Raw genomic sequence first — 56182 nt, 5'->3', positions numbered from 1 at the left:
CTGCGAGTCATGCGCGACTACGACGAGCAGCGCAAGGCCGGTGTAAAGCAGCCTGTGTTCGACTCGTCCAAGTTTGCCGACCTGGACCTGGACCGCAATGCCTGGCCTGCCAATCCTCAGGTGGAAACAGCCACTGACAAAGCAGTCGGCCAAGTTCAGACGCAGCGCTGATATCCTCCCCTGCCCAGCCGCCCCTTCCGCGGGCGGCTTTTCTTTGTCCGCTCACCGCTACGGATGCTTTCCATGCGCGCAGTAAAGAATCTTCTCGTTCTCTATACCGGTGGCACCATCGGCATGCTCGAAACCCCCGAAGGCCTGGCACCGGCCGGTGGTTTTGACGCGCGGATGCGTGAACACTTTGCCCAGATGGCCAATGCACCCCAGGTGCAATGGACACTGCACGAGCTGAACCCGCTGCTCGACAGCGCCAATATGCAACAGCACAACTGGCTGGCGATGCGCGATGCCATCGTCGCGGCGGTGGATGTAGCGGGCCACGATGGCGTGCTGGTGCTGCACGGTACCGACAGCATGGCCTACAGCGCTGCAGCGTTGTCGTTCCTGTTGCTGGGCCTGCCAGCACCGGTAGTGCTGACCGGCTCGATGCTGCCGGCAGGTGCCCCCGACAGCGATGCCTGGGACAACCTGTGCGGCGCATTGCGCCAGTTCGAGCACGGCCTGGAAGATGGCGTGCAACTGTACTTCCACGGTCAGCTGCTGCATGGCTGTCGGGCGTCGAAGCTGCGTAGCGAAGCGTTCGATGCCTTTGCTGCGCTGCCGCGCCATCGTGACGCTGAGCGGGCCGATACGATCCCTGCCGAGCTGGGCTACAAGCAACCGCGCAAACCGGTCAACCTGGCGGTTGTGCCGGTGTTCCCGGGGCTTCAGGCCGGGCATTTGCAGGCCTTGATCGACAGTGGTGTGCAGGGCTTGCTGCTGGAGTGCTACGGCAGCGGTACCGGGCCGTCGGATGACCAGGCGCTGCTGAATGTGCTGAGCGCAGCGCGCCAGGGCGGCGTGATGTTGGCGGCTATCAGCCAGTGCCCGGAAGGCTCGGTGGTGTTCGACACCTATGCGGCGGGCAACCGCTTGCGCGGGGCCGGGCTGGTCAGTGGCGGTGGCATGACCCGTGAAGCGGCACTGGCCAAGATGATGGCGCTACTGGGCGCAGGGTCGGATGCTGACGCAGCAGACCGCTGGTTTGTCCTGGATTTGTGTGGCGAGCGGGCTTGATCAGCGCCCTTGAGGGCCTCTTCGCGGGTAAACCCGCTCCTACGACGATAGCGTTTCCTGTGTAGGAGCGGGTTCACCCGCGAAGAGGCCCTAAAGGGTGAAAAAATGGCGGAAGGCAGCGGGAGTCGAACCTGCCCGGGAACGGCTGCCGTCCCCAACCGGGTTTGAAGCCCGGCCGCGCCACCGGGCGCGATTGCCTTCCTTGAACTCAGTGCCTGGCGTGCTGTTGAGCCAGGGCGCTGTCGGCGCGGATGTGACGCTGGTCGGCCACCCTCCGGGTCAGGCCGATGCGGTCGAAGTATTCCAGAATCTGCACACTGCGCTTGCGACCGATGCCCAACATATCGCGAAACGCGGCAACCTGCACTATCGTCGTTTCACTGGCCTGCCCCAGCATCAACGCTGCCATGCGCTGTAGCGTCGCCTCGGGGTAGAACAAGTCGCGCACCACCTGATGCACCAGGCCCAGCCGGGCCAACTTGCGCAGTAACAGGCGCACATCGGCTTCGGCACGGTTCTCCTCACTCGCCAGCGTCCTGACCCAGGGTGGGTCAAATTGCCCTGCGATCAACTTCGGCTGCAGACGTGCCCACAATGCACTGTCGGCTTCGCTCAACTGTACCTTGTGATCGGGCAGATGCAGCCATGGCCCGCTGCTGGCGATGGCGCTGTCGTCGAGCAGTTCATCCAGCAAACTGACGAATGCCGGCCGTTCCAGAGGCAAGGCTACAAAGCGCCGCAAGCGATCACGGTCAGGGCCAAGCTGGTCGGGCTCTTGCTCGTGAAAGCGCGCCAGCTGCTCCAGGACCTGCTGCTTGAGCGCCTGCCATTGAGCGTTGGCGAACAGCAGTTGGCCCTGCCGGGTGGCCACCACCCGCACATCGTCCGGTAACTGCCAGGTTTCCCGCAGGCGGTTGAACTGCCGCTCGAGCCGCTGCGGGCTAATGCCGCCCGGTGCACTGGCGAGCAGTGCTGGCAGTGCCTGCTCCAGATCCGCTGCGTCGCGCAGCACCTGCAACTGCTGCAGACGGGCATCGCTACGGCGTTGGCGGCTTGGTGCGAACGGGTCGAGCACCTTGCCGCCGCCCAGCGTGCGCTGGGCGCGCTGATCGCGCAGCACCAGGCGGTCGCCGTGCACGGCCTGCAACGGCGCGTTGAGCAGCAACTGGGCAAACATGCGTTGGCCGGCAGCCAGGCTTTCGCCTTCGAGCAAGGCGACCCGGGCCGTTACATCCTGGGTGCCGAGGTGCACATGCACGGCGCTGAAATGTTCGAAAGTACGCTTCTCGTCCGGTAACAGGTACAGCTCGATATCCACCCGAACACTGGGCGCATGCAACCATTCGGGCACCAGCCAGTCGCCCCGGTGCACCTGCTCCACGGCCAGGCGCTCGGCAGCGATGTTCAGCGCCACCCGTTGGCCTGCTTCTGCCACCAACGCGGCCTGGTTCTGCGCATGCAGACCACGCACGCGCACCACCTTGCCGGCCTTGCCCAGCAACAACGTATCACCCGCACTGACCCGTCCGGCCAGTGCCGTGCCGGTGACCACCACACCGGCGCCGGTAACCGCAAAGGCACGGTCGACGGCCAGGCGAAAACCACCGTGCACACTGCGTTGCCGTGTACCTGCTTCGGCCTCCAGCAGGGCCTGGCGCAACGCTTCCACGCCCTCCCCGCTGATGCTCGACAGCGGAAACTGCCGCGCACCGGCATACGGCCCAGGCGCCAGCAGTTCACTGACTTGCATCTGCACCTCGGCCAGACGCGACGGCTCTACCCGGTCGCATTTGCTGATCGCCACCAAGGCCTGGGGAATGCCCAGCAGCTCGATGATCGCCAGATGCTCACGGGTCTGCGGCATGACCCCGTCGTCGGCCGCCACTACCAACAGCACCAGGTCGATGCCATGGGCGCCGGCCAGCATGTTGTGGATAAAGCGCTCGTGGCCCGGCACATCGATGAAGCCGGTCAGCGGCGCGCCTTCGCTCAGCGCCGCATAGCGGTAACCAAGGTCGATGGTCATGCCGCGGGCGCGCTCTTCTTGCCGCTGGTCGCCGGCCTGGCCGGTCAGCGCCAGCAGCAGTGCGGTCTTGCCGTGGTCGATGTGGCCAGCGGTACCAACGATCACTGCACCGGCCCCAGCTGCAGGGCTGGCAACTGGGCCAGCCACTGGGCTTCGTCATCCAGCTGGCGCAGGTCCAGCCACAGGGCATCGTCGTCAATGCGGCCCAGCACCGGCACCGGCAGGTCGCGCAGGGCGCGCTCCAGCACATGCAGGCTGCGCCCGCGCAACTTCTTCGACACTTGCGGGCGCAGGCACAGCGCGGCACTGGGCAGGCGCGCAACCGGCTGGCTGCCACTGCCGATCATGCCCAACGCGGGCTCTACGCTGATTGCCCATTGCTCACCGAGACGCGCCTTGAGTTCAGGCGCCAGGCGCTCGGCCTGGGCCTGAATCTCGGCCTGGCTGCGGGTCAGCAGGCGCAGGCTGGGCAGGCGCTCGGCCAGGCGATCGGGGTTGCGGTACAGCGCCAGCACCGCTTCGAGTGCAGCAAGGGTGATCTTGTCGACGCGCAACGCACGCTTGAGCGGATTTTTCTTGATCCTGGTGATCAAGTCCTTGCGGCCGACGATGATCCCGGCTTGCGGACCACCCAGCAGCTTGTCGCCACTGAAGGTGACGATATCGGCACCATCGGCCAGAGCCTGGCGTACCGTGGGTTCGGCGGGCAGGCCCCAGCGGGTAAGGTCGAGCAGGCTGCCGCTGCCCAGGTCTTCAAGCAGTGGCAGTTGATGTTGGTGGGCGATACGTGCCAGCTTGGCAGTAGGCACCTGGGTGGTGAAGCCCTGGATGCTGTAATTGCTGCAATGCACCCGCATCAGCAGGCCAGTGCGCGGGCCGATGGCGGCCTCGTAGTCGCGGGCGTGAGTACGGTTGGTAGTGCCAACCTCGTGCAGCTTCACGCCGGCGCGGGCCATGATGTCGGGAATACGGAACGCACCACCGATCTCGATCAGCTCGCCGCGAGAGATGATGCCTTCCTTGCGCGCGCCCAGGCTGTTGAGCGCTAGCAGCACGGCGGCGGCATTGTTGTTGACCACGGTGACGGCTTCGGCACCGGTCAGCTCGCGGATCAGGCCTTCGATCAGGTCATCACGGTCGCCACGTTTGCCGGTGGCCAGGTCGAATTCCAGGTTGAGCGGGTAACGAGCGGCGGTCTGCATGGCCTCGATGGCTTCTTCCGGTAGCAAGGCGCGGCCCAGGTTGGTGTGCAGCACGGTGCCGGTGAGATTGAACACGCGGCGAACCTGGCTGCGTTGCTGGAGGGCGAGGCGTTCGCCGCTGCGGCCAAGGAGGATTTCCGGAGCCAGTTCGGCGCTGCCGAGTTCGCCATTACGGGCGGGCTCGCGCAGGTCATCGAGCAACTGGCGCAGGGTATTCAGCACGGCGTCACGGCCGTGGCGATCGATCAGAGGGAGGCAAGCCGGGTGGCGAAGGAGGGTATCGATGGACGGCAGGCGTGGGGTGTCGCTGGCAAGGCTGTTGGACATGCGGTATTACCTTGGACTGATCCGTTGTCTGTGCTGGCCCATTCGCGGGTGAACCCGCTCCTACAAGTACAGCGTGATCCGGAAGGTTGGCGCAATTACCTGTAGGTACGAAGGCAAGTCGGTGTTTCAGTGTAGACCCTCAGCCACTTCCCGGGGCGAGCATCAGGTTGGGCGCCAGGCGATGGAACCCCTCCCCGTCCAGGCGTATATCCAGGGCCAGGCTGGCCAGGTCATCGGCCAGCGGCTCGGCCGCCGCATCGTTCTCCAGGTAGTTCTGCTTCAGGTAGCTGTCGCACCCTGGGCAGCATTCGGCGCGCAGCGGCGCTTTGCCTGGCGCATGGCGATCATCCTCAAGGCTGGTGTAACGCAAGTCCTTGCTCGACTCGCAGTACACGCACTTGACCCGCACCACATGCCATTCACATGCACACAACGAACAGGCCAGGTAACGTAAACCGTTGTGCTTTCCACGGTTGCGCACCACCCCGGCCATCGCCGGCGAACCACAAGCCGGGCATTGGGCCAGGCTGCCGGCAGGCTCGAGCTGGTGTGCGGGCAGCGCCAGCAGCCAGCTGGACCACGCCGCCTGCAACGCGGCCCCGAGGAACGGCACCAGTGCTGCAGGCACACCATCGTACTGGCCTGCCAGCAAAGCAATGCCCCAGCCCTTGCGCTGATTGTCATCACTGCCTCGTAGCACCTGCAGCGCCTCACCCAGCGGGCCACTGCGTTCGCCGCTGAGGTGCTCTAGCAGTGCCTGCAACCAGACCAGCCATGGGCCTTCACGCACCAGGCTGTCAGCCGCCAGCGGCGGCAAACCATGGTCCATGCACAGGCGCTGACGCTCCTCGGCCACGGGCAAGCCGCTGGGCGGGTTATCCACAAGCTGCTGCTGGATGCGGCATAAACGCGCAATCAACCTCAGGTAGTCGCCAAGCGCGTTGCCCTCAGCCAGTTGCTCCAGGCGGGCGGCGCGCAGTTCAAACAGGTTGGCGGCGGGCAGGTGCAGAAATGGCGGCGTGACTGCCGACGCTTCGATCTGCCCGGGTTCGAGTAGGGTGCTCAAGCGCTTATCCTTCTTTTCGTCCGTGATCACCCGGCGTCTTGTCGCCGGTCACTTCGCGGTACCACAACTCATGATGCTTGCGGGCCCAGGCGCGGCTGACCCAGCCATGCAGCATGGCGCCGATCGAGCCCTTGATCCAGATGCCGGCGTAGATGTGCACGATGATGCTGAGAATCAGCACGAAGGCCGCCAGCGCATGCAGCAGTGCAGACAAGCGAATGGCATCGATGCCAAACCAATGGCTGAAGTACGCGCGCCAGATCACCACGCCACTGACCAGCAATACCAGCATGCACACCAGCAGGGTCCAGAACAGCAGCTTCTGCCCGGCATTGTACTTGCCGATCGGCGGTACGCCCTCCTCCTCGTTGCGCATGACCCGGTCCACCCGGCGCAGCCACAGGCGGTCATTGGCGGTGATGAAGTTGGCCCGCCAGAAGCGTAATACCAGGCCGAGGAAAAACACGAACATCGCCACACCGATGAAGGGATGCAGAATGCGCGTCCACGGCCCGCCGCCGAACAGGTTGCTGAGCCAGAATAGCGCCGGATGGAACAGCGCAAGCCCCGACAGCCCAGCCAGGATGAACAGGATCGCCACCACCCAGTGGTTGCTACGCTCGTTGGCGTTGTAGCGCAGGATGGGTTTGTTGTCGTTCATGGCCGCTGCTCCCCTTGCCCACCGGGCTGCTTCGGATCATAGACATGGACCGACGGGTCCACTTGATGCACGCTTTCGTCCGGCGGTCTCGGGTGTTCATCCTCCTCGACACGCTGTGGGCCGATCCGCACATAGTGGAAGAACCCCGCCAGCACCGCCGCGCCCATGGCCAACAGCGCCAGCGGCTTGGTGAAGCCCTTCCACAACCCTACCAACGGGCTGATCACTGGCTGGTCCGGCAGGCCGGCATACAGCTTCGGCGTGTCGGCATGGTGCAGCACGTACATCACGTGGGTACCACCGACGCCGTCCGGGTCGTACAGCCCGGCCTTGTCGTAGCCCCGCGACTTCAGATCGACGATGCGCTCGGCCGCATGCACTTTCATCTCGTCCTTGCTGCCGAACACGATCGCCCCGGTCGGGCAGGTTTTCACGCACGCCGGCTCCAGCCCCACGCTCACGCGATCGGAACACAGGGTGCACTTGTACGCCTTGTGGTCTTTCTGCGAGATGCGCGGGATGTTGAACGGGCAGCCGGTGATGCAGTAGCCGCAGCCGATGCAGTGGTCCTGGTTGAAGTCGACGATACCGTTGGCGTGCTTGATGATCGCGCCCGGGCTCGGGCAGGCCTTCAGGCAACCTGGGTCGGCACAGTGCATGCAGCCGTCCTTGCGGATCAGCCACTCCAGGTTGCCGTCGTCGCGCTCGTGCTCGGTAAAGCGCATCAGTGTCCAGGTCTCGGCAGTGAGGTCCTGGGGGTTGTCGTAGGTGCCGTGGTTGTGGCCAACCTCGTCACGCAGTTCATTCCACTCCGAGCACGCCACTTGGCACGCCTTGCAGCCGATGCACTTGGTAGTGTCGATCAGCTTGGCGACCTCCTCCTGCTGACGCACCGAGGGCGGCACGGTAGTGGTGGCCGAGCGGGCGATGATGTCTTGGCTGGCCATCAGAGTTTCTCCACTTTCACGAGGAACGACTTGGACTCTGGCGTCTGCGTGTTGCCGTCACCGAGGAACGGCACCAAGGTATTGGTCAGGTAGCCATGCCGGGTAGCGCCGGTGAAGCCCCAGTGCAACGGAATGCCGATCTGGTGCACGGTCTGATTGTTGACCTGCAGCGGGCGAATCCGCTTGGTCACCACCGCCACCGCATCGATATGCCCACGCTTGCTCGACACCCGTACCCGGTCGCCGGCCTTGATGCCTTTCTCGTTGGCCAGCACCTCGCCTATTTCGACGAACTGCTCGGGCTGGGCAATGGCGTTGAGCCGGCAATGCTTGCTCCAGAAGTGGAAATGCTCGGTCAGCCGGTAGGTGGTCGCCGCATAAGGGAACTCGTCATGCGTGCCGAGGGTGTCCCACACAGAATCGAAGATGCGCCCGGCCGGGTTGCTGGTGGCCTTCTTGTTCTGCGGGTGCAGCGGGTTGATGCCGATCGGTGTTTCGAAGGGCTCATAGTGCTCGGGGAACGGGCCTTCGGCCATCTTGTCGATGGCGAAGAAACGCGCCACGCCTTCGGGGTTCATGATGAAGGGGTTCATCCCCGCCTCGGGCGGCGAGTCGACCTTGAAGTCCGGCACGTCGGTGCCGGTCCAGGCCTTGCCGTTCCACCATACCAGGCGCTTTTTCTCCGGGTCCCACGGCTTGCCTTGCGGGTCGCTGGAGGCACGGTTGTAAAGGATGCGGCGGTTGGCCGGCCAGGCCCAGGCCCAGTTCTGCACCTGGTGCATGCCATACGGATCGCTGTTGTCGCGGCGAGCCATCTGGTTGCCTTGTTCGGTCCAGCTACCGGCAAAGATCCAGCAGCCAGACGCGGTGCTGCCATCGTCCTTGAGCTGGCCGAAGCCCGCCAGTTGCTGGCCCGCCTTGATCACCGCGCCAGTCGGGTCGGTGACATCGGCCACCGCCCAGCCGTTCATCTCCTTGGCCAGCTCCTCCGGGGAGGGCTCTTCAGGGATCTTGTACGGCCAGCTGATATTCATTATCGCGTCAGGATAGGTCCCCCCTTCGGCCTTGTAACGTTGGCGCAGGCGCAGGAACAGCTCGCTCATGATCTGCACGTCGGTACGTGTCTCGCCCGGGCCGTCTGCGCCCTTCCAGTGCCATTGCAGCCAGCGGCTGCTGTTGACCAGCGAGCCGTCTTCCTCGGCGAAGCAGGTAGTGGGCAAGCGGATCACTTCGGTCTGGATAGAAGCCGTGTCGACATCGTTGAACGGCCCGGCGTTGCGCCAGAATTCCGAGGTCTCGGTGGCCAAGGGATCCATGACCACCAGCCACTTGAGCTTGCCCAGTGCCGCAGTGACGCGGTTTTTGTCCGGCAGCGCGGCGATCGGGTTGAAGCCCTGGCACATATAACCATTGACTTTGCCCTGGCCCATCATCTCGAACATGCGCAGCACGTCGTAGGCCGGTACATCGAGTTTGGGCAGCCAGTCATAACCCCAGTTGTTTTCCGCCGTGGCGTTGGCGCCGTACCAGGCCTTCATCAGGCTGACGTGGAACTTGCCGTAGTTCTGCCAGTACGACAACTGCCCAGGCCGCAGCGGCTTGGAAGCGCGCTTGTCGATGTAGGCGGCGTAGTCCTGCTCGGCGTCACCGGCCAGGGTCAGGTAGCCCGGCAGCGAGTTGGACAGCAGGCCGAGGTCGGTCAGGCCCTGGATGTTGGAGTGCCCGCGCAGGGCGTTGACCCCGCCTCCGGGCATGCCGACGTTGCCGAGCAGCAACTGGACCATGGCCGCACTGCGGATAATCTGCGCACCGATCGAATGCTGCGTCCAACCTAGCGCATAAAGGATCGTCATGGTCTTGCCCGGAACCGAGCAGGAGGCGATCTCTTCCCAGACCTTCATCATGGCGTCCTGCGGCATGCCACAGGTCATGCTCGCCAGTTCCGGGGTATAGCGGCTGTAATGCTGCTTCATCAGCTGGAACACGCAGCGAGGGTGTTGCAGTGTCGGGTCGACCTTGGCGTAGCCGTCCTCACCCAGCTCGTAACCCCAGCCGGACTTGTCGGTGTACACACGCTTGGCCTCGTCGTAGCCGCTGAACAGCCCATCCTCGAAGCCATAGTTCTCTTTGACGATGAACGACACGTCAGTGTAGTTGCGCACGTACTCGTGCTGGATCTTGTCGTTGCTGAGCAGGTAGTTGATCAGCCCGCCCATGAAGGCGATGTCGGTGCCGGTACGGATCGGTGCGTAGTAATCCGCCACCGAAGCGGTACGGGTAAACCGCGGGTCGACCACAATCAGCCGCGCCTTGTTGTGCGCTTTGGCCTCGGTCACCCACTTGAAGCCGCATGGATGCGCTTCTGCTGCGTTGCCACCCATCACCAGGACCAGATTCGCGTTGGCGATATCGGACCAGTGGTTGGTCATGGCGCCACGGCCGTACGTCGGGGCAAGACTTGCCACCGTCGGGCCATGTCAGACACGTGCCTGGTTATCGAACCCCAGCATGCCTGTTGCGCGGATGACCTTGTGGGTCAGGTAGCCAGCCTCGCTGGAAGCGGCGGAGGCGGCAAGAAAACCGGTGGTGAGCCAGCGGTTGACCGTTTGGCCTTGGGCGTTCTTCTCGATGAAGTTGGCATCGCGGTCCTGCTTCATCAGGTCGGCGACGCGGTCCAGCGCCTCGTCCCAGCTGACCCGCACCCACTCTTTGCTGCCCGGCTTGCGAACCTCGGGGTACTGCAGGCGGCTCGGGCTGTGGATAAAGTCCAGCAAGCCGGCGCCTTTCGGGCAAAGTGTGCCGCGGTTGACCGGGTGGTCGGCGTCCCCTTCGATATGGATGATGTTCTGTTTGACGTTCTTACCCGCATCACCCTGGCTGTACAGGATCAGGCCGCAGCCGACCGAACAGTAGGGGCAGGTGTTACGGGTTTCTTTGGTATGCGCCAGCTTGAAGTGACGCACCTGCTCGGCGAATGCCGGCGTCGGGGCCATGCCCAACGCCGCAAGGCTCGAGCCTCCAAGGCCGACGGCGGCGACCTTGAAGAACTGCCGACGGTTCAGGTCCATCGTGCACTCCTGATCAGGTGGTGGACGCGCGGAACATTGCCGGCGCCTCTTGGTAGTCACGGTGGCGGCCAATTGATGGCCGCCAAAGGATAAGACTAGTCAAGAATCCAGAAGGTGCGATGACCTGGGTCAGTAGTGCGGCCCCGATCAGGCACGTGGCAGGTTGCGCACCACATTCAGCGCCGCACTGCTCTGCGCCACAGGCATGATCTCGATGGTATTGATATTCACGTGCGCCGGCTGCTCGGCAACCCAGGCTACCGTCGCTGCGATGTCCTCCGGCAGAAGGGCCTCTACATCCCGATACAAGGCCTGCACGGCGTCCATGTCGCCATTGAGGCGCACCACCGAGAAGTCAGTGCCTGAGCACAGCCCCGGCTCGATGTTGCTCACCCGCACCCGGGTGCCAGCCAGGTCGGCACGCAGGTTGAGGCTGAACTGGCGGACGAACGCCTTGCTGGCGCCATACACGTTACCGCCCGGGTAGGGGTAAGTGCCGGCGATCGAGCCGATGTTGATGATCATGCCGCTATCGGCTTCCACCATCTGCGGCAGGATCTTGTGGGTGACCATGGCCAGGCCGGTGATGTTGGTGTCGATCATCTGCTGCCAGTTTGCGGCACTGCTGGTTTGGGCACGGTCCACGCCCAGCGCCAGTCCCGCGTTGTTGACCAGCAGATCGATCTGCAGCGACGCCTCACGCATCTGCTCGACCGCCTTCTCGAGCGACACTGAATCAGTGACATCCAGCGCCAGCGGAATGAAATTTACGCCCAGTTCGGCCTCCAGTGCTTTCAGTTTGTCCATGCGCCTGGCTCCACCGATCACACGGTAGCCTTTGCCGATCAGGGTGCAGCAGATGGCGCGGCCAAAGCCTGAGGAAGCACCGGTTACAAATGCGGTTTTCATTCGTTGTCTCCTATAAATGGGTCAGGTGAGGTACTTCACGCCCAGGCTGGTGAACAGGCAGAGCATCGAGAACACCAACGCCTTGCGCACCACGTCGTTGCCTTTACGCAAGGCCAGGGAACTGCCCAGGTGGTTACCGAGGATGTTGCAGGCCACAAGTGGCAATGCCAGCAGGTAGACGACCTTGCCTGCGCTGACGAACGCCACCAAAGCACCGATGTTGGAAGCGAAGTTGAAGGTTTTGGAGTTGGCCGAACTGGAGACCAGGTCCATGCGCAGCAGGTAATGGAAAGCGATGATGAACATGCTGCCGGTACCGGGGCCGAAGAAGCCGTCGTAGAAGCCAATGGCCAGGCAAGTCAACGGCACTACGGTGTACAGCATTCGCGAAGACAGTTTGCGCTCCTCGACCGGACGATCCTTGGGGGTAAGGAAAATGAGAATGCCGAGGGGGATCAGTGCCAGGATGATCTTGCCCACCGTTTCCTGCGAGATCGATACGATCAGGTGAGCCCCCAGGTAGGCGCCTAATAGCGAAAACGGCACCCCGACCAACGCTACCTGCCAGACCATCTTGCTGTTGGCCAGGAAGTTGCGGATAGCCGCCAGCGTGCCGAGGGTACTGACCAGTTTTTCCTGGCCCAGTGCCACTTGGGGCGGCATGCCAACCAGCAGAAAACCCGGCACCAGAAACAAACCACCACCACCGGCAATGCTGTCGACGAAGCCCGCAACGAAGGCGATCGCGCCAAGTATGAGGACTGCCAGCAACCAGTGCTCCGCCCAGTAAGAACCCAACATTTCCATAGCGATGTCCATCCAGTGGAGCGTTATGCCAGGCACAGCCCGAGTGTGGCCGGCCTGATCGGTGCGATGATTGTAATTTCAAAAATTGAATCGATTCAATCTAAAATAAATTCAACTCAATTTAGCCAATTACCATCATTACCTGCATCCGAGCTTTCATGCTAGGCTTTCGCGCTCTTGCAAAGCCTGGTGCCATCTCCATGTGGGTCCCCCAATACAGCCATCAAACACAGCCGGTTTACCTGATGATCGCTGATGCCCTTGAACAGGACATCGAAAGTGGTCGGCTTGCAGAAGGCGATCGCTTACCCACGCTCAAGGACCTGGCCGAGGCGCTGAATGTAACCCCCGGCACTGTTGGCAGGGCCTACGACGAAGCAGCCAAGCGTGGTCTGGTGGCTGGCGAGGTAGGCCGAGGCACATTTGTCAGGCAACTGCGGCAGCCATTACCCGCCCCGTCGGTGCCCACACCCGTTGCCGGCGAGAGTAGCCAGATCGACCTCTCGATCATCAAGCCCAACGACGCTCACATGAGCGAGTGGCTAGGCACGGCTATCAGCGAACTGGCCGCCTCATCGGACTTGGGGCAGGTACTCGACTATGTGACAGAGGGTGGTCACACCTCCCACAAACAAGCCGGTGCGACCTGGATACAGCGCTGGCTGCCTGATGCTCGCTGGCAGCAGGTAGTACTGACCGCTGGCGCCCAACATGGGCTGCTGGTGGCCATCAGCAGCCTGTCGAAGAATGACGATGTGGTGCTGTGCGAGTCGCTCTGCTACCCGGGCATCATATCCCTGGCCCACAGCCTGGGCCGGCGCCTGCGCGGCGTCGCCATGGACGAACACGGGCTCATCCCGGAGGCATTGCGCGCGGCCTGCCTGGAACACCGCCCTTCCCTGCTGGTGTGCGTCACCACGCACCAGAACCCGACCAATTCGATCATGCCCCCTGCAAGGCGCCAGGCTATCGCCGAGATCGCTCGTGAGTTCGACCTGTTCATCGTGGATGACGATATCTACGGTTTTCTCGAGCCCAGCCCGGACTACAAGCCGCTTGCAGCGTATGCGCCTGAACGCTCGGTATACCTCACCAGCCTGTCCAAAAGCGTGCTGCCGGCGCTGCGCATCGGCTACCTGTACGCCCCGCCGCAAACCCTGTCGCGGTTATCATCGATGGTACGCAGCAGCGTGTGGATGGCATCGCCTCTGATGGCGCAATTGGCCAGTAACCTGATCAACAGCGGCAAGGCCGACCAGTTGGTGCGTATGCAGCAGCAGGAGGCGGCCGCGCGCCAGCACATGGCCCGGGAGATTCTTGGCCAATACAAGATCCGCAGTCAGCCCCACAGCTTCCATATCTGGCTGGAGCTGCCAGAACCGTGGACCAGCGACGAGTTTGCCAACCTGGCTCGTGACAACGGCGTAACGGTGGTCAGCGGCAGCCAGTTCCTGCCTGAACGCAGCCACGCCACCAGCGGTGTGCGCATCGCCCTGATGGCACCCAGCCGCCAAGAACTGGGCTTTGCCCTGACCAAGCTGGCAAGCCTGCTGGATTCGCCGGAGCCCCGGTTGTTCTACTGAAAGCGATGCCAGATACGCAGTGCTGCCCATAAAAAAACCCAGGGCAACTGCCCTGGGTTTCTGGTCTTGCTGAACGCCCTACCGCTCTGATCAGAACGGAATATCGTCATCGAAGCTGTCGAAGTCAGCCGCCGGCTGCGGCGCAGGCTGTTGCGGCGCTGGGCGCTGAGGGGCCTGTTGCGGGCGCTGGGCCTGCTGGCGTGGCGGTGCCTGGTTGTACTGTTGCTGCTGGCCGCCACCATAATTGCCGCCACCCTGGTTGTACGGGTCGCCGCCCTGCTGCTGGCCCTGCGGACGACCGCCGAGCAGCTGCATGGTGCCGTTGATGTCGACGATGATCTCGGTGGTGTAGCGCTTGATGCCGTCTTTTTCCCACTCGCGGGTCTGCAGCTTGCCTTCGATGTAGCACTGCGAACCCTTGCGCAGGTATTCGCCAGCGATTTCGGCAACCTTGCCGAACAGCGACACACGGTGCCACTCGGTACGCTCGACCTTCTGGCCCGACTGCTTGTCAGTCCACTGCTCGCTGGTGGCCAGGCTCAGGTTGGTCACGGCGTTACCGTTGGGCAGGTAGCGGACTTCGGGATCCTGGCCACAGGTACCGACCAGAATGACTTTGTTAACCCCACGGGCCATAACGTTCTCCTAGGCTTCGCACGCCGAAGAGGCTGGATTCACCAGTCGCTCGAGGGTCGCACGGTCCAAAATTTTCGTATCCAGTTTGATATAGATGGCGGCTTCTTCTTCCACCACCACAGCGTCGGTCACACCCGGCACGGCCATCAGGCGCTCGGTCAGGCCGGCTTCCCGGACCGCCTCAGGCGTCAAGGGCATGCGCAGGCTGGTCACATATGGCGGCTCGTTCATGCGCAAGGCGACGATCAGCCAGATAGCACACAGCACCGCGCTACCGAGGAACACCGTGTTCAGCCCGCCGTGCTGGAACAGCCAGCCGCCAAGAATCCCGCCTAACGCTGCACCGAGGAACTGGCTGGTGGAATACACCCCCATTGCCGTCCCCTTGCCACCGGCAGGCGACACCTTGCTCACCAGAGAAGGCAGCGAAGCCTCCAGCAGGTTGAATGCGGTAAAGAATACCACGGTGCCAATCACCAGTCCGCGCAAACCGTCAGCCCACTCCCAGAAGTATATCTCCGTCAGCAGCAGGACACTGACCGCGCCGGCCAACACACGTTTCATCTTGCGCTTTTTTTCGCCGTAGATGATGAACGGGACCATTGCAAAAAATGAGATGAACAGCGCGGTCAGGTACACCCACCAATGCTGCTCCTTGGGCAGGCCGCCACGCTCGACGAACGCCAGCGGCAGCGCAACGAAGCTGGCCATGAGGACGGCGTGCAGGATGAAAATGCTGACGTCCAGGCGCAGAAGGTCCGGATGGCGCAGGGTCGGGCCGATGGCCTGGCGCGCCACACCCGACTCGCGGTGCTGCAAAATGCTGTGGGTGCTGGGCACGACAAACGCGATCAACAGCATGCCGACCAGGGCAAGCCCAGCCGTGACCAGGAACAAACCTGACAAACCAAAGGCACTTGTCAGCAACGGACCGACGACCATGGCGACAGCAAACGACAGGCCGATGCTCATGCCGATCATGGCCATGGCCTTGGTCCGGTGTTGTTCGCGGGTGAGGTCCGACAGCAGTGCCATGACCGCAGCAGAAATTGCCCCCGCGCCCTGCAGGATGCGCCCGGCAATCACGCCCCAGATAGAGTCGGCCTGGGCCGCCAGTACACTGCCCAGGGCGAAGATCACCAGCCCCAGATAAATCACCGGCCGGCGACCGATGCGGTCGGAAATCATCCCGAACGGGATCTGCAATACCGCCTGGGTCAGGCCATAGGCACCAATGGCCAGGCCGATCAGGGCAGGCGTGGCGCCAGCCAGGTCCATGCCGTAGGTGGCCAGTACCGGCAAGACCATGAACATGCCCAGCATACGAAAGGCAAAGACCAGGGCAAGGCCGCCAGCGGCGCGGGTTTCGCCGCCACTCATGCGCTCGTTGTGGGTGTCGTGCATGGATTAACCTCGTGTGAACCGGCGGCGATTCTATCAGTCCGACAGCTTGACGGCATCTACGCGACGCTTTGCCGCGTACTGGCAGGGCGCCGTATACTTCCTTGTTTATGCCCGCCGAGCGAGGCCGCAGTGGACAAGATCCTGATTCGTGGGGCACGTACCCACAACCTGAAGAACATCGACCTGACCCTGCCCCGGGACAAGTTGATCGTGATCACCGGCCTGTCCGGTTCCGGCAAGTCGTCCCTGGCGTTCGATACCTTGTACGCCGAAGGCCAGCGCCGCTATGTGGAATCGCTGTCGGCCTACGCCCGGCAGTTCCTGTCGATGATGGAAAAGCCCGACGTCGACACCATCGAAGGCCTGTCGCCGGCGATTTCGATCGAGCAGAAGTCGACCTCGCACAACCCGCGCTCCACGGTCGGCACCATCACCGAAATCTACGACTATCTGCGCCTGCTGTACGCCCGCGTCGGTACTCCACGCTGCCCGGACCACGATATTCCGCTGGAGGCGCAAACGATCAGCCAGATGGTCGACCTGGTGCTGGAGCGCCCGGAAGGCAGCAAGCTGATGCTGCTCGCGCCAGTGGTGCGCGAGCGCAAGGGCGAGCACCTGGCGGTGTTTGACGAGCTTCGCGCCCAGGGTTTCGTGCGGGCCAGGGTCAACGGCAAGCTCTACGAACTCGATGAGTTGCCCAAGCTGGACAAGCAGAAGAAGCACAGCATCGATGTGGTGGTGGACCGCTTCAAAGTCCGCGCCGACCTGCAACAGCGCCTGGCCGAATCGTTCGAGACCGCGTTGAAGCTGGCCGACGGTATTGCCCTGGTGGCACCGATGGACGACGAACAAGGCGAAGAGACGATCTTCTCCGCGCGCTTCGCCTGTCCGGTGTGCGGCCACGCGATCAGCGAGCTGGAACCGAAGCTGTTTTCCTTCAACAACCCGGCTGGCGCCTGCCCGACCTGCGACGGCCTGGGGGTCAAGCAGTTCTTCGACACCAAACGCCTGGTCAACACCGAACTGACCTTGGCCGAAGGCGCGATCCGCGGCTGGGACCGGCGTAACGTGTACTACTTCCAGATGCTCGGTTCGTTGGCTGCGCACTACGGCTTCAGCCTGGAGGAGCCTTTCGGCGAGCTGTCAGCCGAACACCAGAAAGTGATCCTGCAGGGCAGCGGCAAGCAGAGTGTCGATTTCAAGTACCTCAACGACCGAGGCGACATCGTCAAGCGATCGCACCCGTTCGAAGGCATTGTGCCGAACCTTGAGCGCCGCTACCGCGAAACCGAATCGGCCACCGTGCGTGAAGAACTGGCCAAATTCCTTGGCACGCAACCGTGCCCGGATTGCCGGGGTACGCGCCTGCGCCGCGAGGCGCGCCATGTGTGGGTGGGCGAGAAAACCCTGCCGGCGGCAACCAATTTGCCGATCGGTGAAGCCAGCAACTACTTTGGTCAACTGACCCTTACTGGCCGGCGTGGCGAAATCGCGGCAAAAATCCTCAAGGAAATCTGCGAACGACTTCAGTTCCTGGTCAATGTCGGTCTCGACTACCTGACCCTGGATCGTAGCGCCGACACCCTGTCCGGTGGCGAAGCGCAACGTATCCGCCTCGCCAGCCAGATCGGCGCTGGGCTGGTGGGGGTGATGTACATCCTCGATGAACCGTCCATCGGCCTTCATCAACGCGACAACGACCGCCTGTTGGCCACCCTCAACCATTTGCGCGACCTGGGCAACACGGTGATCGTGGTGGAACACGACGAGGACGCCATTCGGCTGGCCGACTACGTGGTCGATATCGGCCCGGGCGCCGGTGTTCACGGTGGGCAGATTGTCGCCGAGGGCTCGCCCCAGGAGGTCATGGACCATCCCGATTCGCTGACTGGCAAGTACCTGTCCGGGCGCAAGAAGATCGTCGTGCCGGCCAAGCGCACGCCGCGCAACAAGAAGCTGCAGCTCAAGCTCAAGGGCGCACGTGGCAACAACCTGCAGAACGTCGACCTGGAAGTACCGATCGGCCTGCTGACCTGCGTGACCGGTGTATCCGGCTCGGGTAAATCGACGCTGATCAACAACACCCTGTACCCCTTGGCCGCCACCGCCCTCAATGGCGCAAGCAGCCTGGAAGCCGCACCGCACAGCAGCATGGACGGCCTGCAGCACCTGGACAAGGTGGTGGATATCGACCAGAGCCCGATCGGCCGCACGCCGCGCTCCAACCCGGCCACCTACACCGGCATCTTCACGCCGATCCGCGAGCTGTTCTCCGGTGTCCCGGAGTCACGCTCGCGTGGTTATGGCCCGGGGCGTTTCTCGTTCAACGTCAAGGGTGGCCGTTGCGAGGCCTGCCAGGGCGATGGCCTGATCAAGGTGGAAATGCACTTCCTGCCGGACATCTACGTGCCGTGTGACGTGTGCAAGAGCAAGCGCTACAACCGCGAAACCCTGGAGATCAAGTACAAAGGCAAGAACATCCACGAGGTGCTGGAAATGACCATCGAGGATGCCCGCGAGTTCTTCGATGCGGTGCCGGCGCTGGCGCGCAAGCTGCAAACGTTGATGGATGTGGGCCTGTCGTACATCAAACTGGGGCAATCAGCGACCACGTTGTCCGGCGGTGAGGCGCAGCGGGTAAAGCTGTCGCGCGAACTGTCCAAGCGCGATACCGGCAAGACCTTGTACATCCTCGACGAACCTACCACCGGCCTGCACTTTGCCGATATCCAGCAACTGCTGGACGTGTTGCATCGCCTGCGCGACCACGGCAATACCGTGGTGGTGATCGAGCATAACCTGGATGTGATCAAGACCGCCGACTGGCTGGTTGACCTGGGGCCTGAGGGTGGCTCCAAGGGTGGGCAGATCATTGCCTGCGGTACGCCAGAAGAGCTGAGCGAGATGAAGCAGTCATATACCGGCCATTACCTGAAACCATTGCTGGAGCGGGATAGGGCCTGAGTATTGCCAGCGCAATGAAAAAGCCCCTGGTACCGATGGTGCCAGGGGCTTTTACTTGAGTCTGTGGATAACTTACATCTGCGACTGCAGGTAGTTTTCCAGCCCGATGGCCTTGATCAGGCCCTGCTGCTTCTCAAGCCAGTAGGTGTGATCTTCTTCGGTGTCGGCCAGCTGCGCACGCAGGATGTCACGACTGACGTAGTCCTTGTGCAATTCGCACAGCTCGATGCCTTTGCAAAGCGCACCGCGCACCTTGTATTCGAGCTTGAGGTCTGCCTCGATCATTTCCGGCACGGTGCTACCGACCTCCAGGTCATCCGCACGCATGTCAGGGGTCCCTTCGAGCATGAGGATACGACGCATCAGGGCATCGGCGTGTTGCGTCTCTTCCTCCATCTCGTGGTTGATGCGCTCGTAGAGCTTGGACAGGCCCCAGTCTTCGTACATGCGCGAATGAATGAAGTACTGGTCGCGTGCCGCCAGTTCGCCCTTCAGCAGCGTGACGAGATAGTTGATTACGTCCGGGTGGCCTTGCATCGCCCTGATTCTCCATGTGAAAACGTCTATGCCACATAGTGTGAACCAGCTTTTGTCTATGGTCACTGAAAAACGCGCAATCAGACGCAAAAAATCGGTTAAACAGTAGTGATATTCATTGAAAAACCGCCCAAATGAGGGCGGTTCTTCTTATCACTTCGACTTAGGCGAGATTGATGCCCAAAGCCTTTGCAATCCCTTCGCCGTAAGCCGGATCCGCCTTGAAGAAGTACTGTAGCTGACGCTGAATGACATCTTCGCTGACGCCCGCCATGGTACCGGCGATGTTGCTGATCAGCAGGGCCTTCTGCTCATCGTTCATCAAACGGAACAAAGCGCCGGCATGGCTGAAGTAGTCGGTGTCCTCGCGGTGATCGTAGCGATCAGCCGAACCATTCATGGCCAATGCTGGCTCAGCATGACGTGGCGACTGTTTCGGGGCATCGCTGTAGCTGTTTGGCTCGTAGTTCGGTGCACTACCGTAACTGCCGGTGGCCATCGAGCCGTCACGCTGGTAGCTGTTCACCGGGCAGCGTGGCGCGTTGACTGGCAATTGCTGGTGGTTGGTCCCCACGCGATAGCGGTGCGCGTCGGCGTAGGCGAATACGCGGCCTTGCAGCATGCGGTCCGGCGAAAGACCGACGCCGGGCACCATATTGCTCGGCCCGAACGCGGCCTGCTCGACCTCCGCAAAATAGTTGAGCGGGTTACGGTTGAGCTCCAGCACACCCACCTCGATGAGTGGATAATCCTTCTGCGACCAGGTCTTGGTCACGTCGAATGGGTTCTCGTCGCGGCTGGCAGCCTCGGCTTCGCTCATCACCTGAATGCAGACAGTCCAGCGCGGGTAGTCGCCACGCTCGATGGCCTCGAAGAGGTCGCGCTGAGCGTAATCCGGATCGGTCCCTGCCAGGCGTGCAGCATCTGCCGGGGTGAGGTTCTTGATGCCTTGTTGGGTCTTGAAGTGCCACTTGACCCAAGTGCGCTCACCCTTTGCATTGATCAGGCTGTAGGTGTGGCTGCCAAAGCCATGCATGTGACGGTAGCCGTCCGGAATGCCACGGTCGGAAAACAGGATGGTGACCTGATGCAACGCTTCGGGAGAGTGCGACCAGAAGTCCCACATCATCTGAGCATTCTTCAGGTTGGACTGCGGGTGGCGCTTCTGGGTGTGGATAAAGTCCGGGAACTTCAGCGGGTCACGAATGAAGAACACTGGCGTGTTGTTACCGACGATGTCCCAGTTGCCTTCTTCGGTGTAGAACTTCACCGCGAAACCACGCGGGTCACGCTCGGTATCTGCAGAGCCGCGCTCGCCACCAACGGTGGAGAAGCGTAAGAAAGTCTCGGTTTGTTTACCGACCTCTTCGAACAGCTTGGCGCTGGTATAGCCGGTGATATCGTGAGTAACGGTAAAGGTACCGTAGGCGCCCGAGCCTTTGGCATGGACGCGGCGCTCAGGAATGTTCTCGCGGTTGAAATGGGCGAGCTTCTCGATCAGGTGGAAGTCGTCGAGCAGCAGCGGACCGCGCGGGCCGGCGGAGCGGGAGTTCTGGTTGTCGGCTACAGGTGCACCGCTAGCGGTGGTGAGAATCTTGCTCATGGGCTCTCCTTTTCGGTCTTCAAGGGCCGGCTAATCGGCTGTAGAGAGAGTATTGACGAGCAAGATTACAGGGACAAATTCATTACATGACTTACATCAATAGAGATAAACAATAGATGTACAAACAAAAAACCGGGCACTAGGCCCGGTTTTCTGTAGCAGACAGAACGTCTTACTCAGCAGCTTCTACAGCACCGCCGACCGGACGATCAACCAGCTCGACGTACGCCATAGGCGCGTTGTCGCCAGCGCGGAAACCGCACTTCAGGATGCGCAGGTAGCCGCCCTGACGGGTGGCGTAACGCTTGCCCAGGTCGTTGAACAGTTTGCCAACAGCGGACTTCGAACGGGTACGGTCGAAGGCCAGACGACGGTTAGCAACGCTGTCTTCCTTGGCCAGGGTGATCAGCGGCTCGGCAACGCGGCGCAGTTCCTTGGCTTTCGGCAGGGTGGTTTTGATCAGCTCGTGCTCGATCAGCGACACTGCCATGTTCTGGAACATAGCCTTGCGGTGAGAGCTGGTACGGCTCAGGTGACGTCCACTTTTACGATGACGCATGATTCATTCCTTACCAAACACTACGTTCGGTGATTACGACGATCAGGCGGTCGCCTTGTCGTCTTTCTTAAGACTTGCAGGCGGCCAGTTGTCGAGGCGCATGCCGAGAGACAGACCACGAGAGGCCAGAACGTCCTTGATTTCAGTCAGGGACTTCTTACCCAGGTTAGGAGTCTTCAACAGCTCTACTTCGGTACGCTGAATCAGGTCGCCGATGTAGTAGATGTTCTCCGCCTTGAGGCAGTTGGCCGAACGTACAGTCAGTTCCAGGTCGTCAACCGGACGCAGCAGGATCGGATCGATCTCGTCTTCCTGCTCGACTACGACAGGCTCGCTGTCACCTTTGAGGTCGACGAACGCGGCCAACTGCTGTTGCAGAATGGTCGCAGCGCGGCGGATAGCCTCTTCAGGATCCAGGGTGCCGTTGGTTTCCAGATCAATGACCAGTTTGTCCAGGTTGGTACGCTGTTCAACACGGGCGTTCTCGACCACATAGGCGATACGACGCACCGGGCTGAAGGAGGCGTCCAACTGCAGACGGCCAATGCTACGGCTTTCGTCTTCGTCGGTTTGACGGGAGTCGGCCGGCTCGTAACCACGACCACGAGCTACAGTGAGCTTCATGTTCAGAGCGCCGTTCGACGCCAGGTTCGCGATTACGTGATCGGGGTTGACGATCTCGACATCGTGATCCAGCTGAATATCGGCAGCGGTAACCACCCCCGAACCCTTTTTCGACAAGGTCAGCGTAACTTCGTCACGACCATGCAGTTTGATAGCGAGACCTTTCAGGTTCAACAGGATTTCAATTACGTCTTCCTGAACACCTTCGATCGCGGAGTACTCATGGAGTACGCCATCGATCTCGGCCTCGACTACTGCACAGCCAGGCATGGAGGACAACAGGATGCGGCGCAGCGCGTTGCCCAGGGTATGGCCGAAACCACGCTCGAGAGGCTCGAGCGTAATTTTGGCGCGGGTCGGACTGACTACCTGCACATCAATGTGGCGGGGAGTCAGGAACTCATTTACCGAAATCTGCATGGATGCACCTATTTTCTAGCCCTTACTTGGAGTAGAGCTCGACAATCAGGTTTTCGTTGATGTCGGCAGACAGGTCGCTGCGAGCAGGAACGTTCTTGAAAACGCCCGACTTTTTAGCAGCATCCACGTCAACCCACTCAACGCGGCCACGCTGGGCGCACAGTTCAAGGGCTTGAACAATGCGCAACTGGCCCAGCGATTTCTCGCGGACTGCGACCACGTCACCCGGACGAACTTGGTAGGATGGAATGTTTACAGTCTTACCGTTGACGCTGATCGCTTTGTGCGAAACCAGCTGACGGGACTCGGAACGAGTCGAGCCGAAGCCCATACGGTAAACGACGTTATCCAGACGGCACTCGAGCAGTTGCAGCAGGTTCTCACCGGTTGCGCCTTTTTTCGAGGCAGCAGCTTGGTAGTAACCGCGGAACTGACGCTCCAGAACACCGTAGATACGACGGACTTTTTGTTTCTCACGCAGCTGGGTGCCGTAGTCGGACTGACGGCCACGGCGCTGGCCGTGGATACCTGGGGCTGCTTCGATATTGCACTTCGATTCCAGAGCGCGAACGCCGCTCTTCAGGAACAGATCAGTGCCTTCACGACGAGACAGTTTGCATTTTGGACCAATGTAACGTGCCATTCTTCTGTCTCCTGATTACACGCGACGCTTCTTCGGCGGACGGCACCCGTTGTGCGGGATTGGCGTCACGTCGGTGATGCTGGCGATCTTGTAGCCGCAGCTGTTCAATGCACGAACGGCGGACTCACGACCTGGACCTGGACCCTTGACGTTAACGTCGAGGTTCTTCAGACCGTATTCCAGCGCAGCTTGACCAGCACGCTCAGCAGCGATCTGAGCTGCGAACGGGGTGGATTTGCGCGAACCACGGAAACCCGAACCACCGGAGGTCGCCCAGGACAAAGCATTGCCCTGACGGTCGGTGATGGTCACGATGGTGTTGTTGAAAGAGGCATGGATGTGGGCGATGCCATCAACCACTGTCTTTTTGACTTTCTTACGAGGACGAGCAGCAGGTTTTGCCATGTCTATATTCCTGGGCGATTACTTGCGGATCGGCTTACGCGGGCCCTTACGGGTGCGTGCGTTGGTCTTGGTGCGCTGACCGCGAACCGGCAGACCTTTACGATGACGCAGGCCGCGGTAGCAACCCAGGTCCATCAAGCGCTTGATCTTCATGTTGATGTCACGACGCAGGTCACCTTCGGTGGTGAACTTCGCGACTTCGCCACGCAGGGTTTCGATTTGCTCGTCGCTCAGATCCTTGATCTTAGCGGCTGGGTTTACACCAGCGTCTGCACAAATCTTCTGTGCAGTTGTGCGACCGACACCATAGATGTAGGTCAGCGAGATAACAGTATGCTTGTTATCTGGAATGTTGACGCCTGCAATACGGGCCATTCAGTGGGACTCCAATTGACAGCTACCTACGCCCCGGAAGCCAAGAAATAGGGCGCGAGATAATATCGCTGTAGAAACGAATAATCAACCCAGCAGCACACTAGCTGCTGGGTTTGAAGCGCAGATCACACTCAGCCTTGGCGCTGTTTGTGACGCGGTTCCGCGCTGCAGATCACTCGTACGACGCCTTCGCGACGGATGATCTTGCAGTTACGGCACAGCTTTTTCACCGATGCACGAACTTTCATTACCGACTCCTCGAACCTTAGGGGCGTATCAGCGCAGCAAACCGCTGCCACCGTAGCCTTTCAGGTTGGCTTTCTTCATCAGGGATTCGTACTGGTGCGAAACGAGGTGCGATTGTACTTGGGACATGAAGTCCATCACAACCACTACCACAATCAGCAACGAGGTCCCGCCAAGGTAGAACGGCACATTTGCTGCCACCACCAGGAACTGGGGCAGAAGGCAGACGGCCATCATGTAAAGAGCACCGAACATGGTCAAACGGGTCAGAACGCCATCAATGTAGCGTGCCGACTGCTCACCAGGACGGATACCCGGAATAAAGGCACCGGACTTCTTCAGGTTTTCCGCTACGTCTTTCGGGTTGAACATCAACGCTGTGTAGAAGAAGCAGAAGAAAATGATCCCTGCACTAAACAGCAGAATGTTCAACGGCTGACCAGGAGCGATCGACTGCGAGATGTCCTGCAGCCAGCCCATACCTTCGGACTGACCAAACCAGGCACCCAGCGAAGCCGGGAACAGCAGAATGCTGCTCGCGAAAATAGCCGGGATAACCCCCGCCATGTTCACTTTCAGCGGCAAGTGGCTAGTCTGCGCAGCGAAGACCTTACGGCCCTGCTGACGCTTGGCGTAATGAACGGCGATACGACGCTGACCACGCTCAATGAACACCACAAAACCGATAATCGCTACTGCCAGCAGACCGATGGCGACCAGGGCGAAAATGTTGATATCGCCTGTGCGTGCAGACTCGAAAGACTGCCCGATTGCTCTCGGAAGACCGGCAACGATACCCGCGAAAATCAACATCGAGATACCGTTGCCCACACCGCGCTCGGTGATCTGCTCGCCCAGCCACATCATGAACATCGCGCCTGCCACGAAAGTGGAAACAGCGACGACATGGAAGCCCAGGCCTACAGAAAACGCCACGCCCTGGTTGGCCAGGCCAATGGACATGCCAATGGCTTGGACCAGTGCCAGGATAACGGTGCCGTAGCGGGTGTACTGGCTGATCTTGCGACGGCCAGCTTCACCTTCCTTCTTCAACTGCTCCAGTTGCGGGCTGACCGCCGTCATCAACTGCATGATGATCGATGCCGAAATGTACGGCATGATCCCCAGTGCAAAGATGCTCATGCGCTCGAGCGCGCCACCGGAAAACATGTTGAACAAGCTAAGAATGGTCCCCTCATTCTGCCGAAACAGATCCGCCAGACGGTCCGGATTGATGCCGGGAACCGGGATATGCGCACCTATCCGATAGACGATGATCGCCATGAACAGAAAGCGCAGACGAGCCCAGAGTTCCGACATCCCGCCCTTACCGAGCGAAGAGAGAGCACCTTGCTTAGCCATTTATTCCTCGAATTTGCCGCCAGCTGCTTCGATAGCCGCACGCGCACCCTTGGTGGCTGCGATACCCTTGATGGTGACTGCGCGAGTAACTTCGCCAGACAGCATGATTTTCACACGCTGAATGTGCTGGTTGATCACGTTGGCATCCTTCAGGGATTGCACGGAGATCACGTCGCCTTCCACTTTGGCCAGCTCGGACAGACGCACTTCAGCGCGGTCCATGGCTTTCAGGGAAACGAAGCCGAACTTCGGCAGGCGACGGTGCAGCGGCTGTTGACCGCCTTCGAAGCCAGGAGCGATCGAACCACCCGAACGGGAAGTCTGACCTTTGTGGCCACGGCCGCCGGTCTTACCCAGACCGCTACCGATACCACGACCTGGACGATGCTTCTCGCGACGGGAACCCGGCGCTGGACTCAGATCATTGAGTTTCATCGATTAGCCCTCGACCTTCAGCATGTAGTAAGCCTTGTTGATCATCCCGCGGTTCTCGGGAGTATCCTGGACTTCTACAGTGTGACCGATGCGACGCAGACCCAGGCCTTTAACACACAGCTTGTGGTTAGGCAGACGGCCCGAGACGCTCTTGATCAGCGTTACTTTTACGGTTGCCATGATCAGAAGATCTCCTCGACGCTCTTGCCACGCTTGGCGGCAATGGATTCAGGAGATTGCATGGCTTTCAGACCCTTGAAGGTGGCGTAAACCACGTTCACTGGGTTGGTCGAACCGTAGCACTTGGCCAGAACGTTCTGAACACCAGCAACTTCCAGGACAGCACGCATTGCGCCACCGGCGATGATACCGGTACCTTCCGAGGCAGGCTGCATGTAAACCTTCGAGGCGCCGTGGGCAGCCTTGGTGGCGTACTGCAGGGTGGTGCCCTTCAGGTCAACCTGGATCATGTTGCGGCGAGCAGCTTCCATGGCTTTCTGGATCGCGGCTGGTACTTCGCGCGACTTGCCACGGCCGAAGCCAACACGACCTTTACCATCACCAACCACGGTCAGCGCGGTGAAGGTGAAGATACGGCCGCCTTTTACGGTTTTGGCAACGCGGTTAACTTGAACCAGCTTCTCGATGTAGCCTTCGTCGCGCTTTTGATCGTTATTTGCCATAACTTAGAACTCCAGCCCGCCTTCACGAGCAGCATCAGCCAGCGCTTTGACGCGGCCATGGTACTTGAAGCCGGAACGGTCAAAGGCAACTTGAGATACACCGGCGGCTTTCGCACGCTCAGCTACCAGCTTGCCAACCTTAGTGGCCGCGTCGATGTTGCCAGTGGCGCCATCACGCAGGTCTTTGTCCAAGGTCGAGGCGCTTGCCAGAACCTTGCTGCCGTCGGCCGAAATGACCTGGGCGTAGATGTGCTGCGAGGAGCGGAACACGCACAGGCGCACGACTTCGAGTTCGTGCATCTTGAGACGTGCTTTGCGAGCGCGACGCAGTCGAATAACTTTTTTGTCGGTCATTTACTAGGCCCTACTTCTTCTTGGCTTCTTTACGACGGACTACTTCGTCCGCGTAACGCACACCTTTACCTTTGTAAGGCTCTGGCGGACGGAAGTCGCGGATTTCAGCGGCCACCTGACCTACCAGCTGCTTGTCGATACCCTTGATCAGGATGTCGGTCTGGCTAGGTGTTTCAGCGGTGATACCGGCTGGCAGTTCGTAGTCCACTGGGTGAGAGAAGCCCAGGGCCAGGTTCAGGACGGTGCCTTTAGCCTGTGCCTTGTAACCAACACCGACCAGCTGGAGCTTGCGCTCGAAGCCTTGGCTTACGCCTTGGACCATGTTGTTGACCAGAGCGCGGGTGGTACCGGCCATGGCACGAGCTTGCTGGTCACCATTGCGAGCGACGAAACGCAGCTCACCAGACTCTTCGGTAACTTCAACAGACGAGTGAACGTTCAGTTCGAGAGTACCTTTGGCACCCTTCACCGAAAGCTGCTGACCGGCGAATTTGACTTCGACACCGGATGGCAGCTTAACGGGGTTCTTAGCGACGCGAGACATGTCTATCCCCCCTTAGAACACTGTGCACAGAACTTCGCCGCCGACACCGGCAGCGCGCGCAGCGCGATCAGTCATCACACCTTTGTTGGTGGAGACGATAGACACGCCCAGACCGCCACGTACTTTCGGCAGATCGGTGACGGCCTTGTACTGGCGCAGGCCTGGACGGCTGGAGCGCTTCAGTTCCTCGATGACCGGACGGCCTTCGAAGTACTTCAGTTCGATCGACAGGGAAGGCTTGGCCTCACCAGTTACCTGGTAGCCAGCGATGTAACCTTCGTCCTTCAGAACTTTGGCAACCGCGACCTTCAGGGTAGAGGAAGGCATGCTTACGACGGACTTTTCAGCCATCTGGGCATTACGGATGCGAGTTAGCATGTCCGCTAACGGGTCCTGCATACTCATGGGCTAGATGCTCCTGATACAAGAATTATTAGCCTTGCGGCTATGACAACCACCCGAACGGTTTGGGCAAAAACCCAGGCTCAGGTGAGCCGGTCATTCTAGACACAAGGCAGAAACGAAACAAGCCCCATATAGGGGCTTGTTTGTTGGCAAGGTCACCGGCGGTCGGAAGATTGCTCCCCTTCCACCCGTGCCTTGCCTGCAGCGATTACCAGGAGGCCTTGACCAGACCTGGTACGTCACCGCGCATTGCAGCTTGACGCAGCATGTTACGGCCCAGGCCGAACTTACGGTATACACCGTGAGGACGACCGGTCAGGCGGCAACGGTTGCGCAGGCGCGAGGCACTAGCGTCGCGTGGCTGCTTCTGCAGAGCGACAACGGCAGCGAAACGCTCTTCTGGAGAGGCGTTCAGGTTGACGATGGTCGCTTTCAGCTCAGCACGCTTCTTAGCGAACTTTGCTACCGTGAGCTGACGCTTCAGCTCGCGGTTTTTCATGCTCTTCTTGGCCATTTTCCTACTCCAATCAGTTGCGGAACGGGAACTTGAAAGCACGCAGCAGAGCGCGGCCTTCGTCGTCCGAACGAGCAGTGGTGGTCAGGGTGATGTCCAAACCGCGCAGAGCATCGATCTTGTCGTAGTCGATTTCCGGGAAGATGATCTGCTCTTTCACGCCCATGCTGTAGTTGCCACGACCATCGAAGGACTTGGCATTCAGGCCGCGGAAGTCGCGAACCCGAGGCAGGGAGATCGCCAGCAGGCGGTCCAGGAATTCGTACATCTTGTCGCTACGCAGGGTCACCTTGACGCCGATCGGCCAGCCTTCGCGGACTTTGAAGCCAGCGATGGATTTGCGAGCGAAAGTCACGACCGGCTTTTGACCGGTGATCTTTTCCAGGTCGGCAACAGCGTGCTCGATGACTTTCTTGTCGCCGATCGCTTCGCCCAGACCCATGTTCAGGGTGATCTTGGTAACGCGCGGAACTTCCATCACGTTCGACAGCTTAAGTTCTTCCTTAAGCTTAGGAGCGATTTCGTTCCGGTAAATCTCTTTCAGTCGTGCCATGGTCTTCTACCTAGCAGTGTTCAAGCATCAACCGCTTTTTGGGTCGACTTGAAGACACGAATTTTTTTACCGTCTTCTACTTTGAAACCAACGCGGTCAGCCTTGTTGGTTTCACCGTTGAAGATGGCAACGTTGGAAGCGTGCAGAGGCGCTTCTTTCTCGACGATACCGCCCTGTACGCCCGCCATCGGGTTAGGCTTGGTATGACGCTTGACCAGGTTCACGCCACCGATAACCAGACGGTCATCAGCCAGAACCTTCAGCACCTTACCGCGCTTACCTTTGTCTTTGCCGGCGATCACGATGATCTCGTCGTCACGACGAATCTTTTGCATGTCGGATCTCCTTACAGCACTTCAGGGGCGAGCGAGACGATCTTCATGAACTTCTCAGTACGAAGTTCACGGGTCACTGGCCCGAAGATGCGAGTGCCGATCGGCTCTTGCTTGTTGTTCAGCAGAACAGCAGCGTTGCCGTCGAAACGAATGATGGAACCGTCAGCGCGACGAACACCGTGACGGGTACGTACGACGACAGCGGTCATCACTTGGCCTTTTTTGACCTTACCGCGCGGAATTGCTTCCTTGACGGTTACTTTGATGATGTCACCGATACCGGCGTAACGGCGGTGCGAACCGCCGAGTACCTTGATGCACATGACGCGACGAGCGCCGCTGTTATCGGCCACATCGAGCATGGATTGAGTCTGAATCATAAAATTTCTCCGACCCTTAGCCCTTAGACTTCAACAGCGCGTTCGAGGACTTCAACCAGTGCCCAGGACTTGGTCTTGGCCAGCGGACGGGTTTCACGGATGGAAACCTTGTCGCCGATCTTGCACTGGTTGGCTTCGTCGTGCGCGTGCAGCTTAGTCGAACGCTTAACGTATTTACCGTAGATCGGGTGCTTTACGCGACGCTCGATCAGAACGGTGATGGTCTTGTCCATTTTGTCGCTGACGACACGGCCAGTCAGCGTACGGACGGTTTTTTCAGCTTCAGCCATGATCACTTACCTGCCTGCTGGTTGAGCACAGTTTTCACGCGAGCGATGTCACGCTTAACTTGCGAGAGCAGGTGCGACTGCCCCAACTGGCCAGTTGCTTTCTGCATACGCAGATTGAACTGGTCGCGCAGCAAGCCGAGCAGTTGCTCGTTCAGTTGCTGTGCCGATTTTTCACGAAGTTCATTCGCTTTCATCACATCACCGTCCGCTTAACAAAGGAGGTGGCGAGAGGCAGCTTTGCAGCAGCCAGGGCGAAAGCTTCGCGCGCCAGCTCTTCAGAAACACCCTCGATCTCGTACAGGACTTTGCCTGGCTGAATCTGGGCAACCCAGTATTCCACGGAGCCCTTACCTTTACCCATACGAACCTCAAGAGGTTTTTTGGAGATCGGCTTGTCCGGGAACACACGGATCCAGATCTTACCGCCACGCTTAACGTGACGGGTCAGCGCACGACGTGCGGACTCGATCTGGCGAGCGGTGAGGCGACCGCGAGCAACAGCTTTCAGGGCGAATTCGCCGAAGCTGACTTTGCTACCGCGCAGTGCCAGACCACGGTTGTGGCCAGTCATCTGCTTGCGGAATTTTGTACGCTTTGGTTGCAACATTTGGCGTACCCCTTACTTAGCAGCTTTTTTACGAGGCGCTGGTGCTTGTGGTTTCAGTTCTTCTTGGCGACCACCAATAACTTCGCCTTTGAAGATCCAAACCTTCACACCGATCACACCGTAAGTGGTGTGAGCTTCGTAGGTGTTGTAGTCGATATCGGCACGCAGGGTGTGCAGAGGCACACGACCTTCGCGATACCACTCGGTACGAGCAATCTCAGCACCGCCGAGACGACCGCTCACCTGGATCTTGATGCCCTTGGCACCAATACGCATGGCGTTCTGTACCGCGCGCTTCATGGCACGACGGAACATTACACGGCGTTCCAGCTGCTGAGCTACGCTCTGCGCAACCAGCATAGCGTCGAGTTCCGGCTTGCGGATCTCTTCGATGTTGATGTGCACAGGCACACCCATCTGCTTGGTCAGGTCCTGACGCAGCTTCTCGACATCTTCACCTTTCTTACCGATAACGATACCGGGACGAGCGGTGTGGATGGTGATGCGTGCAGTTTGAGCCGGACGATGAATATCGATACGGCTTACGGACGCGCTTTTTAGTTTGTCTTGGAGGTACTCACGCGTTTTCAGATCCTTCAACAGGTAATCTGCGTAAGTAGCACCGTCTGCGTACCAGACGGAGGTGTGCTCCTTGACGATTCCCAGGCGAATGCCAGTGGGATGTACTTTCTGACCCATCTGATCGACTCCGTTACTTGTCCGCAACCTTGACAGTGATATGGCAAGACCGCTTGACGATGCGATCAGCACGGCCTTTGGCACGTGGCATGATGCGCTTCAGCGAACGCCCTTCGTTGACGAAGACGGTGGAGACCTTCAGGTCATCAACGTCTGCGCCTTCGTTGTGTTCGGCGTTGGCTACGGCCGACTCGAGGACTTTCTTCATGATTTCAGCGGCTTTTTTGCTGCTGAAGGCCAACAGGTTGAGCGCTTCGCCCACCTTCTTCCCGCGGATCTGGTCGGCGACCAAGCGGGCTTTCTGGGCGGAGATGCGAGCGCCCGACAACTTAGCGGCTACTTCCATTTCCTTACCCCTTAACGCTTGGCTTTCTTGTCAGCCACGTGCCCGCGATAGGTGCGGGTACCGGCGAACTCGCCCAGTTTGTGGCCGACCATGTCTTCGTTCACGAGAACTGGAACATGCTGGCGACCGTTGTGAACCGCGATGGTCAGACCGACCATTTGTGGCAGGATCATCGAACGGCGCGACCAGGTTTTAACTGGCTTGCGATCGTTCTTCTCCACCGCCACTTCGACCTTCTTCAACAGGTGAAGATCGATAAAAGGACCTTTTTTCAGAGAACGTGGCACTGTCGTATCCCTCTAGTTACTTGCGACGACGGACGATCATGTTGTCGGTACGCTTATTACCACGGGTTTTAGCACCCTTGGTTGGGAAGCCCCATGGCGATACCGGATGACGACCACCGGAGGTACGACCTTCACCACCACCGTGTGGGTGGTCAACCGGGTTCATGGCAACACCACGAACGGTTGGGCGAACGCCGCGCCAGCGTTTGGCACCAGCTTTACCCAGCGAACGCAGGCTGTGCTCGGAGTTCGAGACTTCGCCCAGGGTCGCACGGCACTCAGCCAGGACTTTACGCATTTCACCAGAGCGCAGACGCAGGGTCACGTAGACACCTTCGCGAGCGATCAGCTGAGCCGAAGCACCAGCGGAACGAGCGATCTGAGCACCTTTACCCGGCTTCAGTTCGATGCCGTGAATGGTGCTACCTACTGGAATGTTGCGCAGCTGCAGGGAGTTACCGGCCTTGATTGGGGCCAGGGCACCTGCGATCAGCTGGTCGCCAGCGCTCACGCCTTTAGGCGCGATGATGTAGCGACGCTCACCGTCTGCGTAGCACAGCAGGGCGATGTGAGCAGTACGGTTTGGATCGTATTCGATACGCTCGACAGTGGCTGGAATGCCATCTTTGTCGTTGCGACGGAAGTCGACCAGACGGTAATGCTGCTTGTGACCACCACCAACGTGACGAGTGGTAATGCGGCCATTGTTGTTACGACCACCAGACTTCGATTTTTTCTCGATCAGCGGTGCGTGAGGAGCGCCTTTGTGCAGCTCCTTGTTGACCACCTTGACCACGAAACGGCGGCCAGGGGAAGTCGGTTTGCATTTAACGATTGCCATGATGCACCCCTTCCTTACTCAGCACTGCTGCTGAAATCGAGATCTTGGCCTGGCTGAAGGGAGACGATCGCCTTCTTCCAGTCATTACGCTTGCCCAGACCACGTGCGGTACGCTTGGTTTTACCCAGAACGTTAACAGTCGACACGTTTTCAACTTTTACGTTGAACAGGCCTTCGACAGCTTTCTTGATTTCCAGCTTGGTTGCATCAGTAGCAACCTTGAATACGAACTGGCCTTTTTTCTCAGCCAGAACGGTAGCCTTCTCGGAAACGTGCGGGCCAAGGAGGACTTTGAATACGCGTTCCTGGTTCATCCCAGCAGCTCCTCGAATTTCTTCACGGCCGAGACAGTGATCAACACTTTCTCGTATGCGATCAGACTGACCGGGTCGGAACCTTGTACGTCACGTACGTCGACGTGCGGCAGGTTACGAGCAGCCAGGTACAGGTTCTGATCAACAGCGTCGGAAACGATCAGTACATCGCTCAGACCCATGCCGTTCAGCTTGTTCAGCAGATCTTTGGTTTTCGGTGCTTCAACAGCGAAGTCCTGAACCACGACCAGACGGTCGCTACGCACCAGCTCAGCGAGGATGGAGCGCAGAGCTGCGCGATACATCTTCTTGTTGAGCTTTTGCGAGTGATCTTGAGGGCGAGCTGCGAAGGTTACACCACCGCCACGCCAGATCGGACCACGAGTGGTACCAGCACGAGCACGGCCAGTACCCTTCTGACGCCATGGGCGCTTACCGCCACCAGCCACGTCGGAACGGGTCTTCTGCTGCTTGGTGCCCTGACGGCCGCCGGCCATGTAGGCCACGACTGCTTGGTGAACCAGCGTCTCGTTGAATTCGCCACCGAAAGTCAGTTCGGAAACTTCGATCGCCTGAGCGTCATTTACATTAAGTTGCATGTCAGTTTCCCCTTAACCGCGAGCCTTGACAGCTGGACGTACAACCACGTCGCCGCCAGTAGCGCCAGGTACGGCACCCTTGATCAGCAGCAGGTTGCGTTCAGCGTCTACGCGAACTACTTCCAGGGACTGAACAGTCACGCGCTCGGCGCCCATGTGACCGGACATTTTCTTGCCCTTGAACACACGACCAGGAGTCTGGCACTGGCCGATGGAACCAGGAACACGGTGCGACACGGAGTTACCGTGGGTGTTGTCCTGACCACGGAAGTTCCAGCGCTTGATGGTACCGGCGAAGCCTTTACCTTTGGACTGACCAGTAACGTCTACCAGCTGGCCTGCAGTGAAGAGTTCAGCTTTGATCAGATCGCCAGCCTGGAAATCGCCTTCTTCAAGACGGAACTCCCAAACACCGCGACCAGCGGCAACGTTGGCCTTGGCGAAGTGGCCTGCCTGAGCGGCAGTCACACGCGAAGCACGACGCTCGCCGACAGTGACTTGCACTGCACGGTAGCCATCGGTTTCTTCAGTTTTGAACTGGGTGACGCGATTCGGCTCGATCTCAATGACCGTGACCGGAATGGAGACACCTTCTTCGGTGAAAATGCGGGTCATACCGCACTTGCGACCGATTACACCAATAGTCATGTTGTAAACCTCATGAGTGTACGGGGCTTTCACCCGCTATGGCCGCCCATTTCAGAGCGTTACACGACTAGACCGAAGTCTTAGCCGAGGCTGATCTGTACTTCCACACCTGCCGCCAGATCAAGCTTCATCAGCGCGTCAACGGTTTTATCCGTTGGCTGGACGATGTCCAGAACACGCTTATGAGTGCGAATCTCGTACTGGTCACGCGCGTCTTTGTTGACGTGCGGGGAGACCAGAACGGTGAAACGCTCTTTGCGGGTAGGCAGTGGAATTGGACCACGCACTTGTGCACCAGTACGTTTCGCGGTTTCCACGATTTCCTGGGTGGATTGGTCGATCAGGCGATGGTCGAAAGCCTTCAACCTGATACGGATTTGCTGATTTTGCATTGGATTTCAGACTCCAGGCTGTTCCCAACGGACGCACTACGCCCGCTAAAAGGAGGCGTGATTCTATAGACGCCCCCAATTAGTGTCAACCCAATAAAAAAAACCCCCGCTGAGCGGGGGTTTTTTCAATCGGTCGAGTGATTACTCGATGATTTTGGCCACAACGCCGGCGCCGACGGTACGACCGCCTTCACGGATAGCGAAGCGCAGACCGTCTTCCATTGCGATGGTCTTGATCAGGGTAACAGTCATCTGAATGTTGTCACCTGGCATTACCATTTCAACGCCTTCCGGCAGTTCGCAGTTACCGGTCACGTCAGTGGTACGGAAGTAGAACTGTGGACGGTAGCCTTTGAAGAACGGAGTGTGACGGCCGCCTTCTTCCTTCGACAGGACGTAGACTTCTGCGGTGAACTTGGTGTGCGGCTTGACCGAACCTGGCTTGACCAGAACCTGGCCACGCTCAACGTCGTCACGCTTGGTACCACGCAGCAGAACGCCGCAGTTCTCGCCAGCACGACCTTCGTCCAGCAGCTTGCGGAACATCTCAACACCGGTGCAGGTGGTGGTGGTGGTGTCACGCAGACCAACGATTTCCAGCGGATCCTGAACGCGGACGATACCACGCTCGATACGACCGGTAACAACGGTACCACGACCCGAGATCGAGAATACGTCTTCGATCGGCATCAGGAACGGCTGGTCGATGGCACGAACTGGCTCAGGGATGTAGGCATCCAGAGTTTCTACCAGCTTCTTGACAGCGGTAGTGCCCATTTCGTTGTCGTCTTTGCCTTCCAGGGCCATACGAGCGGAACCGATGATGATCGGAGTGTCGTCGCCTGGGAAGTCGTAGGTGGACAGCAGGTCGCGAACTTCCATCTCGACCAGTTCCAGCAGCTCAGCGTCGTCTACCAGGTCAGCCTTGTTCAGGAAGACCACGATGTACGGAACGCCTACCTGACGGGACAGCAGGATGTGCTCACGGGTTTGTGGCATCGGACCATCGGCGGCCGAGCAAACCAGGATCGCGCCGTCCATCTGGGCAGCACCGGTGATCATGTTCTTCACGTAGTCAGCGTGACCTGGGCAGTCAACGTGAGCGTAGTGACGAATGTTCGAGTTGTACTCGACGTGAGCGGTGTTGATGGTGATACCGCGCGCTTTTTCTTCCGGAGCCGAGTCGATCTTGTCGAACTCAACGACTGCCGAACCGAAAACTTCGGAGCAGACGCGAGTCAGAGCTGCGGTCAGAGTGGTCTTACCGTGGTCAACGTGGCCGATGGTGCCGACGTTAACGTGGGGAAGGGAACGATCAAATTTTTCTTTAGCCACGACAGTGAACCTCTTGCCTAAAGGGGATTAGCCTTGTTTTTTAACGAGTGCTTCGACGATGTTCGACGGAGCTTCGGCGTATTTGGAGAATTCCATGGAGTAGCTTGCGCGACCCTGAGACATGGAACGAACGTCGGTTGCGTAACCGAACATCTCTCCGAGCGGTACTTCAGCACGGACGACGCGGCCAGAGACCGACTCATCCATACCCTGGACCAGACCACGACGACGGTTCAGGTCACCCATCACGTCACCCAGGTAGTCTTCCGGGGTTACAACTTCGACTTTCATGATCGGCTCGAGAACCACGCCACCGCCCTTCTGGGCCAGTTGCTTGGTCGCCATCGAAGCAGCGATCTTGAACGCCATTTCGTTGGAGTCGACGTCGTGGTACGAACCGTCGAATACCGCGGCCTTCAGGCCGATCAGAGGATAACCGGCAACAACGCCGTTTTTCATCTGCTCTTCGATACCCTTCTGGATCGCAGGGATGTATTCCTTAGGAATCACACCACCAACGACTTCGTTGGAGAACACCAGACCTTCTGTGATGTTGCCCTTGTCGTCCACGTCCGGCTCGGAGAAGCGAACCCAGCAGTGACCGAACTGACCACGACCACCCGACTGACGAACGAACTTGCCTTCGATCTCGACGTTGGATTTGGTGATCTTCTCGCGGTACGAAACCTGCGGCTTGCCGATGTTGGCTTCGACGTTGAATTCGCGCTTCATGCGGTCAACGAGGATGTCCAGGTGCAGCTCACCCATACCGGAGATGATGGTCTGACCGGTTTCTTCATCGGTCTTGACGCGGAACGATGGGTCTTCCTGAGCCAGCTTGCCCAGTGCGATACCCATCTTCTCCTGGTCCTGCTTGGTTTTCGGCTCTACAGAGAGCGAAATCACAGGCTCAGGGAAGTCCATACGCTCAAGGATGATCGGCTTGTCGGCGTTGCACAGGGTATCACCAGTAGTGACGTCCTTCATGCCGATCAGAGCAGCGATGTCGCCTGCACGTACTTCTTTGATCTCTTCACGCTGGTTGGCGTGCATCTGGACCATACGACCAACGCGCTCTTTCTTGCCTTTGACCGAGTTGATGACGGAGTCACCGGAGGTCAGGAAGCCCGAGTAAACGCGAACGAAGGTCAGAGTACCAACGAACGGGTCGGTGGCAATCTTGAAGGCCAGGGCCGAGAACGGCTCGTCGTCGTCAGCATGACGCTCGTCGAACTGCTCTGGCTTGACTTCGTCCTTAGGCACGTCGATCAGGTCAGGGTGGATACCCTTGATCGCAGGGATCTCGGTCGGAGCTGGCAGGAAGTCGATAACGGCGTCGAGAACCAGGGGAACACCCTTGTTCTTGAACGACGAACCGCAGACAGCCGGAACGATCTCGCTGGCCAGGGTGCGCGCGCGCAGGCCTGCCTTGATCTCTTCGACGGACAGCTCACCTTCTTCAAGGTACTTGTTCATCAGCTCTTCGGTGGCTTCGGCGGCGGCTTCAACCATGTTGTTGCGCCATTCGTTAGCCAGCTCGACCATATCCGCAGGAATTTCTTCCTCGCGGTAGGTAGTACCCTTGTCGTCGTCGTTCCAGTAGATAGCCTTCATCTTGATCAGGTCAACCTGACCCTGGAAGTTATCTTCCGAACCGATGGCCAGCTGAACAGGAACCGGAGTGTGACCCAGACGGTTCTTGATCTGACCTACGACGCGCAGGAAGTTTGCACCAGCACGGTCCATCTTGTTCACGTAAACAACACGCGGAACGCCGTACTTGTTGGCCTGACGCCATACGGTTTCGGACTGCGGCTCAACGCCGGAGGTGCCACAGAACACAACGACCGCGCCGTCGAGTACACGCAGCGAACGCTCTACTTCAATGGTGAAGTCAACGTGGCCAGGGGTATCGATAACGTTTACGCGGTAGTTGTCATACTGACCACGGGAACCTTTCCAGAAGGTGGTAACGGCAGCGGAGGTAATGGTGATACCCCGCTCCTGCTCCTGCACCATCCAGTCGGTGGTCGCGGCGCCGTCATGCACCTCGCCCATTTTGTGGCTCAGACCTGTGTAGAACAGGATCCGCTCGGTAGTGGTGGTCTTGCCCGCGTCAACGTGGGCACAGATACCAATGTTACGGTAGCGGTTAATTGCTGTAGTACGAGCCATAAAGCCCTCGCAAAAAGATTGATGCTTGAATTAGAAGCGGTAGTGCGAGAACGCTTTGTTGGCTTCAGCCATACGGTGAACGTCTTCACGCTTCTTGACTGCAGCACCCTTGCCTTCGGCAGCATCCAGCAGTTCGCCGGCCAGACGCAGAGCCATCGACTTCTCGCCGCGCTTGCGGGCGTAGTCTACGAGCCAGCGCATTGCCAGAGCGTTACGACGGGATGGACGAACTTCAACCGGGACCTGGTAAGTGGCACCGCCGACACGACGGGACTTTACTTCGACCAGCGGAGCGATGGCGTCGAGAGCTTTCTCGAAGATTTCCAGGGGGTCGCTGTTCTTGCGTGCTTTGACGGTATCCAGGGCACCGTAAACGATGCGCTCGGCTACGGCCTTCTTGCCGCTTTCCATCACGTGGTTCATGAACTTCGCGAGAATCTGGGATCCGTACTTCGGATCGTCAAGGATCTCACGTTTTGCTGCTACACGACGTCTTGGCATGATAAGCCCTCAAACGGTCTTCAGGTTAGCCCGGGACCAGGTCATTCGACCCACGCCCGACCTTACTCTTATCGACTCAAAAAAATGGATGTCTGCAAACGACCGATTACTTCGGACGCTTGGTACCGTACTTCGAACGACCCTGGTTACGGCCTTTAACGCCCGAAGTATCCAGAGAGCCGCGAACGGTGTGGTAACGAACACCTGGCAAGTCTTTTACACGGCCGCCACGAATCAGGACGACGCTGTGCTCTTGCAGGTTGTGGCCTTCACCACCGATGTACGAGGAAACCTCGAAACCGTTGGTCAGACGCACACGGCATACTTTACGCAGTGCCGAGTTAGGTTTTTTCGGCGTGGTGGTGTACACACGGGTGCACACGCCACGACGCTGCGGGCAGTTCTGCAGCGCAGGAACGTCGGACTTCTCGACCGAACGCTTACGCGGCTGACGTACCAGCTGGTTGATAGTTGCCATCTACTAGCTCCACTGATTGTCTTGCGACTCTATTGTCTTGCAAGAAAGCCAAAAATTGGCGAGACGGAGCCTCACCAAATTTAAGGGTACAAAAGTCTAAAGAGGATCTTGCACCCAGTCAAGACGAGGCCCCGGCCCTCCCCGCCCGATCATCGGCAACATTTCATGTCGCCGATGATCGCCCGAGGCTTGCCGGGGCCTTGCCCTGTACTTAATTACCGCTGGAATTCAGCGCTTCGGTCAGTGCAGCTTCCACTTCACTGGCGCTTACACGCAGCGGTTTGTCGGCATCACGGCGACGCTTGCGCTCGCTGTGGTAGGCCAGACCAGTACCGGCCGGGATCAGACGACCCACGACCACGTTCTCTTTCAGGCCGCGCAGGTAGTCGCGCTTGCCGGTTACCGCCGCTTCGGTCAGTACGCGGGTTGTTTCCTGGAAGGAAGCCGCGGAGATGAACGACTCGGTGGACAGCGAGGCCTTGGTGATACCCAGCAGCACTCGGGTGAACTTGGAGATGAACTTGTCCTCGCTAGCGAGACGCTCGTTCTCTACCAGCACCTGGGTCAGTTCCATCTGGTCGCCCTTGATGAAGCTGGAATCGCCCGACTCGGAGATCTCAACCTTGCGCAGCATCTGACGCAGGATGGTCTCGATGTGCTTGTCGTTGATCTTCACGCCTTGTAGACGGTAAACGTCCTGGATCTCGTTGACGATGTACTTCGCCAGCGCACTCACACCCAGCAGACGCAGGATGTCATGCGGATCGCTCGGGCCGTCGGAGATAACTTCGCCGCGGTTTACCTGTTCACCTTCGAAGACGTTCAGGTGGCGCCACTTTGGAATCAGCTCTTCGTACGGATCGCTACCGTCGGTCGGAGTGATCACCAGGCGACGCTTGCCCTTGGTCTCTTTACCGAATGCGATGGTGCCGCTGACTTCAGCCAGAATCGAGGCTTCTTTCGGACGACGCGCTTCGAACAGGTCGGCAACGCGCGGCAGACCACCGGTGATGTCACGGGTCTTCGACGTCTCTTGCGGGATACGCGCGATAACGTCACCAACACCGATCTGAGCACCGTCAGCCACACCGACAAGGGCGTTGGCCGGCAGGAAGTACTGGGCAGGTACGTCAGTACCTGGCAGGTACAGGTCCTTGCCTGCAGCATCGACCATCTTGATTGCCGGACGGATTTCCTTGCCTGCGGCAGGGCGATCCTTGACGTCCAGTACTTCAATGTTGGTCAAGCCGGTCAGTTCGTCGGTCTGACGCTTGATGGTGATGTTTTCTTCCATGCCCACGAAGGTCACGGTACCTTTCAGCTCGGTAACGATCGGGTGGGTGTGTGGGTCCCACTTGGCGACGATGGCGCCAGCTTCGACCTTTTCACCTTCCTTGACCGAAATCACCGCACCGTAAGGCAGCTTGTAGCGTTCACGCTCACGACCGAACTCGTCAGCAATCGCCAACTCACCCGAACGCGATACGGCAACCAGGTTACCGTCGGCACGCTCAACCTGCTTCAGGTTGTGCAGACGCACCATACCGCCATTCTTAACCTGGACGCTGTCGGCAGCCGAGGTACGGCTTGCAGCACCACCGATGTGGAACGTACGCATGGTCAGCTGGGTGCCCGGTTCACCGATCGACTGGGCAGCGATAACGCCGACAGCTTCACCGATGTTCACCTGGTGACCGCGAGCCAGGTCACGACCGTAGCACTTGGCACAGATGCCGTAGCGGGTTTCGCAGTTGATCGGCGAACGCACGATCACTTCGTCGATGCTGTTCAGCTCGATGAACTCAACCCACTGCTCGTCGACCAAGGTACCGGCCGGAACGATAACGTCCTCGGTGCCTGGCTTGAACACGTCACGGGCGATGACACGACCCAATACACGCTCACCCAGTGGCTCTACAACGTCGCCGCCTTCGATGTGTGGCGTCATCACCAGGCCCTGATCGGTGCCGCAATCGATCTCGGTCACTACCAGATCCTGGGCAACGTCCACCAGACGACGAGTCAGGTAACCGGAGTTAGCGGTTTTCAGTGCGGTATCCGCCAGACCCTTACGAGCACCGTGAGTCGAGATGAAGTACTGAAGTACGCTCAGACCTTCACGGAAGTTCGCGGTGATCGGCGTCTCGATGATGGAGCCGTCCGGCTTGGCCATCAGACCACGCATACCGGCCAGCTGACGGATCTGGGCTGCGGAACCCCGCGCACCCGAGTCAGCCATCATGTACATCGAGTTGAAGGACTCTTGCTCGACTTCCTTGCCTTCGCGGTCGATGACCTTCTCTTTCGAGAGGTTGGCCATCATCGCCTTGGACACTTCGTCGTTCGCCTTCGACCACAAGTCGATGACCTTGTTGTACTTCTCGCCCTGGGTTACCAGGCCGGAGGCGTACTGGCTCTCGATTTCCTTCACTTCGTCGGTAGCGTTACCGATGATGCGGGCTTTCTCGTCCGGGATAACGAAGTCGTTAACACCGATGGAAACGCCGGAAATGGTCGAGTATGCGAAACCGGTGTACATCAGTTGGTCGGCGAAGATAACGGTCTCTTTCAGACCAACCACGCGGTAGCACTGGTTGATCAGCTTGGAGATCGCCTTTTTCTTCATCGGCTGGTTGACCACGTCATACGGCAGACCTGCCGGCACAACCTGGAACAGCAGCGCACGGCCTACGGTGGTGTCGACGATGCGGGTGTTCTTGACCACCGAGCCATCACGCTCTTTCACGGTTTCGTTGATACGAACCTTGATTTTCGCGTGCAGGGCGGCTTCGCCGGCGCGGAATACGCGGTCGACTTCCTGCAGGTCGGCGAACACGCGACCTTCGCCCTTGGCATTGATGGCTTCCCGGGTCATGTAGTACAGACCCAGTACAACGTCCTGCGACGGAACGATGATTGGCTCACCGTTGGCTGGCGACAGGATGTTGTTGGTCGACATCATCAGCGCACGCGCTTCGAGCTGGGCTTCCAGGGTCAGCGGCACGTGAACGGCCATCTGGTCACCGTCGAAGTCGGCGTTGTACGCAGCACAGACCAGCGGGTGCAGCTGGATAGCCTTACCTTCGATCAGTACGGGTTCAAACGCCTGGATACCCAGACGGTGAAGGGTCGGTGCACGGTTGAGCAGTACGGGGTGTTCGCGAATCACTTCAGCGAGAACGTCCCACACCTCTGGCAGCTCGCGCTCGACCATCTTCTTGGCAGCCTTGATGGTGGTCGCCAGACCACGCATTTCCAGCTTGCCGAAAATGAACGGCTTGAACAGCTCGAGGGCCATCTTCTTCGGCAGACCGCACTGGTGCAGACGCAGGGTCGGACCTACGGTAATTACCGAACGGCCGGAGTAGTCAACACGCTTACCGAGCAAGTTCTGACGGAAGCGACCTTGCTTACCTTTGATCATGTCGGCCAGGGACTTCAGCGGACGCTTGTTCGAGCCAGTGATGGCGCGACCACGACGGCCGTTGTCCAGCAGAGCGTCAACCGCTTCCTGCAGCATGCGCTTTTCGTTGCGCACGATGATGTCCGGCGCCGACAGATCCAGCAGGCGCTTCAGACGGTTGTTACGGTTGATCACCCGGCGATACAGGTCGTTCAGGTCGGAAGTCGCGAAACGGCCACCATCCAGCGGAACCAGCGGACGCAGGTCCGGCGGCAGCACTGGCAGGACGGTCAGGACCATCCACTCAGGCAGGTTGCCCGAGCCCTGGAAAGCTTCCATCAGCTTCAGACGCTTGGAAAGCTTCTTGATCTTGGTTTCCGAGTTGGTCTGCGGAATTTCTTCGCGCAGGCGGCCGATCTCGTGCTCCAGGTCGATAGCGTGCAGCAGCTCGCGGACAGCCTCGGCACCCATACGGGCATCGAAGTCGTCACCGAACTCTTCCAGCGCTTCGAAGTACTGCTCGTCGTTCAGCAGCTGGCCCTTTTCCAGGGTAGTCATGCCCGGGTCGATAACGACATAGCTCTCGAAGTAGAGCACGCGCTCGATATCACGCAGGGTCATGTCCATCAGCAGGCCGATACGGGACGGCAGCGACTTCAGGAACCAGATGTGGGCAACCGGCGAGGCCAGCTCGATGTGCGCCATGCGCTCACGACGAACCTTCGCCAGGGCAACTTCAACGCCGCACTTCTCGCAGATTACGCCGCGGTGCTTGAGGCGCTTGTACTTGCCGCACAGGCACTCGTAGTCCTTGACTGGGCCAAAGATCTTGGCGCAGAACAGGCCGTCACGCTCAGGCTTGAACGTACGGTAGTTGATGGTTTCCGGCTTCTTAACTTCACCGAACGACCACGAACGGATCATTTCAGGCGACGCCAGACCGATGCGGATGGCGTCGAACTCTTCGACTTGACCCTGGTTTTTCAGCAAATTCAGTAGGTCTTTCAAGGCCTTTCCTCCTGGCGGAGCAGGGAGCGGGCATTACCTGCCCCACTCCCCTTCGCGTCACGTGTTATTCGGTTTCCAGATCGATATCGATACCGAGCGAACGGATCTCTTTGATCAACACGTTGAAGGACTCGGGCATGCCCGGCTCCATACGGTGATCGCCATCCACGATGTTCTTGTACATCTTGGTACGGCCGTTCACGTCGTCCGACTTCACTGTGAGCATTTCTTGCAGGGTGTATGCCGCGCCGTATGCTTCCAGCGCCCACACTTCCATCTCCCCGAAACGCTGACCACCGAACTGCGCCTTACCACCCAGCGGCTGCTGGGTAACCAGGCTGTAGGAACCAGTGGAACGCGCGTGCATCTTGTCGTCCACCAAGTGGTTCAGCTTGAGCATGTACATGTAACCAACGGTCACAGGACGCTCGAACTTGTTGCCGGTACGGCCGTCGAACAGCACCATCTGGCCGCTCTCTGGCAGGTCGGCCAGTTTCAGCATGGCCTTGATCTCGCGCTCCTTGGCACCATCGAAGACCGGGGTAGCCATCGGCACGCCTTTCTTCAGGTTGTTAGCCAGGGCCAGGATCTCTTCGTCGGTGAATTCGTCGAGATTTTCCTGACGACCGCCGATCTCGTTGTAGACCTCGGTCAGGAACACGCGCAGCTCAGCGGCTTTACGCTGCTCTTCGAGCATGCGGTCGATCTTCTCGCCCAGACCCTTGGCCGCGAGGCCCAGGTGGGTTTCAAGGATCTGACCAACGTTCATACGCGAAGGTACACCCAGCGGGTTCAGTACGACGTCAACCGGAGTACCGTTGGCATCGTGCGGCATGTCTTCAACCGGCATGATGACCGAGACGACACCCTTGTTACCGTGACGACCGGCCATCTTGTCACCCGGCTGGATGCGGCGGCGGATTGCCAGGTAAACCTTGACGATCTTCAGTACGCCCGGTGCCAGGTCATCGCCCTGCTGCAGCTTGCGCTTCTTGTCTTCGAACTTGTCGTCCAGCAGACGGCGACGGTCGACGATGTACTGCTGAGCCTTTTCCAGCTGCTCGTTCAGTGCATCTTCAGCCATGCGCAGTTTGAACCACTGGCCATGCTCCAGACCGTCCAGCACCTCGTCAGTGATCACGGTGCCTTTCTTCAGACCTGCACCACCATCAACCACTTGGCCGTTCAGAGCAGAACGCAGACGCTCGAAGGTTGCACCTTCGACAATGCGGAACTCTTCGTTGAGGTCCTTGCGGATCTCGTCGAGCTGCATCTTCTCGATGGCCAGCGCGCGGCTATCGCGCTCCACGCCATCACGGGTGAAGACCTGTACGTCGATGACAGTACCCTTGGTGCCGGTTGGCACACGCAGGGAGGTGTCCTTAACGTCGCTGGCCTTCTCACCGAAGATTGCGCGCAGCAGTTTTTCTTCCGGAGTCAGCTGGGTTTCGCCTTTTGGCGTGACCTTGCCGACCAGGATGTCGCCAGCGCCAACTTCAGCACCTACGTATACGATACCGGCTTCGTCCAGCTTGTTCAGTGCGGCTTCACCCACGTTCGGGATGTCCGCAGTGATTTCCTCTGGGCCAAGCTTGGTGTCACGCGCCACACAGGTCAGTTCCTGAATGTGGATGGTGGTGAAGCGATCTTCCTGAACAACACGTTCGGACAGGCAGATGGAGTCTTCGAAGTTGAAGCCGTTCCACGCCATGAACGCGATGCGCATGTTCTGACCCAGAGCCAGCTCACCCATGTCGGTGGACGGGCCGTCGGCCATGATGTCACCACGCTGAACCTTGTCACCCTTGCTCACCAGCGGACGCTGGTTGATGCAGGTGTTCTGGTTCGAACGGGTGTACTTGGTCAGGTTGTAGATATCCACACCTGCTTCGCCGGTTTCCACTTCGTCGTCGGCAACGCGAACAACGATACGGCTGGCGTCGACCGAGTCGATCACACCACCGCGGCGAGCAACCACGCAGACACCGGAGTCACGGGCAACGTTGCGCTCCATGCCAGTACCTACCAGCGGCTTGTCGGCACGCAGGGTTGGTACAGCCTGACGCTGCATGTTCGAACCCATCAACGCACGGTTGGCGTCGTCGTGCTCGAGGAACGGAATCAGCGACGCTGCAACGGAAACAACCTGCTTCGGCGAAACATCCATCAGGGTGACGTCTTCCGGCGCCTTGACGGTGAATTCGTTCAGGTGACGAACTGCTACCAGCTCATCGATCAGTTGCTTCTTGTCGTTCATCGCGGCCGAAGCCTGTGCGATAACGTGATCTGCCTCTTCGATTGCCGACAGGAACACGATGTCGTCGCTGACAACGCCTTCCTTCACCACGCGGTACGGGCTTTCCAGGAAGCCGTACTGGTTGGTGCGGGCATAGGCCGCCAGGGAGTTGATCAGACCGATGTTCGGACCTTCAGGGGTCTCGATCGGGCACACACGGCCATAGTGGGTCGGGTGTACGTCACGGACTTCGAAGCCGGCACGCTCACGGGTCAAACCGCCAGGGCCGAGTGCGGAGACGCGGCGCTTGTGGGTAATCTCCGAGAGAGGGTTGTTCTGGTCCATGAACTGGGACAGCTGGCTGGAACCGAAGAACTCTTTCACCGCTGCCGCTACCGGCTTGGCGTTGATCAGGTCTTGCGGCATCAGGCCTTCGCTTTCCGCCATCGACAGGCGTTCCTTGACCGCGCGCTCGACACGCACCAGGCCAACGCGGAACTGGTTCTCGGCCATCTCGCCGACGCAACGTACGCGACGGTTACCCAGGTGGTCGATGTCGTCGACGATGCCTTTGCCGTTACGGATATCGACCAGGGTCTTCAGAACCTCGACGATGTCTTCCTTGCTCAGCACGCCCGAACCCTCGATCTCGGTACGACCGATACGACGGTTGAACTTCATGCGGCCTACGGCGGACAGATCGTAACGCTCGGCACTGAAGAACAGGTTGTTGAACAGGGTCTCGGCTGCGTCCTTGGTTGGCGGCTCGCCTGGACGCATCATGCGGTAGATCTCGACCAGCGCTTCCAGTTGGTTGCTGGTGGTATCGATCTTCAGAGTGTCAGAGATGAACGGACCGCAATCGATGTCGTTGGTGTACAGGGTCTCGATACGGACAACCTGCGCCTTGGCGACCTTGATCAGCAGCTCGGTAGTCATCTCGGTGTTGCATTCGGCGAGAATTTCGCCGGTAGCCGGATGCACGATAGCCTTGGCGGTAGTGCGGCCCAGGACGTATTCCATTGGAACGTCCAGTTGCTTGACGCCGGCCTTCTCGAGCTGGTTGATGTGGCGCGCGGTAATACGGCGGCCTTGCTCGACGATGACTTTGCCGGTTTCGTCATGGATGTCCATGACTGCAACTTCACCACGCAGACGCTGCGGTACCAGTTCCAGGCTGAGTTTTTCGCCGGAAATGTGGAACACGTTGGTGGTGTAGAAGGTGTTCAGCACTTCTTCAGTGCTGTAACCCAGGGCGCGCAGCAGCACCGAGGCCGGCAGTTTGCGGCGACGGTCGATACGCACGAACACGCAGTCCTTCGGGTCGAACTCGAAGTCCAGCCAGGAACCGCGGTAAGGGATGATGCGAGCGGAGTACAGCAGCTTGCCCGAGCTGTGGGTCTTGCCACGGTCGTGGTCGAAGAACACACCAGGCGAACGGTGCAGCTGGGAAACGATCACACGCTCGGTACCGTTGATAACGAAGGTACCGTTCTCAGTCATCAGGGGGATTTCACCCATGTAGACTTCTTGCTCTTTGATGTCCTTGATCGCTTTGTTCGACGATTCCTTGTCGAAGATGATCAGGCGCACCTTGACCCGCAGTGGGACCGCGAAGGTCACGCCACGCAGGACACATTCCTTCACATCGAAGGCGGGTTCGCCCAGGCGATAGCCTACGTACTCCAGGGCAGCATTGCCGGAGTAGCTGATGATCGGGAATACCGATTTGAAGGCCGCGTGCAGGCCGACGTCGCGGAAGTGATCCTTGGATGCTCCCGCTTGCAGGAATTCGCGATACGAATCCAGCTGGATGGCCAGGAGGTAAGGCACATCCATGACGTCCGGCAACTTGCTAAAGTCCTTGCGGATACGTTTTTTCTCAGTGTATGAGTAAGCCATCAGCGTTCCCCAGCTTGGTCACCTGCTTGTTTGGCTTCTCCCGGCGGGAGCAGCCAGAAAATCGTGCAAACCCCTTGGTTTGCGCCACCCACATGGGTGTCTTGCAGCTCGTTATCGGGACCGGCCTGACCGGCCACCAATAACGGAAAAAGGCCGGTGGCATAAGCCACCAGCCATCAGCCTTTCGCTCAACGCTCAGGCTGGCATCGCAAGGTCGAGATTACTTCAGCTCGACTTTAGCGCCTGCTTCTTCCAGCTTCTTCTTAGCGTCTTCAGCGGCTTCTTTCGAAACGCCTTCAGCTACAACCTGAGGAGCGCCATCGACTTTCTCTTTGGCTTCTTTCAGGCCCAGACCGGTCAGTTCGCGAACGGCCTTGATCACGTTCACTTTCTTGTCGCCGGCTTCAACCAGAACAACGTTGAACTCGGTCTGCTCTTCAACAACGGCAGCAGCAGCAGCTGGGCCAGCAGCGGCAACAGCAGCGGTAACGCCGAAGGTTTCTTCCATTGCTTTGATCAGCTCAACAACTTCCAGAACGGTTTTCTGGCCGATTGCTTCGATGATTTGTTCGTTAGTCAGAGACATGACTTAAATCCTGTATTGGGGTGACAGCCTACGCAGCCATCAAATTAAACGTATGATTTTGAAAGAATTCGCGCGCCTTAGGCGGCGGTAGCTTCTTTCTGGTCGCGAATGGCTGCCAGAGTACGAGCCAGCTTGCTGGTGGCGCCTTGAATAACGCTCATCAGTCGTGCAATAGCTTCGTCGCGGGTCGGCAGGGTAGCCAACACGTCGATCTGGTTCGCTGCAATGAAATTGCCGTCAAACGCAGCTGCCTTGATCTCGAACTTGTCCTGACCCTTGGCGAACTCTTTGAACAGACGAGCAGCAGCGCCCGGGTGTTCGTTGGAGAAAGCAATCAGGGTCGGGCCTTTGAACGCGTCGTTGAGGATCGAGAATTCGGTGCCTTCAACAGCGCGCTTGAGCAGGGTATTACGCACTACACGTACGTATACGCCAGCTTCGCGGGCCTCTTTACGGAGTCCGGTCATTGCGCTTACAGTCACACCACGGGCATCAGCCACGACAGCGGACAGAGCGACTTTGGCAGCCTCGTTGACTTCAGCGACGATGGCCTTCTTGTCTTCGAGTTTAATTGCCACGGGTTTACTCCTGGTTTTTACCGTTTCATCTGGCCGAGGCCGGATGTCGTTTTGGTGTCTGATTCGGTAACGAATCGGGAGCACCATCTGCGTGGGCTGATGTTTTAAGGCTTGCGCCGCCTACGGTCTTGGATAGCCCCCGCCAGGCAGGGACCCCAATTTTTGCTGGCGGCGCGACTGGTCGCGCCGCCATGTTCTTACACGTTCAGCGAGCTCTGATCGATGACCAGACCTGGGCCCATGGTGGTGCTCAGGGTAACGCGCTTAACGTAGATACCTTTCGAGGAAGCTGGCTTGATACGCTTCAGGTCAGCGATCAGGGCTTCAACGTTTTCCTTCAGCTTGTCAGCTTCAAAGCCGATCTTGCCAACGGAGGTGTGGATGATACCGTTTTTGTCGGTACGGTAGCGAACCTGACCAGCCTTGGCGTTTTTCACGGCAGTGGCTACGTCTGGGGTCACGGTACCAACTTTCGGGTTAGGCATCAGGCCGCGAGGACCCAGAACCTGACCCAGCTGACCTACAACGCGCATGGCATCAGGCGATGCGATAACGACGTCATAGTTCAGGTCGCCGCCTTTCATTTCGGCAGCCAGATCGTCCATACCTACGCGATCAGCGCCGGCAGCCAGAGCAGCTTCAGCTGCTGGACCCTGGGTGAAGACAGCAACGCGAACGGTCTTGCCAGTGCCGTGTGGCAGCACGGTAGCGCTACGTACGACCTGGTCGGATTTACGCGGATCAACACCGAGGTTAACGGCGATGTCGTAGGACTCGACGAACTTGGCAGCAGGCAGCGAGGCCAGCAGAGTTGCCGCTTCTTCGAAGTTGTAGGCCTTGCCTGCTTCGATTTTCTCGGCGATTGCCTTTTGGCGTTTGGTCAGCTTAGCCATTACACACCCTCCACGTTCAGGCCCATGCTGCGGGCAGAGCCAGCGATGGTGCGTACAGCAGCGTCCAGGTCAGCGGCAGTCAGGTCAGCCTGTTTGGCTTTCGCGATGTCTTCCAGCTGAGCACGGGTAACGGTACCGACTTTAACGGTGTTCGGGCGAGCCGAACCACTGGTCAGGCCAGCAGCTTTCTTCAGCAGAACCGAGGCAGGGGTGCTCTTGGTCTCGAAGGTGAAGCTACGGTCGCTGTAGACAGTGATGATCACTGGAGTCGGCAGGCCGGCTTCTTGACCCTGGGTACGGGCGTTGAAGGCCTTGCAGAATTCCATGATGTTCACACCATGTTGACCCAGTGCTGGACCAACGGGTGGGCTTGGGTTGGCCTGGCCGGCCTTAACTTGCAGCTTGATGTAAGCCTGAATCTTCTTAGCCATGAGCTACTCCAAAATCGGGTACGAACGCCTGATGGCTCCCCGGATGACTTGCGTTTTATCCCAGTGACGACAAAACCCCGCAGCACACAGGGCTGCGGGGTATGGGATGCTTCGTCCGCCTAGACCTTTTCGACCTGGCTGAACTCGAGCTCCACCGGAGTAGAGCGACCGAAAATGAGCACCGCAACCTGCAGGCGACTCTTTTCGTAGTTAACTTCTTCGACACTACCATTGAAGTCAGCGAACGGACCATCAATGACTCGAACCACTTCACCTGGCTCGAACAGCGTCTTGGGCTTCGGCTTATCGCTACCGTCGGCAACGCGACGCAGGATGGCCTCAGCTTCTTTATCGGTAATCGGCGCAGGCTTGTCAGCAGTACCGCCAATAAAGCCCATCACGCGAGGGGTGTCCTTGACCAAGTGCCAAGTCCCTTCATTCATCTCCATCTGGACCAGTACATAGCCAGGGAAGAATTTACGCTCACTCTTGCGCTTCTGGCCGTTGCGCATTTCGACGACTTCTTCGGTCGGGACCAAGATCTCGCCGAAACCGTCTTCCATGCCAGCCAGCTTGACGCGCTCGATGAGGGAGCGCATTACATGCTTCTCGTAACCCGAGTAAGCATGCACAACATACCAACGCTTAGCCACGGGACACCTTTAGCCAACGATCAAGGAGACCGCCCAGCCGAGCAGGGAGTCGAGCCCCCACAGCAGCAGTGCCATAACCAGCACGACAGCCACGACAATCAGCGTGGTCTGGGTGGTTTCCTGGCGGGTCGGCCACACGACTTTACGAATCTCGGTACGAGCTTCCTTCGCCAACGCAAAGAACGACTTGCCCTTCGCAGTCTGCAGAGCTACAAAGCCCGCGACAGCAGCAAGGACAAGAAGAACAAGAACGCGATACAGGATTGGAGAGCCGGAGTAATATTGATTACCCACAACACCAACAACCACCAAAGCCACTACAGCCAGCCACTTGAACAGATCAAAACGCGATTCTTGGGCTTCAGTTTTGGGGGTCATCGAGGAGGATCCTGTAAGAAGAAAGCCATCACACCGAGGTGAAATGGCAGGTCAGGAGGGAATCGAACCCCCAACCTACGGTTTTGGAGACCGTCGCTCTGCCAATTGAGCTACTGACCTGTAACGCTGTATCAGGCCGGCCATTATACCGGCCTGATCAAGTAAATCAACTACTTATTCAATAATTTTTGCTACGACGCCGGCGCCGACGGTACGACCGCCTTCACGGATAGCGAAGCGCAGACCGTCTTCCATTGCGATGGTCTTGATCAGGGTAACAGTCATCTGAATGTTGTCACCTGGCATTACCATTTCAACGCCTTCCGGCAGTTCGCAGTTACCGGTCACGTCAGTGGTACGGAAGTAGAACTGTGGACGGTAGCCTTTGAAGAACGGAGTGTGACGGCCGCCTTCTTCCTTCGACAGGACGTAGACTTCTGCGGTGAACTTGGTGTGCGGCTTGACCGAACCCGGCTTGACCAGAACCTGACCACGCTCAACGTCGTCACGCTTGGTACCACGCAGCAGAACGCCGCAGTTCTCGCCAGCACGACCTTCGTCCAGCAGCTTGCGAAACATCTCAACACCGGTGCAGGTGGTGGTGGCGGTGTCACGAAGACCAACGATTTCCAGCGGATCCTGAACGCGGACGATACCACGCTCGATACGACCGGTAACAACGGTACCACGACCCGAGATCGAGAATACGTCTTCGATCGGCATCAGGAACGGCTGGTCGATGGCACGAACCGGCTCAGGAATGTAGCTATCCAGAGTCTCTACCAGCTTCTTGACAGCGGTAGTGCCCATCTCGTTGTCGTCTTTGCCTTCCAGGGCCATACGAGCGGAACCGATGATGATCGGAGTGTCGTCGCCTGGGAAGTCGTAGGTGGACAGCAGGTCGCGAACTTCCATCTCGACCAGTTCCAGCAGCTCAGCGTCGTCTACCAGGTCAGCCTTGTTCAGGAAGACCACGATGTACGGAACGCCTACCTGACGGGACAGCAGGATGTGCTCACGGGTTTGTGGCATCGGACCATCGGCGGCCGAGCAAACCAGGATCGCGCCGTCCATCTGGGCAGCACCGGTGATCATGTTCTTCACGTAGTCAGCGTGACCTGGGCAGTCAACGTGAGCATAGTGACGAATGGTCGAGTTGTACTCGACGTGAGCGGTGTTGATGGTGATACCGCGCGCTTTTTCTTCCGGAGCCGAGTCGATCTTGTCGAACTCAACGATTGCCGAACCGAAAACTTCGGAGCAAACGCGAGTCAGAGCTGCGGTCAGAGTGGTCTTACCGTGGTCAACGTGGCCGATAGTGCCGACGTTAACGTGGGGAAGGGAACGATCAAACTTTTCCTTAGCCATCGATACAATCCTCCGCAGAAGAAATAGTCTTGCGCTGATAAAACAAAGGCAGATATTTTCATATCTGCCTTGTTTATATGGAGCTCTTGAGCGGACTTGAACCGCTGACCTCACCCTTACCAAGGGTGTGCTCTACCAACTGAGCTACAAGAGCGAAACACTTTGTGCAAAATCCGGCAAACTTGGAGCGGGTAGCGGGAATCGAACCCGCATCATCAGCTTGGAAGGCTGAGGTTCTACCACTAAACTATACCCGCGGAGCTTGCGGATCTCGCTAAAACTGGTGGAGGGAGAAGGATTCGAACCTTCGAAGCTCTCGCAACGGATTTACAGTCCGTCCCCTTTGACCGCTCGGGAATCCCTCCAGATGTGGCCGGCATTCTATTTGTCTGCCGTCCTAGTGTCAAGCATTTTTTCAAATTTTTTCAATCAAATCTGAAACTTAGCTGCTTTGACACCGCTTCCAGCTCTACCACCTGAGTGGTGTTCCCTGTGAAGCGGGCGCCATTCTATCAAGCTATTCGTCAGTTGCAATACCCTGGCAGAAAATAATTTTATGTTTTAAGTCTTTGAAATCATTGGAAAGAGCCAAGAGCACCGTTTGGTCCAGCAAACGCTCGCTTTCGGGGGCAACCTTGAGCCAGCGACCATCCGCCCCCGGCAGCTGTCCTGACACCGGCAAGGTGGCAATATCCAGACTCAGCAGGCGTTGACGCAGCGCATCCAACTGCTCCTGCCCCTTCACGCCACCGACCACCAGGCATTCATCACGACGCTTAGGCGGTGCCGACACACCTGTTTCACGCAACAGACGGATTTCTTGCTGATTCCCCTTGTACAGCGACAACGGGGCGACTTCCTTGACCTTCAGCGGGGCTTCCTGCTGATGCCATCCGTAATAAAAGACGTTGAGCACCAGTAACAGCAGAAACAACCAGCGCATAGGCACCTCAATCCAATGGGCAGGCCATTGCCAGGCCAACGAAAACCAGGTCAGGCACGACACGCGCCTGTGGTAGGGCCGCCCTCACCAGTGGCGCATCACCGCCAGTGAGGAACACGGTGAACTCCTCACCCCATAGCACACGAGCCTGCTCAAGCTGGGTGTAGGCAAAGCCCTGGAGCATCAATACGCAACCGCGCTCTACCGCTTCGACAGTCGAGCGACCTGGTGACAAGCTGCTCAATGCGCGCTCCGCGGAGGCGTCGTCATAGCGGATACGACGGGTGTGAGTGCGCAGCTGGCTACGCATCAATGGCATACCCGGGCAGATGTAGCCCCCAAGATGCTCGCCATCTGCAGAAACGAAGTCCGCTTTTGCCGCGGTACCCAGGTCAATCACCAGGCACGCACCCTTGGCCAGGTGAAATGCCCCCAACGCCGCCAGCCAACGATCCATACCCAGGCGCTGATAGTCGTCATAGCCATTGCGCACACCTGCCATTTCACGGACAGGGTGGGCAACCTTCGCCTGCACGGCAAATGCCTGAGCAATCAACGCGCAAAGCGCATCGGTCTCTTCTTCGCTGCGCACACTGACAATACGGCAACCCGTGAGACGCACTGAAGCGAGCGCAGCCACTTCCGCCACCAGCGCCTGATCGGAATCGACGATCCCACCACCTTCAATCACAGCATCGGCGACATGGATCACCCGCCACTTGATGAAGCTGTTACCGCAATCGAGCTCAAGAATCATCACGCAACCTCAAACTGAGCTCACCACCACTGAAGCTCTTTTCCATCCCGTCCACCTCAAGGCGCAAACCACCCTGCCCGTCGACGCCAAGAACCACGCCATCAATACGTGTACTACCAGCAACCAGCGATACATTGCGCCCCTGCCACAAGTGCGCCTGCTCCCACTCCTCCTGGAATGCGGCAAAGCCGTAGCGGCGATGGCGCGCCAATTCGTGCTGTAGCTGCTGACTGAGCAGCGCGACCAAGTGATTGCGATCTATGGCTGCACCAACCTCACGCCGCATAGAAGTCCACTGCTGATCGACCTGTTCGTTTACCTGCATGTTTACATTGATACCAATGCCTAGCACCACATGACAGACATCTGCAGGATCGCCCACCAACTCCAGGAGGATCCCGGTGATCTTCTGCCCACGCACCAACACATCGTTAGGCCATTTGAGCCCGACATCCTTTACACCGAACGCCTGTAAGGTGCGCATTACCGCCAACCCCACTACCAAGCTCAACCCCTCGAGCTGACGCATGCCTCCATCAACGCGCAGCACCAGGCTGTAATAGAGATTTTCAGCAAATGGGCTGACCCACTGCCGGCCGCGCCGACCGCGTCCGGCGCTCTGGCGCTCAGCCAGAACCAGGAATGGAGCCGCCTGCCCTTCACTGGCAAGGCGCAAGCCTTCGGCATTGGTCGAATCGATGGTTTCGTGGATGAAGACCGGCCACTGTTCGCCCACGGCGAATCCGGCGATTGCCTGCGCCTCAAGCAACGCCAGTGGCGCGGCCAACTGGTAACCGCGCCCACGAACTTTGTGAATGGTGAGGTTCAGCTCACTTTCCAGATGCTGCAGCTGCTTCCAAACTGCGCTGCGACTCACCCCTAGGGCTGCCCCCAGAGCTTCTCCGGAATGGAACCGACCGTCCTTGAGGAGATTCAACAACTTCAGCATGCCAGTCTCGACTTGGAATAAGGCAGGCATGATAGCCATGGGCTGTTGGCTTGCATAGGAAAAGGGCCTGCAGGAGAGGCCGCGTATCGCAATCACAGGGAGGAGCATTGGCAAGGCTAGGATTTTTAAGCCCACAAAGACAAAACCCCTACCTGCATGCGCAGATAGGGGTTTTGCGAAATGAATCTTGACGATGACCTACTCTCACATGGGGAAACCCCACACTACCATCGGCGATGCATCGTTTCACTACTGAGTTCGGGATGGGATCAGGTGGTTCCAATGCTCTATGGTCGTCAAGAAATTCTGTTGCCAGAATGTCCAGATGGACAGCCCAGCGAATCCGGATATGCGATATTTGTGGTCTTACGAATTTTCGGGTCTTTCGTCTTCACCACCGCAATCTGCGTCAGCAAATTGCTTGGGTGTTATATGGTCAAGCCTCACGGGCAATTAGTATTGGTTAGCTCAACGCCTCACAGCGCTTACACACCCAACCTATCAACGTCGTAGTCTTCGACGGCCCTTTAGGGGATTCAAGATCCCAGTGAGATCTCATCTTGAGGCAAGTTTCCCGCTTAGATGCTTTCAGCGGTTATCTCTTCCGAACATAGCTACCCGGCAATGCCACTGGCGTGACAACCGGAACACCAGAGGTTCGTCCACTCCGGTCCTCTCGTACTAGGAGCAGCCCCTCTCAAATCTCAAACGTCCACGGCAGATAGGGACCGAACTGTCTCACGACGTTCTAAACCCAGCTCGCGTACCACTTTAA

The 56182-nt window shown here is 58.8% G+C and carries 60 protein-coding genes, 5 tRNA genes and 2 rRNA genes (2 of these 67 cut by a window edge); 4 read left to right on the top strand and 63 right to left on the bottom strand.

From position 1 onward, the window contains the following. Positions 1–171: the 3' end of a sodium:alanine symporter family protein gene (locus PRJ_RS02540; protein ID WP_104960697.1), read on the top strand. The gene continues 1272 nt to the left of window position 1, outside the view; 171 of the gene's 1443 nt are visible here — the last part of the coding sequence; its start codon lies beyond the left edge, outside the window; its stop codon occupies positions 169–171. Between the two features lie 63 nt (positions 172–234). Then, positions 235–1233: an asparaginase gene (locus tag PRJ_RS02535; protein WP_104960696.1), complete on the top strand. Its 999-nt coding sequence runs from the start codon at positions 235–237 to the stop codon at positions 1231–1233. A 106-nt stretch (positions 1234–1339) separates the two neighbouring features. On the opposite strand, the gene PRJ_RS02530 is transcribed toward PRJ_RS02535, so the two are convergent. The 9 genes from PRJ_RS02530 to PRJ_RS02485 form a co-directional block, all read right to left on the bottom strand. Beyond that, a tRNA-Sec gene (locus tag PRJ_RS02530) sits at positions 1340–1435 on the bottom strand. 6 nt (positions 1436–1441) lie between these two features. After that, a complete protein-coding gene (gene selB, locus PRJ_RS02525; RefSeq protein ID WP_104962848.1) occupies positions 1442–3364 on the bottom strand; it encodes a selenocysteine-specific translation elongation factor in 1923 nt (640 codons plus the stop codon). Continuing rightward, the gene (gene selA, locus PRJ_RS02520) at positions 3361–4788 is read right to left on the bottom strand and encodes an L-seryl-tRNA(Sec) selenium transferase (RefSeq protein WP_104960695.1); all 1428 of its coding nucleotides are present in this window, start codon (positions 4786–4788) and stop codon (positions 3361–3363) included. Before selA ends, selB begins: the two co-directional genes overlap by 4 nt. Before the next feature lie 139 nt (positions 4789–4927). Next, entirely contained in the window at positions 4928–5854 is a 927-nt protein-coding gene (fdhE, locus tag PRJ_RS02515) for a formate dehydrogenase accessory protein FdhE (protein ID WP_064492903.1), read from the bottom strand. 4 nt (positions 5855–5858) lie between these two features. Then, positions 5859–6515: a formate dehydrogenase subunit gamma gene (locus PRJ_RS02510; protein ID WP_011953329.1), complete on the bottom strand. Its 657-nt coding sequence runs from the start codon at positions 6513–6515 to the stop codon at positions 5859–5861. After that, positions 6512–7462, bottom strand: a complete 951-nt coding sequence (fdxH, locus tag PRJ_RS02505) for a formate dehydrogenase subunit beta (RefSeq protein WP_104960694.1) — start codon at positions 7460–7462, stop codon at positions 6512–6514. Before fdxH ends, PRJ_RS02510 begins: the two co-directional genes overlap by 4 nt. After that, a complete protein-coding gene (fdnG, locus tag PRJ_RS02500) occupies positions 7462–10530 on the bottom strand; it encodes a formate dehydrogenase-N subunit alpha (RefSeq protein WP_147429950.1) in 3069 nt (1022 codons plus the stop codon). The genes fdxH and fdnG overlap by 1 nt, the downstream gene beginning before the upstream one ends. A 147-nt stretch (positions 10531–10677) precedes the next feature. Continuing rightward, positions 10678–11439: an SDR family NAD(P)-dependent oxidoreductase gene (locus PRJ_RS02490; RefSeq protein ID WP_020192248.1), complete on the bottom strand. Its 762-nt coding sequence runs from the start codon at positions 11437–11439 to the stop codon at positions 10678–10680. Positions 11440–11460: 21 nt separating this feature from the next. After that, positions 11461–12246, bottom strand: coding sequence for a TSUP family transporter (locus PRJ_RS02485; protein ID WP_104960692.1), 786 nt, complete (start codon positions 12244–12246; stop codon positions 11461–11463). A gap of 200 nt (positions 12247–12446) precedes the next feature. On the opposite strand from PRJ_RS02485, the gene PRJ_RS02480 reads away from it, so the two are divergent. After that, on the top strand, positions 12447–13829 hold the full coding sequence (locus PRJ_RS02480) for a PLP-dependent aminotransferase family protein (RefSeq protein WP_104960691.1): 1383 nt from the start codon (positions 12447–12449) through the stop codon (positions 13827–13829). A gap of 90 nt (positions 13830–13919) precedes the next feature. On the opposite strand, the gene PRJ_RS02475 is transcribed toward PRJ_RS02480, so the two are convergent. Together PRJ_RS02475 and PRJ_RS02470 are read right to left on the bottom strand one after the other, a co-directional pair. After that, positions 13920–14465, bottom strand: coding sequence for a single-stranded DNA-binding protein (locus tag PRJ_RS02475; protein WP_003255446.1), 546 nt, complete (start codon positions 14463–14465; stop codon positions 13920–13922). 9 nt (positions 14466–14474) lie between these two features. Continuing rightward, entirely contained in the window at positions 14475–15869 is a 1395-nt protein-coding gene (locus PRJ_RS02470; protein WP_104960690.1) for an MFS transporter, read from the bottom strand. Positions 15870–15998: 129 nt separating this feature from the next. On the opposite strand from PRJ_RS02470, the gene uvrA reads away from it, so the two are divergent. Continuing rightward, positions 15999–18833, top strand: coding sequence for an excinuclease ABC subunit UvrA (gene uvrA / locus PRJ_RS02465; protein WP_162497225.1), 2835 nt, complete (start codon positions 15999–16001; stop codon positions 18831–18833). Positions 18834–18905: 72 nt separating this feature from the next. Here uvrA and bfr read toward each other — a convergent pair whose 3' ends face one another. From bfr to PRJ_RS02205, 52 genes are all read right to left on the bottom strand, one after another. Further along, complete coding sequence (gene bfr / locus PRJ_RS02460; RefSeq protein ID WP_003255449.1) at positions 18906–19370, bottom strand: bacterioferritin; 465 nt, start codon at positions 19368–19370, stop codon at positions 18906–18908. A gap of 163 nt (positions 19371–19533) precedes the next feature. Beyond that, positions 19534–20973 carry a catalase gene (locus PRJ_RS02455; protein WP_010951777.1) on the bottom strand — a complete coding sequence of 480 codons (1440 nt, stop codon included), beginning with the start codon at positions 20971–20973 and terminating at the stop codon, positions 19534–19536. Positions 20974–21145: 172 nt separating this feature from the next. Continuing rightward, positions 21146–21532 (bottom strand): 50S ribosomal protein L17, encoded by a 387-nt coding sequence (gene rplQ, locus PRJ_RS02450; protein ID WP_003255451.1) that lies wholly within the window; start codon positions 21530–21532, stop codon positions 21146–21148. Between the two features lie 42 nt (positions 21533–21574). Then, the gene (rpoA, locus tag PRJ_RS02445) at positions 21575–22576 is read right to left on the bottom strand and encodes a DNA-directed RNA polymerase subunit alpha (protein WP_003255452.1); all 1002 of its coding nucleotides are present in this window, start codon (positions 22574–22576) and stop codon (positions 21575–21577) included. A 22-nt stretch (positions 22577–22598) separates the two neighbouring features. Next, positions 22599–23219, bottom strand: a complete 621-nt coding sequence (rpsD, locus tag PRJ_RS02440; protein ID WP_003255453.1) for a 30S ribosomal protein S4 — start codon at positions 23217–23219, stop codon at positions 22599–22601. 15 nt (positions 23220–23234) lie between these two features. Next, the gene (gene rpsK / locus PRJ_RS02435; protein WP_003255454.1) at positions 23235–23624 is read right to left on the bottom strand and encodes a 30S ribosomal protein S11; all 390 of its coding nucleotides are present in this window, start codon (positions 23622–23624) and stop codon (positions 23235–23237) included. A gap of 18 nt (positions 23625–23642) precedes the next feature. Further along, the gene (gene rpsM / locus PRJ_RS02430; protein WP_003255457.1) at positions 23643–23999 is read right to left on the bottom strand and encodes a 30S ribosomal protein S13; all 357 of its coding nucleotides are present in this window, start codon (positions 23997–23999) and stop codon (positions 23643–23645) included. A 131-nt stretch (positions 24000–24130) separates the two neighbouring features. Beyond that, positions 24131–24247: a 50S ribosomal protein L36 gene (rpmJ, locus tag PRJ_RS02425; RefSeq protein ID WP_002555468.1), complete on the bottom strand. Its 117-nt coding sequence runs from the start codon at positions 24245–24247 to the stop codon at positions 24131–24133. A gap of 28 nt (positions 24248–24275) precedes the next feature. Continuing rightward, the gene (gene secY, locus PRJ_RS02420) at positions 24276–25607 is read right to left on the bottom strand and encodes a preprotein translocase subunit SecY (protein WP_003257108.1); all 1332 of its coding nucleotides are present in this window, start codon (positions 25605–25607) and stop codon (positions 24276–24278) included. Then, positions 25608–26042 carry a 50S ribosomal protein L15 gene (gene rplO, locus PRJ_RS02415; RefSeq protein WP_003255461.1) on the bottom strand — a complete coding sequence of 145 codons (435 nt, stop codon included), beginning with the start codon at positions 26040–26042 and terminating at the stop codon, positions 25608–25610. 3 nt (positions 26043–26045) lie between these two features. Next, complete coding sequence (gene rpmD / locus PRJ_RS02410; RefSeq protein WP_003255463.1) at positions 26046–26222, bottom strand: 50S ribosomal protein L30; 177 nt, start codon at positions 26220–26222, stop codon at positions 26046–26048. 2 nt (positions 26223–26224) lie between these two features. Further along, positions 26225–26725, bottom strand: a complete 501-nt coding sequence (gene rpsE / locus PRJ_RS02405; RefSeq protein ID WP_003255465.1) for a 30S ribosomal protein S5 — start codon at positions 26723–26725, stop codon at positions 26225–26227. A 3-nt stretch (positions 26726–26728) separates the two neighbouring features. Continuing rightward, positions 26729–27079 carry a 50S ribosomal protein L18 gene (rplR, locus tag PRJ_RS02400; protein WP_003255467.1) on the bottom strand — a complete coding sequence of 117 codons (351 nt, stop codon included), beginning with the start codon at positions 27077–27079 and terminating at the stop codon, positions 26729–26731. 10 nt (positions 27080–27089) lie between these two features. After that, complete coding sequence (gene rplF / locus PRJ_RS02395) at positions 27090–27623, bottom strand: 50S ribosomal protein L6 (RefSeq protein ID WP_003255469.1); 534 nt, start codon at positions 27621–27623, stop codon at positions 27090–27092. Positions 27624–27635: 12 nt separating this feature from the next. Next, positions 27636–28028: a 30S ribosomal protein S8 gene (rpsH, locus tag PRJ_RS02390; protein ID WP_003255471.1), complete on the bottom strand. Its 393-nt coding sequence runs from the start codon at positions 28026–28028 to the stop codon at positions 27636–27638. 208 nt (positions 28029–28236) lie between these two features. Next, positions 28237–28542: a 30S ribosomal protein S14 gene (gene rpsN / locus PRJ_RS02385; RefSeq protein ID WP_003255472.1), complete on the bottom strand. Its 306-nt coding sequence runs from the start codon at positions 28540–28542 to the stop codon at positions 28237–28239. Positions 28543–28555: 13 nt separating this feature from the next. Beyond that, a complete protein-coding gene (gene rplE / locus PRJ_RS02380; RefSeq protein WP_003255474.1) occupies positions 28556–29095 on the bottom strand; it encodes a 50S ribosomal protein L5 in 540 nt (179 codons plus the stop codon). Positions 29096–29115: 20 nt separating this feature from the next. Further along, complete coding sequence (gene rplX, locus PRJ_RS02375) at positions 29116–29430, bottom strand: 50S ribosomal protein L24 (RefSeq protein WP_003255476.1); 315 nt, start codon at positions 29428–29430, stop codon at positions 29116–29118. 11 nt (positions 29431–29441) lie between these two features. Beyond that, positions 29442–29810 carry a 50S ribosomal protein L14 gene (gene rplN, locus PRJ_RS02370; protein ID WP_002555479.1) on the bottom strand — a complete coding sequence of 123 codons (369 nt, stop codon included), beginning with the start codon at positions 29808–29810 and terminating at the stop codon, positions 29442–29444. Between the two features lie 23 nt (positions 29811–29833). Beyond that, positions 29834–30100, bottom strand: a complete 267-nt coding sequence (gene rpsQ / locus PRJ_RS02365) for a 30S ribosomal protein S17 (protein WP_003255478.1) — start codon at positions 30098–30100, stop codon at positions 29834–29836. A 2-nt stretch (positions 30101–30102) separates the two neighbouring features. Then, the gene (gene rpmC / locus PRJ_RS02360; RefSeq protein ID WP_002555481.1) at positions 30103–30294 is read right to left on the bottom strand and encodes a 50S ribosomal protein L29; all 192 of its coding nucleotides are present in this window, start codon (positions 30292–30294) and stop codon (positions 30103–30105) included. Then, a complete protein-coding gene (gene rplP / locus PRJ_RS02355) occupies positions 30294–30707 on the bottom strand; it encodes a 50S ribosomal protein L16 (protein ID WP_003255479.1) in 414 nt (137 codons plus the stop codon). The genes rpmC and rplP overlap by 1 nt, the downstream gene beginning before the upstream one ends. Before the next feature lie 12 nt (positions 30708–30719). Further along, a complete protein-coding gene (rpsC, locus tag PRJ_RS02350) occupies positions 30720–31406 on the bottom strand; it encodes a 30S ribosomal protein S3 (RefSeq protein WP_003255481.1) in 687 nt (228 codons plus the stop codon). A gap of 13 nt (positions 31407–31419) precedes the next feature. Beyond that, on the bottom strand, positions 31420–31752 hold the full coding sequence (rplV, locus tag PRJ_RS02345) for a 50S ribosomal protein L22 (RefSeq protein ID WP_003103908.1): 333 nt from the start codon (positions 31750–31752) through the stop codon (positions 31420–31422). Positions 31753–31763: 11 nt separating this feature from the next. Then, the gene (gene rpsS, locus PRJ_RS02340) at positions 31764–32039 is read right to left on the bottom strand and encodes a 30S ribosomal protein S19 (RefSeq protein WP_003255482.1); all 276 of its coding nucleotides are present in this window, start codon (positions 32037–32039) and stop codon (positions 31764–31766) included. Between the two features lie 16 nt (positions 32040–32055). Beyond that, positions 32056–32880 (bottom strand): 50S ribosomal protein L2, encoded by an 825-nt coding sequence (gene rplB / locus PRJ_RS02335; RefSeq protein WP_003255483.1) that lies wholly within the window; start codon positions 32878–32880, stop codon positions 32056–32058. A 14-nt stretch (positions 32881–32894) separates the two neighbouring features. Beyond that, on the bottom strand, positions 32895–33194 hold the full coding sequence (gene rplW, locus PRJ_RS02330) for a 50S ribosomal protein L23 (RefSeq protein WP_003255484.1): 300 nt from the start codon (positions 33192–33194) through the stop codon (positions 32895–32897). Further along, positions 33191–33793: a 50S ribosomal protein L4 gene (rplD, locus tag PRJ_RS02325; protein WP_003255485.1), complete on the bottom strand. Its 603-nt coding sequence runs from the start codon at positions 33791–33793 to the stop codon at positions 33191–33193. Before rplD ends, rplW begins: the two co-directional genes overlap by 4 nt. A gap of 12 nt (positions 33794–33805) precedes the next feature. Then, positions 33806–34441, bottom strand: a complete 636-nt coding sequence (gene rplC / locus PRJ_RS02320) for a 50S ribosomal protein L3 (protein WP_003255486.1) — start codon at positions 34439–34441, stop codon at positions 33806–33808. Between the two features lie 80 nt (positions 34442–34521). Further along, entirely contained in the window at positions 34522–34833 is a 312-nt protein-coding gene (gene rpsJ, locus PRJ_RS02315; RefSeq protein ID WP_003186070.1) for a 30S ribosomal protein S10, read from the bottom strand. A 141-nt stretch (positions 34834–34974) separates the two neighbouring features. Next, positions 34975–36168 (bottom strand): elongation factor Tu, encoded by a 1194-nt coding sequence (gene tuf / locus PRJ_RS02310; RefSeq protein ID WP_010951775.1) that lies wholly within the window; start codon positions 36166–36168, stop codon positions 34975–34977. 27 nt (positions 36169–36195) lie between these two features. Further along, positions 36196–38343: an elongation factor G gene (fusA, locus tag PRJ_RS02305; protein ID WP_003255490.1), complete on the bottom strand. Its 2148-nt coding sequence runs from the start codon at positions 38341–38343 to the stop codon at positions 36196–36198. A gap of 30 nt (positions 38344–38373) precedes the next feature. Beyond that, entirely contained in the window at positions 38374–38844 is a 471-nt protein-coding gene (gene rpsG / locus PRJ_RS02300; RefSeq protein ID WP_003246741.1) for a 30S ribosomal protein S7, read from the bottom strand. Between the two features lie 106 nt (positions 38845–38950). Continuing rightward, complete coding sequence (gene rpsL / locus PRJ_RS02295; RefSeq protein WP_003255492.1) at positions 38951–39322, bottom strand: 30S ribosomal protein S12; 372 nt, start codon at positions 39320–39322, stop codon at positions 38951–38953. A 211-nt stretch (positions 39323–39533) separates the two neighbouring features. Then, positions 39534–43733 (bottom strand): DNA-directed RNA polymerase subunit beta', encoded by a 4200-nt coding sequence (rpoC, locus tag PRJ_RS02290; RefSeq protein WP_014589475.1) that lies wholly within the window; start codon positions 43731–43733, stop codon positions 39534–39536. Between the two features lie 64 nt (positions 43734–43797). Then, a complete protein-coding gene (gene rpoB / locus PRJ_RS02285; protein ID WP_003255495.1) occupies positions 43798–47871 on the bottom strand; it encodes a DNA-directed RNA polymerase subunit beta in 4074 nt (1357 codons plus the stop codon). A 220-nt stretch (positions 47872–48091) separates the two neighbouring features. After that, positions 48092–48457, bottom strand: a complete 366-nt coding sequence (rplL, locus tag PRJ_RS02280; RefSeq protein WP_003255496.1) for a 50S ribosomal protein L7/L12 — start codon at positions 48455–48457, stop codon at positions 48092–48094. A gap of 77 nt (positions 48458–48534) precedes the next feature. Then, on the bottom strand, positions 48535–49035 hold the full coding sequence (gene rplJ / locus PRJ_RS02275; protein ID WP_003255497.1) for a 50S ribosomal protein L10: 501 nt from the start codon (positions 49033–49035) through the stop codon (positions 48535–48537). Between the two features lie 197 nt (positions 49036–49232). Further along, complete coding sequence (gene rplA / locus PRJ_RS02270) at positions 49233–49928, bottom strand: 50S ribosomal protein L1 (protein WP_003255499.1); 696 nt, start codon at positions 49926–49928, stop codon at positions 49233–49235. Next, positions 49928–50359, bottom strand: a complete 432-nt coding sequence (rplK, locus tag PRJ_RS02265; RefSeq protein ID WP_003255500.1) for a 50S ribosomal protein L11 — start codon at positions 50357–50359, stop codon at positions 49928–49930. Before rplK ends, rplA begins: the two co-directional genes overlap by 1 nt. A gap of 119 nt (positions 50360–50478) precedes the next feature. Beyond that, positions 50479–51012 carry a transcription termination/antitermination protein NusG gene (nusG, locus tag PRJ_RS02260; RefSeq protein WP_003255501.1) on the bottom strand — a complete coding sequence of 178 codons (534 nt, stop codon included), beginning with the start codon at positions 51010–51012 and terminating at the stop codon, positions 50479–50481. Positions 51013–51021: 9 nt separating this feature from the next. After that, positions 51022–51390, bottom strand: coding sequence for a preprotein translocase subunit SecE (gene secE / locus PRJ_RS02255; RefSeq protein ID WP_010951773.1), 369 nt, complete (start codon positions 51388–51390; stop codon positions 51022–51024). Between the two features lie 44 nt (positions 51391–51434). Beyond that, positions 51435–51510 (bottom strand) — tRNA-Trp (locus PRJ_RS02250). Positions 51511–51564: 54 nt separating this feature from the next. Next, on the bottom strand, positions 51565–52758 hold the full coding sequence (gene tuf / locus PRJ_RS02245) for an elongation factor Tu (protein WP_104960689.1): 1194 nt from the start codon (positions 52756–52758) through the stop codon (positions 51565–51567). A gap of 78 nt (positions 52759–52836) precedes the next feature. Continuing rightward, positions 52837–52912: transfer RNA gene (locus PRJ_RS02240), tRNA-Thr, on the bottom strand. 29 nt (positions 52913–52941) lie between these two features. Then, positions 52942–53015: transfer RNA gene (locus tag PRJ_RS02235), tRNA-Gly, on the bottom strand. Positions 53016–53039: 24 nt separating this feature from the next. Then, positions 53040–53123 (bottom strand) — tRNA-Tyr (locus tag PRJ_RS02230). 152 nt (positions 53124–53275) lie between these two features. Then, entirely contained in the window at positions 53276–53701 is a 426-nt protein-coding gene (locus tag PRJ_RS02225; protein WP_104960688.1) for a hypothetical protein, read from the bottom strand. A 7-nt stretch (positions 53702–53708) separates the two neighbouring features. Then, a complete protein-coding gene (locus PRJ_RS02220) occupies positions 53709–54458 on the bottom strand; it encodes a pantothenate kinase (protein WP_010951771.1) in 750 nt (249 codons plus the stop codon). Continuing rightward, positions 54448–55407 carry a bifunctional biotin--[acetyl-CoA-carboxylase] ligase/biotin operon repressor BirA gene (birA, locus tag PRJ_RS02215; protein WP_010951770.1) on the bottom strand — a complete coding sequence of 320 codons (960 nt, stop codon included), beginning with the start codon at positions 55405–55407 and terminating at the stop codon, positions 54448–54450. Before birA ends, PRJ_RS02220 begins: the two co-directional genes overlap by 11 nt. Before the next feature lie 185 nt (positions 55408–55592). Then, positions 55593–55708: ribosomal RNA gene (gene rrf / locus PRJ_RS02210) — 5S ribosomal RNA — on the bottom strand. A 131-nt stretch (positions 55709–55839) separates the two neighbouring features. Beyond that, positions 55840–56182: ribosomal RNA gene (locus PRJ_RS02205) — 23S ribosomal RNA — on the bottom strand; it runs 2551 nt beyond the window's last position.

This window comes from Pseudomonas sp. XWY-1 (assembly GCF_002953115.1).
In the GTDB taxonomy this organism is placed as follows: Bacteria; Pseudomonadota; Gammaproteobacteria; order Pseudomonadales; family Pseudomonadaceae; genus Aquipseudomonas; species Aquipseudomonas alloputida.
This window is presented reverse-complemented; position numbering and strand designations above follow the sequence as displayed.

Excerpts from the sequence above, each read along its gene's own strand:
- rplE (WP_003255474.1), bottom strand. The coding sequence starts at position 29,095 with ATGGCACGACTGAAAGAGATTTACCGGAACGAAATCGCTCCTAAGCTT.
- PRJ_RS02510 (WP_011953329.1), bottom strand. The coding sequence starts at position 6,515 with ATGAACGACAACAAACCCATCCTGCGCTACAACGCCAACGAGCGTAGC.
- rplF (WP_003255469.1), bottom strand. The coding sequence starts at position 27,623 with ATGTCTCGCGTCGCTAAGAACCCCGTTAAGCTGCCATCCGGTGTCGAA.
- rpsH (WP_003255471.1), bottom strand. The coding sequence starts at position 28,028 with ATGAGTATGCAGGACCCGTTAGCGGACATGCTAACTCGCATCCGTAAT.
- rpsK (WP_003255454.1), bottom strand. The coding sequence starts at position 23,624 with ATGGCAAAACCTGCTGCTCGTCCTCGTAAGAAAGTCAAAAAGACAGTG.
- rplK (WP_003255500.1), bottom strand. The coding sequence starts at position 50,359 with ATGGCTAAGAAGATTCAGGCTTACATCAAGCTGCAAGTTAAGGCCGGC.
- fdxH (WP_104960694.1), bottom strand. The coding sequence starts at position 7,462 with ATGGCCAGCCAAGACATCATCGCCCGCTCGGCCACCACTACCGTGCCG.
- rpsD (WP_003255453.1), bottom strand. The coding sequence starts at position 23,219 with ATGGCACGTTACATTGGTCCAAAATGCAAACTGTCTCGTCGTGAAGGC.
- rplR (WP_003255467.1), bottom strand. The coding sequence starts at position 27,079 with ATGACCGACAAAAAAGTTATTCGACTGCGTCGCGCTCGCAAAGCACGT.
- rpsJ (WP_003186070.1), bottom strand. The coding sequence starts at position 34,833 with ATGCAAAATCAGCAAATCCGTATCAGGTTGAAGGCTTTCGACCATCGC.
- birA (WP_010951770.1), bottom strand. The coding sequence starts at position 55,407 with ATGCTGAAGTTGTTGAATCTCCTCAAGGACGGTCGGTTCCATTCCGGA.
- rplA (WP_003255499.1), bottom strand. The coding sequence starts at position 49,928 with ATGGCTAAGCTGACCAAACGCCAAAAGGCAATCGCCGAGAAAATCGAA.
- rplV (WP_003103908.1), bottom strand. The coding sequence starts at position 31,752 with ATGGAAGTAGCCGCTAAGTTGTCGGGCGCTCGCATCTCCGCCCAGAAA.
- rpmD (WP_003255463.1), bottom strand. The coding sequence starts at position 26,222 with ATGGCAACCGTAAAAGTAACGCTGATCAAGAGCGTCTCGGGCCGTCTG.
- rplB (WP_003255483.1), bottom strand. The coding sequence starts at position 32,880 with ATGGCAATCGTTAAATGCAAACCGACTTCCCCTGGCCGCCGTTTCGTG.
- PRJ_RS02455 (WP_010951777.1), bottom strand. The coding sequence starts at position 20,973 with ATGAGCAAGATTCTCACCACCGCTAGCGGTGCACCTGTAGCCGACAAC.
- PRJ_RS02475 (WP_003255446.1), bottom strand. The coding sequence starts at position 14,465 with ATGGCCCGTGGGGTTAACAAAGTCATTCTGGTCGGTACCTGTGGCCAG.
- PRJ_RS02220 (WP_010951771.1), bottom strand. The coding sequence starts at position 54,458 with ATGATTCTTGAGCTCGATTGCGGTAACAGCTTCATCAAGTGGCGGGTG.
- rplN (WP_002555479.1), bottom strand. The coding sequence starts at position 29,810 with ATGATTCAGACTCAATCCATGCTCGATGTGGCCGATAACAGCGGCGCT.
- rplL (WP_003255496.1), bottom strand. The coding sequence starts at position 48,457 with ATGTCTCTGACTAACGAACAAATCATCGAAGCAATCGGCCAGAAAACC.
- rplP (WP_003255479.1), bottom strand. The coding sequence starts at position 30,707 with ATGTTGCAACCAAAGCGTACAAAATTCCGCAAGCAGATGACTGGCCAC.
- rplD (WP_003255485.1), bottom strand. The coding sequence starts at position 33,793 with ATGCAACTTAATGTAAATGACGCTCAGGCGATCGAAGTTTCCGAACTG.
- rplQ (WP_003255451.1), bottom strand. The coding sequence starts at position 21,532 with ATGCGTCATCGTAAAAGTGGACGTCACCTGAGCCGTACCAGCTCTCAC.
- fusA (WP_003255490.1), bottom strand. The coding sequence starts at position 38,343 with ATGGCTCGTACTACAGCAATTAACCGCTACCGTAACATTGGTATCTGT.
- rplW (WP_003255484.1), bottom strand. The coding sequence starts at position 33,194 with ATGAACCAGGAACGCGTATTCAAAGTCCTCCTTGGCCCGCACGTTTCC.
- PRJ_RS02470 (WP_104960690.1), bottom strand. The coding sequence starts at position 15,869 with ATGCACGACACCCACAACGAGCGCATGAGTGGCGGCGAAACCCGCGCC.
- PRJ_RS02490 (WP_020192248.1), bottom strand. The coding sequence starts at position 11,439 with ATGAAAACCGCATTTGTAACCGGTGCTTCCTCAGGCTTTGGCCGCGCC.
- rpmJ (WP_002555468.1), bottom strand. The coding sequence starts at position 24,247 with ATGAAAGTTCGTGCATCGGTGAAAAAGCTGTGCCGTAACTGCAAGATC.
- rplO (WP_003255461.1), bottom strand. The coding sequence starts at position 26,042 with ATGAAACTCAATGATCTGAGTCCAGCGCCGGGTTCCCGTCGCGAGAAG.
- rpoB (WP_003255495.1), bottom strand. The coding sequence starts at position 47,871 with ATGGCTTACTCATACACTGAGAAAAAACGTATCCGCAAGGACTTTAGC.
- rpsG (WP_003246741.1), bottom strand. The coding sequence starts at position 38,844 with ATGCCAAGACGTCGTGTAGCAGCAAAACGTGAGATCCTTGACGATCCG.
- rpmC (WP_002555481.1), bottom strand. The coding sequence starts at position 30,294 with ATGAAAGCGAATGAACTTCGTGAAAAATCGGCACAGCAACTGAACGAG.
- rpsC (WP_003255481.1), bottom strand. The coding sequence starts at position 31,406 with ATGGGTCAGAAAGTACATCCCACTGGCATTCGCCTGGGAATCGTCAAG.
- tuf (WP_104960689.1), bottom strand. The coding sequence starts at position 52,758 with ATGGCTAAGGAAAAGTTTGATCGTTCCCTTCCCCACGTTAACGTCGGC.
- selA (WP_104960695.1), bottom strand. The coding sequence starts at position 4,788 with ATGTCCAACAGCCTTGCCAGCGACACCCCACGCCTGCCGTCCATCGAT.
- secY (WP_003257108.1), bottom strand. The coding sequence starts at position 25,607 with ATGGCTAAGCAAGGTGCTCTCTCTTCGCTCGGTAAGGGCGGGATGTCG.
- rplX (WP_003255476.1), bottom strand. The coding sequence starts at position 29,430 with ATGCAAAAGATTCGTCGTGACGACGAGATCATCGTGATCGCCGGCAAA.
- bfr (WP_003255449.1), bottom strand. The coding sequence starts at position 19,370 with ATGCAAGGCCACCCGGACGTAATCAACTATCTCGTCACGCTGCTGAAG.
- PRJ_RS02225 (WP_104960688.1), bottom strand. The coding sequence starts at position 53,701 with ATGCGCTGGTTGTTTCTGCTGTTACTGGTGCTCAACGTCTTTTATTAC.
- rpsL (WP_003255492.1), bottom strand. The coding sequence starts at position 39,322 with ATGGCAACTATCAACCAGCTGGTACGTCAGCCGCGTAAGCGTTCGGTC.
- secE (WP_010951773.1), bottom strand. The coding sequence starts at position 51,390 with ATGACCCCCAAAACTGAAGCCCAAGAATCGCGTTTTGATCTGTTCAAG.
- PRJ_RS02480 (WP_104960691.1), top strand. The coding sequence starts at position 12,447 with ATGTGGGTCCCCCAATACAGCCATCAAACACAGCCGGTTTACCTGATG.
- rpsQ (WP_003255478.1), bottom strand. The coding sequence starts at position 30,100 with ATGGCTGAAGCTGAAAAAACCGTCCGTACGCTGACTGGCCGTGTCGTC.
- rpsE (WP_003255465.1), bottom strand. The coding sequence starts at position 26,725 with ATGGCAAATAACGATCAAAAGCGCGACGAAGGCTACATCGAGAAGCTG.
- rpsN (WP_003255472.1), bottom strand. The coding sequence starts at position 28,542 with ATGGCCAAGAAGAGCATGAAAAACCGCGAGCTGAAGCGTCAGCTCACG.
- rpoA (WP_003255452.1), bottom strand. The coding sequence starts at position 22,576 with ATGCAGATTTCGGTAAATGAGTTCCTGACTCCCCGCCACATTGATGTG.
- rplC (WP_003255486.1), bottom strand. The coding sequence starts at position 34,441 with ATGACTATTGGTGTAATCGGTCGCAAGTGCGGTATGACCCGCATTTTC.
- PRJ_RS02485 (WP_104960692.1), bottom strand. The coding sequence starts at position 12,246 with ATGGAAATGTTGGGTTCTTACTGGGCGGAGCACTGGTTGCTGGCAGTC.
- PRJ_RS02535 (WP_104960696.1), top strand. The coding sequence starts at position 235 with ATGCTTTCCATGCGCGCAGTAAAGAATCTTCTCGTTCTCTATACCGGT.
- rpsM (WP_003255457.1), bottom strand. The coding sequence starts at position 23,999 with ATGGCCCGTATTGCAGGCGTCAACATTCCAGATAACAAGCATACTGTT.